This is a genomic window from Halarchaeum rubridurum (genome assembly GCF_014647115.1).
Taxonomy (GTDB): domain Archaea; phylum Halobacteriota; class Halobacteria; order Halobacteriales; family Halobacteriaceae; genus Halarchaeum; species Halarchaeum rubridurum.
In genome coordinates, this window is sequence record NZ_BMOO01000001.1 from 272,501 (window position 1) to 326,217 (window position 53,717).

At 71.0% G+C, this 53,717-nt stretch carries 59 protein-coding genes (2 of these 59 running past the window's edge); 30 read left to right on the forward strand and 29 right to left on the reverse strand.

All coding sequences use genetic code 11. The features are described from left to right. From IEX84_RS01470 to IEX84_RS01490, 5 genes are all read left to right on the forward strand, one after another. Positions 1 to 669 carry the 3' portion of a basic amino acid ABC transporter substrate-binding protein gene (locus IEX84_RS01470; protein ID WP_188869201.1) on the forward strand. Its footprint begins 171 nt before the window's first position, so 669 of the gene's 840 nt are visible here — the last part of the coding sequence; its start codon lies beyond the left edge, outside the window; the stop codon is at positions 667 to 669. A 4-nt stretch (positions 670 to 673) separates the two neighbouring features. Continuing rightward, a complete protein-coding gene (locus IEX84_RS01475) occupies positions 674 to 1,369 on the forward strand; it encodes an amino acid ABC transporter permease (protein WP_188869202.1) in 696 nt (231 codons plus the stop codon). Next, complete coding sequence (locus tag IEX84_RS01480) at positions 1,366 to 2,118, forward strand: amino acid ABC transporter ATP-binding protein (protein ID WP_188869203.1); 753 nt, start codon at positions 1,366 to 1,368, stop codon at positions 2,116 to 2,118. Before IEX84_RS01475 ends, IEX84_RS01480 begins: the two co-directional genes overlap by 4 nt. Continuing rightward, positions 2,115 to 3,083, forward strand: coding sequence for an amino acid ABC transporter permease (locus tag IEX84_RS01485; protein ID WP_188869204.1), 969 nt, complete (start codon positions 2,115 to 2,117; stop codon positions 3,081 to 3,083). Before IEX84_RS01480 ends, IEX84_RS01485 begins: the two co-directional genes overlap by 4 nt. 61 nt (positions 3,084 to 3,144) lie before the next feature. Next, positions 3,145 to 3,765, forward strand: a complete 621-nt coding sequence (locus IEX84_RS01490; protein ID WP_188869205.1) for an NUDIX hydrolase — start codon at positions 3,145 to 3,147, stop codon at positions 3,763 to 3,765. A gap of 143 nt (positions 3,766 to 3,908) precedes the next feature. Here the strand turns inward: IEX84_RS01490 and IEX84_RS01495 are convergent, their stop codons facing one another. Continuing rightward, positions 3,909 to 4,175 carry a hypothetical protein gene (locus IEX84_RS01495; RefSeq protein WP_188869206.1) on the reverse strand — a complete coding sequence of 89 codons (267 nt, stop codon included), beginning with the start codon at positions 4,173 to 4,175 and terminating at the stop codon, positions 3,909 to 3,911. An 83-nt stretch (positions 4,176 to 4,258) separates the two neighbouring features. Here IEX84_RS01495 and IEX84_RS01500 point away from each other — a divergent pair, with 83 nt between their 5' ends. From IEX84_RS01500 to IEX84_RS14550, 3 genes are read left to right on the forward strand one after another with little or no spacing between them, the layout of a single operon-like run. After that, positions 4,259 to 4,966, forward strand: coding sequence for a MogA/MoaB family molybdenum cofactor biosynthesis protein (locus IEX84_RS01500; RefSeq protein WP_188869207.1), 708 nt, complete (start codon positions 4,259 to 4,261; stop codon positions 4,964 to 4,966). Next, positions 4,963 to 5,691 carry a 5-formyltetrahydrofolate cyclo-ligase gene (locus IEX84_RS01505; protein ID WP_188869208.1) on the forward strand — a complete coding sequence of 243 codons (729 nt, stop codon included), beginning with the start codon at positions 4,963 to 4,965 and terminating at the stop codon, positions 5,689 to 5,691. The genes IEX84_RS01500 and IEX84_RS01505 overlap by 4 nt, the downstream gene beginning before the upstream one ends. Positions 5,692 to 5,721: 30 nt before the next feature. Continuing rightward, positions 5,722 to 6,006, forward strand: a complete 285-nt coding sequence (locus IEX84_RS14550) for a hypothetical protein (RefSeq protein WP_229732282.1) — start codon at positions 5,722 to 5,724, stop codon at positions 6,004 to 6,006. On the opposite strand, the gene IEX84_RS01515 is transcribed toward IEX84_RS14550, so the two are convergent. The 5 genes from IEX84_RS01515 to IEX84_RS01535 form a co-directional block, all read right to left on the reverse strand. Next, positions 5,996 to 6,205, reverse strand: coding sequence for a hypothetical protein (locus IEX84_RS01515; protein WP_188869209.1), 210 nt, complete (start codon positions 6,203 to 6,205; stop codon positions 5,996 to 5,998). The genes IEX84_RS14550 and IEX84_RS01515 overlap by 11 nt on opposite strands. 127 nt (positions 6,206 to 6,332) lie before the next feature. Beyond that, positions 6,333 to 6,659, reverse strand: a complete 327-nt coding sequence (locus IEX84_RS01520) for a DUF7126 family protein (RefSeq protein ID WP_188869210.1) — start codon at positions 6,657 to 6,659, stop codon at positions 6,333 to 6,335. Positions 6,660 to 6,702: 43 nt separating this feature from the next. Next, positions 6,703 to 7,017 carry a cupin domain-containing protein gene (locus IEX84_RS01525; protein WP_188869211.1) on the reverse strand — a complete coding sequence of 105 codons (315 nt, stop codon included), beginning with the start codon at positions 7,015 to 7,017 and terminating at the stop codon, positions 6,703 to 6,705. A 195-nt stretch (positions 7,018 to 7,212) separates the two neighbouring features. After that, a complete protein-coding gene (gene guaA, locus IEX84_RS01530; protein ID WP_188869212.1) occupies positions 7,213 to 8,130 on the reverse strand; it encodes a glutamine-hydrolyzing GMP synthase in 918 nt (305 codons plus the stop codon). Continuing rightward, a complete protein-coding gene (locus IEX84_RS01535; RefSeq protein WP_188869213.1) occupies positions 8,130 to 9,776 on the reverse strand; it encodes a CTP synthase in 1,647 nt (548 codons plus the stop codon). The genes guaA and IEX84_RS01535 overlap by 1 nt, the downstream gene beginning before the upstream one ends. A 183-nt stretch (positions 9,777 to 9,959) precedes the next feature. Between IEX84_RS01535 and IEX84_RS01540 the strand changes: the two genes are divergently transcribed. Next, on the forward strand, positions 9,960 to 10,964 hold the full coding sequence (locus IEX84_RS01540) for an alcohol dehydrogenase (protein WP_188869882.1): 1,005 nt from the start codon (positions 9,960 to 9,962) through the stop codon (positions 10,962 to 10,964). A gap of 69 nt (positions 10,965 to 11,033) precedes the next feature. Then, positions 11,034 to 12,044 carry an alcohol dehydrogenase gene (locus IEX84_RS01545; protein WP_188869884.1) on the forward strand — a complete coding sequence of 337 codons (1,011 nt, stop codon included), beginning with the start codon at positions 11,034 to 11,036 and terminating at the stop codon, positions 12,042 to 12,044. Here IEX84_RS01545 and IEX84_RS01550 read toward each other — a convergent pair. Next, entirely contained in the window at positions 12,034 to 12,651 is a 618-nt protein-coding gene (locus IEX84_RS01550; RefSeq protein ID WP_188869214.1) for an alpha/beta hydrolase, read from the reverse strand. The genes IEX84_RS01545 and IEX84_RS01550 overlap by 11 nt on opposite strands. Positions 12,652 to 12,704: 53 nt before the next feature. Here IEX84_RS01550 and IEX84_RS01555 point away from each other — a divergent pair, with 53 nt between their 5' ends. From IEX84_RS01555 to IEX84_RS01565, 3 genes are read left to right on the forward strand one after another with little or no spacing between them, the layout of a single operon-like run. Further along, on the forward strand, positions 12,705 to 13,583 hold the full coding sequence (locus tag IEX84_RS01555) for a PspA/IM30 family protein (protein WP_188869215.1): 879 nt from the start codon (positions 12,705 to 12,707) through the stop codon (positions 13,581 to 13,583). Between the two features lie 45 nt (positions 13,584 to 13,628). Continuing rightward, positions 13,629 to 14,711 (forward strand): hypothetical protein, encoded by a 1,083-nt coding sequence (locus tag IEX84_RS01560; protein ID WP_188869216.1) that lies wholly within the window; start codon positions 13,629 to 13,631, stop codon positions 14,709 to 14,711. 29 nt (positions 14,712 to 14,740) lie between these two features. Then, complete coding sequence (locus tag IEX84_RS01565; protein ID WP_188869217.1) at positions 14,741 to 15,178, forward strand: universal stress protein; 438 nt, start codon at positions 14,741 to 14,743, stop codon at positions 15,176 to 15,178. Here IEX84_RS01565 and IEX84_RS01570 read toward each other — a convergent pair. From IEX84_RS01570 to IEX84_RS01595, 6 genes are all read right to left on the reverse strand, one after another. Next, positions 15,156 to 15,680 carry an HPP family protein gene (locus tag IEX84_RS01570; protein ID WP_188869218.1) on the reverse strand — a complete coding sequence of 175 codons (525 nt, stop codon included), beginning with the start codon at positions 15,678 to 15,680 and terminating at the stop codon, positions 15,156 to 15,158. The genes IEX84_RS01565 and IEX84_RS01570 overlap by 23 nt on opposite strands. A 5-nt stretch (positions 15,681 to 15,685) precedes the next feature. Further along, complete coding sequence (thrS, locus tag IEX84_RS01575; RefSeq protein ID WP_188869219.1) at positions 15,686 to 17,617, reverse strand: threonine--tRNA ligase; 1,932 nt, start codon at positions 17,615 to 17,617, stop codon at positions 15,686 to 15,688. Positions 17,618 to 17,853: 236 nt separating this feature from the next. Continuing rightward, positions 17,854 to 18,894 carry a dipeptide epimerase gene (locus tag IEX84_RS01580; protein WP_188869220.1) on the reverse strand — a complete coding sequence of 347 codons (1,041 nt, stop codon included), beginning with the start codon at positions 18,892 to 18,894 and terminating at the stop codon, positions 17,854 to 17,856. Beyond that, complete coding sequence (locus tag IEX84_RS01585) at positions 18,891 to 19,904, reverse strand: DUF1611 domain-containing protein (RefSeq protein WP_188869221.1); 1,014 nt, start codon at positions 19,902 to 19,904, stop codon at positions 18,891 to 18,893. The genes IEX84_RS01580 and IEX84_RS01585 overlap by 4 nt, the downstream gene beginning before the upstream one ends. 45 nt (positions 19,905 to 19,949) lie before the next feature. Next, a complete protein-coding gene (locus IEX84_RS01590) occupies positions 19,950 to 20,864 on the reverse strand; it encodes a Vms1/Ankzf1 family peptidyl-tRNA hydrolase (protein WP_188869222.1) in 915 nt (304 codons plus the stop codon). Positions 20,865 to 20,908: 44 nt separating this feature from the next. Further along, entirely contained in the window at positions 20,909 to 21,244 is a 336-nt protein-coding gene (locus IEX84_RS01595) for a DUF5802 family protein (protein WP_188869223.1), read from the reverse strand. Between the two features lie 94 nt (positions 21,245 to 21,338). On the opposite strand from IEX84_RS01595, the gene IEX84_RS01600 reads away from it, so the two are divergent. Continuing rightward, positions 21,339 to 22,085 carry an ArsR/SmtB family transcription factor gene (locus IEX84_RS01600; protein WP_188869224.1) on the forward strand — a complete coding sequence of 249 codons (747 nt, stop codon included), beginning with the start codon at positions 21,339 to 21,341 and terminating at the stop codon, positions 22,083 to 22,085. Here the strand turns inward: IEX84_RS01600 and IEX84_RS01605 are convergent. Then, positions 22,069 to 22,572 (reverse strand): hypothetical protein, encoded by a 504-nt coding sequence (locus IEX84_RS01605; protein ID WP_188869225.1) that lies wholly within the window; start codon positions 22,570 to 22,572, stop codon positions 22,069 to 22,071. The two genes, IEX84_RS01600 and IEX84_RS01605, sit on opposite strands and share 17 nt — an antisense overlap. Positions 22,573 to 22,672: 100 nt before the next feature. Here IEX84_RS01605 and gatD point away from each other — a divergent pair, with 100 nt between their 5' ends. Both gatD and IEX84_RS01615 read left to right on the forward strand, forming a co-directional pair. Then, entirely contained in the window at positions 22,673 to 23,935 is a 1,263-nt protein-coding gene (gatD, locus tag IEX84_RS01610) for a Glu-tRNA(Gln) amidotransferase subunit GatD (protein ID WP_188869226.1), read from the forward strand. A 105-nt stretch (positions 23,936 to 24,040) separates the two neighbouring features. After that, on the forward strand, positions 24,041 to 24,421 hold the full coding sequence (locus IEX84_RS01615; RefSeq protein ID WP_188869227.1) for a hypothetical protein: 381 nt from the start codon (positions 24,041 to 24,043) through the stop codon (positions 24,419 to 24,421). Positions 24,422 to 24,431: 10 nt separating this feature from the next. Here IEX84_RS01615 and IEX84_RS01620 read toward each other — a convergent pair whose 3' ends face one another. The 3 genes from IEX84_RS01620 to IEX84_RS01630 are packed head-to-tail and all read right to left on the reverse strand — an operon-like array spanning position 24,432 to position 27,199. Further along, positions 24,432 to 24,695: a ubiquitin-like small modifier protein 1 gene (locus IEX84_RS01620; RefSeq protein ID WP_188869228.1), complete on the reverse strand. Its 264-nt coding sequence runs from the start codon at positions 24,693 to 24,695 to the stop codon at positions 24,432 to 24,434. 36 nt (positions 24,696 to 24,731) lie between these two features. Then, complete coding sequence (locus IEX84_RS01625; RefSeq protein ID WP_229732283.1) at positions 24,732 to 25,952, reverse strand: potassium transporter TrkA; 1,221 nt, start codon at positions 25,950 to 25,952, stop codon at positions 24,732 to 24,734. Beyond that, positions 25,952 to 27,199, reverse strand: a complete 1,248-nt coding sequence (locus IEX84_RS01630; protein WP_188869229.1) for a potassium channel family protein — start codon at positions 27,197 to 27,199, stop codon at positions 25,952 to 25,954. The genes IEX84_RS01625 and IEX84_RS01630 overlap by 1 nt, the downstream gene beginning before the upstream one ends. A 293-nt stretch (positions 27,200 to 27,492) precedes the next feature. Here IEX84_RS01630 and IEX84_RS01635 point away from each other — a divergent pair, with 293 nt between their 5' ends. Continuing rightward, complete coding sequence (locus tag IEX84_RS01635; RefSeq protein WP_188869230.1) at positions 27,493 to 28,683, forward strand: NAD-binding protein; 1,191 nt, start codon at positions 27,493 to 27,495, stop codon at positions 28,681 to 28,683. A 48-nt stretch (positions 28,684 to 28,731) separates the two neighbouring features. On the opposite strand, the gene IEX84_RS01640 is transcribed toward IEX84_RS01635, so the two are convergent. The 3 genes from IEX84_RS01640 to IEX84_RS01650 form a co-directional block, all read right to left on the reverse strand. Then, a complete protein-coding gene (locus tag IEX84_RS01640; protein ID WP_188869231.1) occupies positions 28,732 to 30,240 on the reverse strand; it encodes an HPP family protein in 1,509 nt (502 codons plus the stop codon). An 83-nt stretch (positions 30,241 to 30,323) separates the two neighbouring features. Further along, a complete protein-coding gene (locus tag IEX84_RS01645) occupies positions 30,324 to 31,052 on the reverse strand; it encodes a nucleoside phosphorylase (RefSeq protein ID WP_188869232.1) in 729 nt (242 codons plus the stop codon). 46 nt (positions 31,053 to 31,098) lie between these two features. After that, a complete protein-coding gene (locus IEX84_RS01650; protein ID WP_188869233.1) occupies positions 31,099 to 31,908 on the reverse strand; it encodes a DUF63 family protein in 810 nt (269 codons plus the stop codon). A 142-nt stretch (positions 31,909 to 32,050) separates the two neighbouring features. Between IEX84_RS01650 and IEX84_RS01655 the strand changes: the two genes are divergently transcribed. Next, positions 32,051 to 33,304: a tRNA (N(6)-L-threonylcarbamoyladenosine(37)-C(2))-methylthiotransferase gene (locus tag IEX84_RS01655; RefSeq protein ID WP_188869234.1), complete on the forward strand. Its 1,254-nt coding sequence runs from the start codon at positions 32,051 to 32,053 to the stop codon at positions 33,302 to 33,304. A gap of 9 nt (positions 33,305 to 33,313) precedes the next feature. Here the strand turns inward: IEX84_RS01655 and IEX84_RS01660 are convergent, their stop codons facing one another. Further along, positions 33,314 to 34,231, reverse strand: coding sequence for a cation diffusion facilitator family transporter (locus IEX84_RS01660; RefSeq protein ID WP_188869235.1), 918 nt, complete (start codon positions 34,229 to 34,231; stop codon positions 33,314 to 33,316). A gap of 48 nt (positions 34,232 to 34,279) precedes the next feature. Continuing rightward, positions 34,280 to 34,828: an HIT family protein gene (locus tag IEX84_RS01665; protein WP_188869236.1), complete on the reverse strand. Its 549-nt coding sequence runs from the start codon at positions 34,826 to 34,828 to the stop codon at positions 34,280 to 34,282. 138 nt (positions 34,829 to 34,966) lie between these two features. On the opposite strand from IEX84_RS01665, the gene IEX84_RS14945 reads away from it, so the two are divergent. After that, the gene (locus tag IEX84_RS14945; RefSeq protein ID WP_229732284.1) at positions 34,967 to 35,167 is read left to right on the forward strand and encodes a DUF7835 family putative zinc beta-ribbon protein; all 201 of its coding nucleotides are present in this window, start codon (positions 34,967 to 34,969) and stop codon (positions 35,165 to 35,167) included. Positions 35,168 to 35,255: 88 nt separating this feature from the next. On the opposite strand, the gene map is transcribed toward IEX84_RS14945, so the two are convergent. Beyond that, positions 35,256 to 36,152: a type II methionyl aminopeptidase gene (gene map, locus IEX84_RS01670; protein ID WP_188869237.1), complete on the reverse strand. Its 897-nt coding sequence runs from the start codon at positions 36,150 to 36,152 to the stop codon at positions 35,256 to 35,258. Positions 36,153 to 36,293: 141 nt separating this feature from the next. Between map and IEX84_RS01675 the strand changes: the two genes are divergently transcribed. The 5 genes from IEX84_RS01675 (at position 36,294) to IEX84_RS01695 (ending at position 41,916) form a co-directional block, all read left to right on the forward strand. Then, positions 36,294 to 36,980: a metallophosphoesterase family protein gene (locus IEX84_RS01675; protein WP_188869238.1), complete on the forward strand. Its 687-nt coding sequence runs from the start codon at positions 36,294 to 36,296 to the stop codon at positions 36,978 to 36,980. Positions 36,981 to 37,002: 22 nt separating this feature from the next. Then, positions 37,003 to 39,288 carry a polyphosphate kinase 1 gene (gene ppk1, locus IEX84_RS01680; protein WP_188869239.1) on the forward strand — a complete coding sequence of 762 codons (2,286 nt, stop codon included), beginning with the start codon at positions 37,003 to 37,005 and terminating at the stop codon, positions 39,286 to 39,288. Positions 39,289 to 39,476: 188 nt separating this feature from the next. Further along, positions 39,477 to 40,757: an isocitrate dehydrogenase (NADP(+)) gene (icd, locus tag IEX84_RS01685; RefSeq protein WP_188869240.1), complete on the forward strand. Its 1,281-nt coding sequence runs from the start codon at positions 39,477 to 39,479 to the stop codon at positions 40,755 to 40,757. Positions 40,758 to 41,065: 308 nt separating this feature from the next. Beyond that, positions 41,066 to 41,350, forward strand: coding sequence for an SUI1 family translation initiation factor (locus tag IEX84_RS01690; protein WP_188869241.1), 285 nt, complete (start codon positions 41,066 to 41,068; stop codon positions 41,348 to 41,350). A 44-nt stretch (positions 41,351 to 41,394) separates the two neighbouring features. Then, a complete protein-coding gene (locus IEX84_RS01695) occupies positions 41,395 to 41,916 on the forward strand; it encodes a DUF5817 domain-containing protein (protein WP_188869242.1) in 522 nt (173 codons plus the stop codon). 9 nt (positions 41,917 to 41,925) lie between these two features. On the opposite strand, the gene hmgA is transcribed toward IEX84_RS01695, so the two are convergent. Then, the gene (gene hmgA, locus IEX84_RS01700; RefSeq protein ID WP_188869243.1) at positions 41,926 to 43,167 is read right to left on the reverse strand and encodes a hydroxymethylglutaryl-CoA reductase (NADPH); all 1,242 of its coding nucleotides are present in this window, start codon (positions 43,165 to 43,167) and stop codon (positions 41,926 to 41,928) included. Between the two features lie 73 nt (positions 43,168 to 43,240). Between hmgA and IEX84_RS01705 the strand changes: the two genes are divergently transcribed. Beyond that, complete coding sequence (locus IEX84_RS01705; protein WP_188869244.1) at positions 43,241 to 43,609, forward strand: hypothetical protein; 369 nt, start codon at positions 43,241 to 43,243, stop codon at positions 43,607 to 43,609. 50 nt (positions 43,610 to 43,659) lie between these two features. Further along, positions 43,660 to 44,709, forward strand: a complete 1,050-nt coding sequence (locus IEX84_RS01710; protein ID WP_188869245.1) for an amidohydrolase family protein — start codon at positions 43,660 to 43,662, stop codon at positions 44,707 to 44,709. Here the strand turns inward: IEX84_RS01710 and gpmI are convergent, their stop codons facing one another. After that, positions 44,710 to 46,227 (reverse strand): 2,3-bisphosphoglycerate-independent phosphoglycerate mutase, encoded by a 1,518-nt coding sequence (gene gpmI / locus IEX84_RS01715; RefSeq protein ID WP_188869246.1) that lies wholly within the window; start codon positions 46,225 to 46,227, stop codon positions 44,710 to 44,712. Between the two features lie 152 nt (positions 46,228 to 46,379). On the opposite strand from gpmI, the gene IEX84_RS01720 reads away from it, so the two are divergent. Further along, positions 46,380 to 47,630, forward strand: a complete 1,251-nt coding sequence (locus IEX84_RS01720) for a DNA double-strand break repair nuclease NurA (protein ID WP_188869247.1) — start codon at positions 46,380 to 46,382, stop codon at positions 47,628 to 47,630. On the opposite strand, the gene IEX84_RS01725 is transcribed toward IEX84_RS01720, so the two are convergent. Then, complete coding sequence (locus IEX84_RS01725) at positions 47,627 to 47,962, reverse strand: DUF7113 family protein (protein WP_188869248.1); 336 nt, start codon at positions 47,960 to 47,962, stop codon at positions 47,627 to 47,629. The genes IEX84_RS01720 and IEX84_RS01725 overlap by 4 nt on opposite strands. Before the next feature lie 93 nt (positions 47,963 to 48,055). On the opposite strand from IEX84_RS01725, the gene IEX84_RS01730 reads away from it, so the two are divergent. Together IEX84_RS01730 and IEX84_RS01735 are read left to right on the forward strand one after the other, a co-directional pair. Beyond that, a complete protein-coding gene (locus IEX84_RS01730) occupies positions 48,056 to 49,948 on the forward strand; it encodes an ATP-binding protein (protein ID WP_188869249.1) in 1,893 nt (630 codons plus the stop codon). A gap of 51 nt (positions 49,949 to 49,999) precedes the next feature. After that, a complete protein-coding gene (locus IEX84_RS01735; RefSeq protein WP_188869250.1) occupies positions 50,000 to 50,425 on the forward strand; it encodes a universal stress protein in 426 nt (141 codons plus the stop codon). A gap of 248 nt (positions 50,426 to 50,673) precedes the next feature. On the opposite strand, the gene IEX84_RS01740 is transcribed toward IEX84_RS01735, so the two are convergent. Further along, entirely contained in the window at positions 50,674 to 50,841 is a 168-nt protein-coding gene (locus IEX84_RS01740; protein WP_188869251.1) for a hypothetical protein, read from the reverse strand. Between the two features lie 253 nt (positions 50,842 to 51,094). After that, positions 51,095 to 52,084: a KaiC domain-containing protein gene (locus tag IEX84_RS01745; protein WP_188869252.1), complete on the reverse strand. Its 990-nt coding sequence runs from the start codon at positions 52,082 to 52,084 to the stop codon at positions 51,095 to 51,097. A 129-nt stretch (positions 52,085 to 52,213) separates the two neighbouring features. On the opposite strand from IEX84_RS01745, the gene IEX84_RS01750 reads away from it, so the two are divergent. Then, entirely contained in the window at positions 52,214 to 53,041 is an 828-nt protein-coding gene (locus tag IEX84_RS01750) for an NAD(+)/NADH kinase (protein WP_188869253.1), read from the forward strand. A 51-nt stretch (positions 53,042 to 53,092) separates the two neighbouring features. On the opposite strand, the gene IEX84_RS01755 is transcribed toward IEX84_RS01750, so the two are convergent. Next, on the reverse strand, positions 53,093 to 53,717 hold the 3' portion of the coding sequence (locus IEX84_RS01755) for a TrmB family transcriptional regulator (protein WP_188869254.1). It continues 179 nt past the right edge of the window; the window shows 625 of its 804 coding nt (coding positions 180-804); the start codon falls outside the window, past its right edge — the gene reads right to left on this strand; it ends in the stop codon at positions 53,093 to 53,095.

Sequence of the window (53,717 nt, forward strand, 5' to 3'; positions counted from 1 at the left end):
GCGCCCGGCTTCCCGCCGTTCGAGATGAAGGAGAGCGGCGAGCTCGTCGGGTTCGACATCGACCTCCTCGCGGCGGTCGTCGCGGAGGCGGACGGCTACGAGCTCGGCTCGTGGCAGGAGTACTCCTTCGACTCGCTCATCCCGGCGCTCACCTCGGACAAGATCGACGTCGTCGCCGCGGGGATGTCCATCAACGACGACCGCGACGAGACCATCGACTTCACCGACCCCTACTACAACGCCGACCAGGCCATCCTCGTCCGCGAGAGCGGCGACTTCTCGCCCGCGGAGCTCGCCGACCTCTCCGGGCACAAGGTCGGGTCGCAGTCCGGGACGACGGGCGAGACGGTCTCGAAGAACCTCGTCGAGGAGGGGACGCTGAAGGAATCGAGCTACAACTCCTACGACAGCTACGTCTTCGCGGTGCAGGACCTCGAGAACGGCAACATCGACGCGATAATCCTCGACCTCCCGGTCGCCCAGACGTTCGCGGACCAGCGTCCGGTGTCCATCGCGTTCACCTACGAGACCGGCGAGCGCTACGGCTTCGGCGTCCGCGAGGGCGACGACGACCTCCAGTCGGCGCTGAACGAGGGGCTGGCCGCCGTGCGGGACTCCGGGCAGTACGAGGAGCTCCGCAACGAGTGGTTCGGCGGCTCGGACGAGTAGACCGATGGCCGACCCGGTGTTGGCTCTCGGTGCGCTCTCCGCCGACTGGCGGTACGTCTTCGGGAACGTCGACTACCTCCTCGGCGGGCTGTGGGTGACAGTCGGGCTGACCGTCGCCAGCCTCCTCGTTGGCTTCGTCGCGGGCCTCCCCGCGGCGGTCGTCGAGGTGTACGGCGGGCGCTACAGCAGCGCGCTCGTGCGGAACGTCGGCGTCGTCCTGCGCGGGACGCCCATTGTCGTCATCATCATGCTCGCGTACTTCGCGTTCGGCATCTCGCCGGCGTTCCTCGCGGCGACGGCCGCCCTCGGGTTCCGTAGCGGCGCGTACCAGACGCAGATATTCCGCGGCGCCATCGAGAGCGTCGACGGCGGGCAGATGGAGGCCGCGCGCGCCGTCGGCCTCTCGAAGACCCAGGCGGTCCGCCACGTCGTCCTCCCGCAGGCGCTGCGCCGGAGCGTCCCGGGCTTCCAGAACGAAGTGACCATCGTGCTCAAAGACACCTCCATCGCGTTCGCCATCGGTCTCGCCGAACTGTTCACGAAGAGCGCCGACCTCTACCAGAGCATCGGGCACACGACGGCCACCTTCGAGCTCATCGTCTTCATCAGCGCGATCTACTTCGCGCTGACGTTCGTCACGAACCGCTCGCTCGAAGCGCTGAACGACGCCGTCGCCATCCCCGGGGGGAAGGGCCGATGAGCGACGACCCGCTCGTCCGCGTCGACGACCTCCACAAGCGCTACGGCGACGAGGAGGTGCTGAAGGGCATCTCCTTCGAGATGGACCGCCAGGACGTCCAGGTGCTCGTCGGCCCCTCCGGCTCGGGGAAATCGACCCTCCTGCGCTGCGTCAATCGGCTCACGGAGTTCCAGGGCGGCGAGATAACCCTCGACGGCACGCCCGTCACCGAGATGGACGTCGACGACCTGCGCCGGCAGGTCGGGATGGTGTTCCAGGACTTCAACCTCTTCGCGCACCTCACGGCGAAGGAGAACATCATGCTCGGGCCGCGCCGGGTGCTCGGAAAGACCGAAGAAGAGGCCGCGGAGCGCGCGCTCGACGAGCTCGACCGGGTCGGACTCGCGGCCCAGGCGGACTCCTACCCGGCGGAGCTCTCCGGCGGGCAGAAACAGCGCGTCGGCATCGCTCGCGCGCTGGCGATGGACCCGAAGCTGATGCTGTTCGACGAGCCGACGAGCGCGCTCGACCCCGAGCTCATCGGTGAGGTCGTGGAGGTGATGGAGGACCTCGCCGAGGGCGGGATGACGATGCTCGTCGTCACCCACGAGATGGGGTTCGCCCGCGCGGCCGCGACCGACATCATGTTCCTCGACCAGGGGCGGATCGTCGAGCACGGCCCGCCCGAGCGGCTCTTCGAGAACCCCGAACACGAGCGCACCGCACAGTTCCTCGAACGGCTCACGCGCCTCCACGGGGAGACGCGATGAGCGCGGGGGAGGCCGACGGCGACGCCGACGCCGATGCCGGCGGCGGCGTCGCACCGGACGCCCGGACGGCCGGCCCGCGACGGTCGCGCGCCGGGACGCTGAAGTACGTCGCCGGGGCGGTCCTCTGGGGGTGGGTCCTCCTCCGCTGGGGGAACGACTGGCTCGGCGGCGTGTTCGTCCCGCGCGGGCAGGCGTTCGTCCCGCCGGCGACGGTCGCCGGGCTCGGCGACGCGATTCCGGTGCTGGCGGGGGTCGCGAACGGCCTCGCGTTCGCCGTCCACTACCTCCCGAACCTGATGAACGCGATGTGGCTGACGGTCGTCCTGACCGTCGTCTCTATCACGCTCGGGTTCCCGCTCGCGGTCGCGCTCGCCGCCGCGCGCTCCTACGGCCACTACACGGGGTGGGCCGCGCTCGGCTTCGTCGAGCTCTTCCGCGGGACGCCGCTGCTCGCCCAGCTGTTCGTCCTCTACTACGGCCTCCCGTGGCTCCCCGCGTTCTTCCGAAACCTCCCGTTCGTCGGGGAGGGTATCGTCCCCGCACAGGCCGTCTGGGTGGCGGTCGTCGGCTTCACGCTCAACTCCGCGGCCTACCAGGGCGAGTACATCCGCGGCGCAATCGACAGCGTCGACCCCGGCCAGCTGGAGGCGGGGCGCGCCGTCGGCCTCTCGAAGCTCGGGAGCGTCCGGTACGTCGTCCTCCCGCAGGCGCTGCGTTACGCGATTCCCGGGTGGACGAACGAGCTCGTCTACCTCATCAAGTACTCCTCGCTCGCGGCGTTCATCACCGTCCCCGAGCTGCTCTACCGGGCGCAGGCGTTCGCCTCGGAGACCTACCGGTACACGGAGCTGTTCGTGCTCGCCGGCGTGCTCTACCTCGGCCTCGTCGTCACGGCCTCCTCGCTGATGGGGTACGTCGAGGGTCGCGTGGCGATTCCGGGGTTGGGCAACGCCGAGGGCCGATAGCGCCCCGACTCGGCGACTCGGAAGTCCGAAACCATTTGTAGCGCCTCGTCGTCTCCACGCTATGAGCGACGCAGACGCGAGCGCGGACGACTACGTCCGGACCGCGGAGGAGGTCGAGAACGCACGACAGGACGTCGTCGCCGTGAACAACGCCGACGAACCGCAGGGACTCGTCAACCGCCTCGACGCGCACACGGGCGACGGCGTCCGTCACCGGGCGTTCACCTGCCTCCTCTTCGACGAGGACGGACGCGTCCTCCTCGCCCAGCGCGCCGCGCGCAAGCGCCTCTGGGACACGCACTGGGACGGCACGGTCGCCTCCCACCCCGTCGAGGGCCAATCGCAGGTCGAGGCGACCGAGGCGCGCCTCGAAGACGAACTCGGCGTGACGCCCGACCAGTACGACGACCTCGAAGTGACTGACCGCTTCGAGTACAAGCGCCACTACCTCGACGAGGGCGTCGAGTGGGAGGTCTGTGCGGTCCTCAAGGCGACGCTCCACGACACGACGCTCGACCCGGACGAGGCGGAGGTCGGCGGGGTCCTCTGGGCGGACTACGAGGACCTCTGGGAGAACCCGCGCCACTACCGGCAACTGCGTTTCTGCCCGTGGTTCGACATCGCGCTCCGCCGCGACCTCACCGGCGAGGCGGACCCGGAGGCCGGGGGCCCGAGAGAGTAGCGTCGCGCCGAGCGCGAGCGAGGGGCGACGAATACACGAGCGGGGAGCGACGGGAAGCGCGAGGAGCGCGGCTTCCGAGCGAAGCGGTTTCTAAACGGGGAGCGGAGTACGAGGAGCAGGGGTCGCGACGGCGACGGGACGCGTCACGAGCGCGTCGCCTGCACGGACCAGAGCCCGACGACGGCGAGGATGAGCGCGGGGACCATCGCAACGGCCATGTACGCGTTCCGGTAGCCGAGGAAGGAGGGCGGCCAGAGGTAGACGACGGTGGGTGCGACGAGGCCGGCGAAGACGAGCGTCGCGACGAGGGCCCACGATTGGCGGTCGTCGAGGCCCTCCTCGTCGTCGGCGACGGTGACGGGGTCGTGGAGGTACGTCCCGCGCTCGTCGTCGTCGCGCTCGCGTGCCATACGCGGCCGTACCGACCGCGAGCCCAAATCCCTGCCGGTCCGTGACGGACAACGGCTTTGTCGCTGGCGGGGCGAGGACGGACATGGTCGACTTCCAGTCGCGGGACACGCGGCGCGCGGACGACGACGCGAGCGAGGCGGGCGGGAGTGAGAGTGAAGGGCACAGCGACGACGAACACGACCACGAGCGCGACGAACACGACCACGACGGGCATCACGCTCACGACGTCGAGACGGTGTCAGTGGGCGTGGTGACGGTGTCGTCCTCGCGGGACGCGGACGACGACCCGAGCGGTGACGCGATTGCGACGCTCGTCGCGGACGCCGGTCACGAAGTGGCGGCGCGCGAGGTCGTTGACGACGACTTCGACGGCGTCCAGGGAACGGTGGACCGCCTCGTGCGCGACGGGGACGTGGACGCGGTCGTGACGACCGGCGGGACGGGCGTGACGCCGGACGACGTCACCGTCGAGGCCGTCCGGGCGCTCTACGACAAGCGCCTCCCGGGCTTCGGCGAGCTGTTCCGTCGGCTCTCGTACGACGACATCGGGACGCGCGTGGTCGGGACGCGCGCGACGGCGGGCGTCGCGGGCGGCGTCCCCGTCTTCTGCCTTCCGGGGAGCGAGAGCGCGGTCCGCCTCGGCGTCGCGGACGTCGTCCTCCCCGAGCTCTCGCACCTCGTCGGGCTGGCGCGACGCGGGGAAGCGGGGGCGGACGACGGACCCGGCGTGTCGCCGGAGGAGGGCGACGAGGAGGCAGCGGCGGGGAGCGGGGAGGCGGACGGCGAGTGACGTCGAAGGACGACGTCCGCGAGTCGGTGTGGGACGCGCTGGAGGACGAGGGACTCGCGCGCTTCCCGTTCCCGCCGCACGGCCGCATCCCGAACGTCGCGGGCGCGGACGACGCGGCCGAACGGCTCGCCGCGACGGACGCGTGGCGCGACGCCGACGTCGTGAAGGCGAACCCGGACGCGCCCCAACTGCCCGCTCGGCGGCGCGCGCTCCACGACGGCAAGACGCTCTACATGGCGGTGCCGCGCCTGCGCGACCCCGAGTGCTTCCTCGAACTCGACCCCGAACGACTCGACCCCGAGGCGTACAACCGCGCGCCCGCGCTCTCGAACGTGGACGACTACGCCGAAGCCGTCCGCCCCGCGGCGCTGGGCCACGTCGACCTCGTGCTCTCGGGTAGCGTGGCGGTGAGCGAGGACGGCGCGCGCGTCGGGAAGGGCGAGGGGTTCAGCGACGTCGAGTTCGGCGTGCTCGTCGACCTGGGGCTCGTCGACGACGGGACGACGGTCGCCACGACGGTCCACGAGCGCCAGGTCTTCGAGACGGCGACGTGGCCGGTGGCCGACCACGACGTCCCGATGGAGCTCGTCGTCACGCCCGAGCGCGTCGTCGAAACCGACGCGCCGTACGCGCGCCCGTCGGGGGTCGACTGGGACGCCGTGAGCGCCGAGGACCGCGCGGAGATACCGATACTCGCGGAGCTGGCGGCCGGGCGCGACCGATAGTTTATCCGACAGGCCGCCGAAACGTGTGGTATGTCCTCGGACGGCGCGGACGCGGCGACGGGGGAGGACCGGGAGGCGGCGGACGGCCCGGGTCCGGCCGCGTGTGCCGTTCGGGATGCGGCGCTCGACGCGCTGGACGACGCGCCGCGGTGTGCGGTCTGTCCCGCCGGTGCCGACTTCTACCTCTACGAGGCGGGGCGCGTCTCGACGTTCGTCTGCTGGGAGCACGTCAGCCCGTACGCCGCGGACGTGAACGGCACGCCGGCGGACGCCGAGCGGCCGATTGCGGTCCCGCTCCCGTCGTTCACCGAGTGAGGTCGGCGAGAACGCCGCGGAGGAGCGCGAGCGGGAGCACGGCGTTCGCGGCCGTGTAGGCCGCCGTGGCGACGACGCCGACGCCTGCGCCGAGCGCGGCGAACGCGAGCGTCGCGTCGACGGTCTCGGTCGACGGACGCAGGCGCGCACCGAGCCGTGACGCGACGCGGACGGGAGACGAGAGCGACGGTCGCGGCACGCGCGCGAGCGAGCGGAACGCGGCCGTGACGGCGGCGCGCGACGGGGGAGACGGCCGCGGCACGCGCGGGAGAGACGGGCGTGACGGAAGCGACGGCCGCGACGGCAGCGACGGGAGGGAGACCATCTCAGTCGAGCGTCGGGGTGAGTTCCTCCGCGACGGCGGTGACGGGGAGGACGTCCGGGTGGACGGCGAAGTCGAGTTGGCCGCGGACGAACTCGGGGACGGAGTCGTCCGTGTACGCGACGGTGCGGAGGTCGGGGTTGACTTCGAGGGCGACGGGAATCGCGGTGGCTTCGGCGACGTCCGTGACGACGAGGAGGTCGGCGGTCTCGATGCCGGCCTCGCGGAGGCGCTCGCCCGAGGCGACGCCTTCGAGGCGGGTGATACGCGCGCCACGGGTTTCGAGGGCGTCGCCGAGGCCGCGGTCGGGACCGACGATGACGACGTTCATGCGCGGAGATAGGCGCGAGCGCGTAAGAAGGTGACGAGAGCCCTCACTCCATCGGCCCCATCGTCGCCGTGAACACCGCGACGTCGTCGCCCTCGTTGCGCGCGCCGTGCGCGACGCCGCGCTCGAACGCGACGACGCCGGGCGCCGAGACGCGTTCCTCGTCCTCCTCGCGCACGACGACGACCTCGCCGTCGAGGACGTGGAAGACGTTCGTCTGCTCGGGATGTTCGTGCGCCTCGACTGCCGCGCCCGGCCCGAGCGCGAACGCCTTCACGAGCGAGTCCGGCGTGTAGTGGAGTTCGGTCGTCACGACCTCGCCCGCGTCGGCGTCGGTGTCGACGTCGTCGTACAGGTCCATACCGTGCGTATCGGCGGAGACGGGGAAAACGTGGCGGCGATGCGGCCGCGGACGTGGCGGCGGTGCGGGAAGCGGTGCGGCCGCGGAACTCACACTGTTCCCACCGCGAGCGCTCCGCGCTCGCGGGAGTTTTTCCTCCCGTGCTTTTTCGGGGAGGGGTCGCCGAAGGCGACCCGACGAAGTAACGGGCGGGGTCTACTCGTACTCGATGGTCGCCGGGGGCTTGTGCGTGACGTCGTAGACGACGCGCGAGCAGTCCTCGACGGTGCCCGTGATGCGCGACTGGAGGCGCTGGAGGGTCTCCCAGTCGAGTTCCTGGGCGCGAGCGGTCATGCCGTCGCGGGACTCGACGGAGCGGACGGCGACGACGTGGCCGTGCACGCGGTTGTCGCCCTTCACGCCGGTGGCGCGCCCGAGGACGGCGGCGAAGGCCTGCCAGGGGTCGTACTCCTCCAGTTCGTCCTCGACGATGGCGGTCGCCTCGCGGGCGACGCGCACCTTCTCGGGGGTGACTTCGCCGACGACGCGGACGGCGAGACCCGGGCCGGGGAACGGCATGCGCTCGGCGATTATCTCCTCCAGGCCGAGGTGGCGTGCGACCTCGCGGACCTCGTCCTTGTAGAGGTCGCGCAGGGGTTCGATGAGGCCGTCGAAGTCGACGACGTCGGGGAGACCCCCGACGTTGTGGTGGCTCTTGATGTTGCCCTCGCTCTCGATGCGGTCGGGGTAGATGGTGCCCTGCACGAGGTAGTCGGCGTCGACCTCCTCGGCGACGGTCTCGAACTCCCGGATGAACTGCTCGCCGATGACGTGGCGCTTCTCCTCGGGGTCGGTGACGCCGTCGAGCTTCTCGAAGTACCGATCGGAGGCGTCGACGACGCGGAGGCGCTCCATGTAGCCAAAGACCTCCTCGATCTCCTCCGTCTCGCCCTTGCGCATCAGACCGGTGTCGACGTAGACGGGGACGAGCTGTTCGCCGACGGCCTCGTAGGCGAGCGCGGCCGCGGTGGAGGAGTCGACGCCGCCGGAGAGGGCGATGATCGCGGTCGAATCGCCGAGTTCCTCGCTTATCTCCGCTTTCGCCTCCTCGACGAAGGATTCGACGTCGACCATTACTGCGTCACCTCCGTTCCCGCGGCGACGTCGGCGCGCTCCATGACGGCGTCGAGGAAGCCAACGAAGGGCGGGCTCGCGCGACTCGGCCGGGAGCGGAACTCGGGGTGGAACTGCGTCCCGAGGAAGAACGGGTGGTCGTCGCGCTCGACGATTTCCATGCGGTTGCCGGCGTGACCGGAGAAGGTGAGGCCGTCCTCGGTGAGCCGGTCGATGTACTCCGGGTTCACCTCGTAGCGGTGGCGGTGGCGCTCCGTGCACTCCGTGGCGTCGTAGACGCGTTCGGCGAGCGTCCCCTCGTCGATCTCGGTGACGTGCGCGCCGAGGCGCATCGTGCCGCCGAGGTCCTCCAGGTCGTACTGCTCGGGCAGGAGGTCGATGACGGGGTGGGGCGTGTCCTGGTCGATCTCGGCGGAGTGTGCGCCCTCCAGCCCGACGACGTTCCGGGCGTGCTCGACGACGGCGAGCTGGAAGCCCAGACAGAGCCCGAGGAAGGGGACGTCGTGCTCGCGGGCGTAGCGGACGGCGTCGATCTTCCCGCGGGTGCCGCGCGCGCCGAAGCCGCCGGGGACGACGACGCCGTCCGCGGTCCGCAGGCGCTCCTCGTGCTCGTCGGTCATCTCGTCGGCGTCGACCCAGTGGACGTTCACGTCGACCTGCTTTTCGAGGCCGGCGTGCTTCAGCGACTCGTGGATGGAGATGTAGGCGTCCTCCAGGGCGTACTTGCCGACGAGGGCGACGTCGACTTCTCCCTCCGCGTCGCGGGTGACGATGTCGCGCCACTCGGTCGAGCGTTCGTCCGCGGGGAGGGCGTCCTCGGCGATGGCGAGGCGCTCCATGACGTACTCGTCGAGCCCCTCGTCTTCGAGGACGAGCGGGACGTGGTAGATGTCCTCGACGTCCGGGTTGCTGAAGACGGCCTCGGTGTCGACGTCGCAGAAGAGCGCGATCTTCTCGCGGACGTCGTCGTCGAGTTTCTCGGGGTTGCGCCCGACGAGGATGTCCGGCTGGAGACCGATCGAGCGCAGTTCCTTCACGGAGTGCTGGGTGGGCTTCGTCTTCTGCTCGCCGTTCTTCGAGTTCGGGACGAGCGTGACGTGCGTGAAGAGGAGGTCCTCCTCGTCCTGCTCGTGGCTGAACTGCCGGAGCGCCTCCAGATAGGGCATCCCCTCGATGTCGCCGACGGTGCCGCCGATTTCGACGATACAGACGTCCGTGCCGCGAGCGGCCTCGCGGATGCGGCGCTTGATGTCGTCGGTGACGTGCGGGATGACCTGCACCGTCTTCCCGAGGTAGTCGCCGGCGCGTTCGCGCTCGATGACCTCCTGGTAGACCTTCCCGGTCGTGACGTTGTGGTCGGAGGTCATGTCGACGTCGAGGAATCGCTCGTAGTTCCCGAGGTCGAGGTCGACCTCGCCACCGTCTTTCAGTACATAAACCTCACCGTGCTGGTAGGGGTTCATGGTGCCCGCGTCCACGTTGAGGTACGGGTCGACCTTGACGGCGGTGACGTCGAAGCCCGCGTTCGTGAGGAGGCGACCGAGGCTCGCGGCGGTGATGCCCTTCCCGAGGCCGGACATCACGCCGCCGGTGACGAAGACGAACTTGTTCCCCAGCTCGGGGTCGTATCCGGTCTCCTGCGGCATACCGCGTCTGCGGCCGAAACGGTCAAAACGGTTTCGGAGGCGTCCGACACGTGCGGGGTGCTACCACGACAGAAAGTGACGCAATTCTGCGGACGTTCGTCCACCGAAGGCGGCCCGTAGTGCCCGTAGCCGCAACACTAACAGCGCGCCGCTCGACCCCCGAGTATGAGCGAGAGCGACACCATGCGCGCGGTCGAGGTGCCCGAGGCGGGAGCCGACTTCGACGTCGTCGAGAAACCGGTCCCCGAACCCGACGCCGACGAGGTCCGCATCAGCGTCGAGGCCTGTGGCGTCTGTCACAGCGACGAGATGACGAAAGAGGGGGTCTATCCGCGCATCGAGTTCCCGCGCGTCCCCGGCCACGAAGTGGTGGGCCGCATCGACGCGGTCGGCGAGGACGTCGAGGAGTGGGAGGCGGGCGAGCGCGTCGGCGTCGGTTGGCACGGCGGGCACTGTTTCACCTGTGACGCCTGCCGTCGCGGCGACTTCATCAACTGCGAGCACGCCGAGGTGACGGGCCTCGACTTCGACGGCGGCTACGCCGAGTACACCGTCGCGCCCCACGAGGCGCTCGCGGCCGTCCCGGACGAGCTCGACGCCGCGGACGCCGCGCCGCTCCTCTGCGCGGGCATCACGACGTTCAACGCGCTGCGCAACAGCGACGCCCGACCCGGCGATCTCGTCGCCGTGCAGGGCGTCGGTGGCCTCGGCCACCTCGGCATCCAGTACGCCCACGCGGCCGGCTTCGAGGTCGTCGCGCTCTCGCGTGGCACCGAGAAGAAGGAGCGCGCCCTCGCCCTCGGCGCGGACCACTACGTCGACACGGAGGCGACGGCGGCGGCCGAGGAACTCCAGGAGCTCGGCGGCGCGAGCGTCGTCCTCGCCACCGCGCCCTCCGCGCCCGCCATCGAGTCCGTCGTCGGCGGCCTGGGTGCCGACGGCGAGGTCATCGCGGTCGGCATCCCCGGCGAGCCCGTCGGCGTCCACGCGGGCGCGCTCGTCGGCGTGCGCGGCTCCGTCTCCGGGTGGGCCTCCGGGACCGCGCGGGACTCCCAGGACACCCTGGAGTTCAGCGCGCTCCGCGACGTCACCCCCGAGATAGAGACGTTCGACCTCGGCGACGCCCAGGACGCGTACGAGAAGATGCTCGCGAGCGAGGTCCGCTTCCGCGCCGTCCTCGAACCGTAGGCACGCGACGCCCCTTCCCCGAGGTCTTTTCTCGCGGCCCGCGAAGAAACGTGTATGACAGACGAGACGATGCGCGCCGTCGTCGCCCCCGAGGAGAGTGCTGCCTTCGAAGTCGTCGAGAAGCCGGTCCCCGAACCCGAGCGCGACGAGGTCCGCGTCGCCGTCGAGGCCTGTGGCGTCTGCGGCGGCGACGACGCCGCCCGGGAGGGTCACGCCTACGGCGGCGGGCTGACGTATCCGCGCGTCCCCGGCCACGAGGTCGTGGGGCGCGTGGACGCGGTCGGCGAGGACGTCGAGGAGTGGGAGGCGGGCGAGCGCGTCGGCGTCGGCTGGCACGGCGGGCACTGTTTCACCTGCGAGGCCTGCCGTCGCGGCGACTTTCACTCCTGCGCGCACGCCGACGTGATGGGCGTCCAGCGCGACGGCGGGTGGGCCGAGTACACCGTCGCACCCCACGAGGCCGTCGCGAGCGTCCCCGAGTCGTTCGACGCCGTCGAGGCCGCGCCGCTCCTCTGCGCGGGCCTCACGACGTTCAACGCCCTGCGCAACAGCGACGCCCAGCCGGGCGACCTCGTCGCCGTCCAGGGCGTCGGCGGCCTCGGCCACCTCGGTATCCAGTACGCTCACGCGGCCGGTTACGAGACCGTCGCGCTCTCGCGTGGCACCGAGAAGAAGGAGCGCGCCCTCGCCCTCGGCGCGGACCACTACGTCGACGCGGAGGCCGAGGACCCCGCGGCGAAGCTCCAAGAGCTCGGTGGCGCGAGCGTCGTTCTCGCCACCGCGCCCGCCGCGCCCGCCATCGAGTCCGTCGTCGGCGGTTTGGGAACTGACGGGCGCGTCGTCGCCGTCGGCGTCCCCGAGGAACCCGTCGACGTCCACGTCGGCGCGCTCGTCGGGACGCGCGGCGCAGTCGAGGGGTGGGCGTCGGGGACCGCGCTCGACGCCGAGGAGACCCTCGCGTTCAGCGAGCGCCGCGACGTGACGCCCGACGTCGAGACGTTCGACCTCGCGGACGCGGAGGAGGCGTACCAGCGGATGCTCGACTCCGACGTTCGCTTCCGCGCGGTCCTCACGCCCTGAGGCCGTCGGCGAGAAAGCCGGCGAGGAGGTCGGCCGCGTCGTCGGCGCGGCCCGCGAACCCGTGCTCGGCGTCGAGCGTCGTCACGGTCGCCCCCACCGAGTCGGCGGCCGCGGCCACGGGCCGCCAGTCCGCCGTCGCGTCGCGTTCACCGACGACGAGGCGGAGCGGAGCGTCGATGTCGGCGAGCGCCGCGACGACGTCGAGGTCGCCGTCGTCCCCGTCGAGCGATGCGACGGGTGCGAGGAGCGCGACGCCGCGGAGCGGAACGTCGACGCTCGCGGCGGCGAGCGCGGCGACCCCGCCGCCGAAGCTGTAGCCGCAACAGCCGACGCGGTCGTAGCGTTCGTGCGCCCACCGGCAGGCGTTGCGCGCGTCCTCGCGCTCGCCGTGGCCCCGGTCCCAGTCGCCGTAGTCGAACCGGAGGCACGCGACGCCGCGGGCGACGAGGGCGTTGCCGACGGCGCGGAGGCGTGCGTCGTCGCGACGGCCGCCGTACTGCGGGTGGGGCGGGCACGCGACGACGCAGGCGTTGCTCCCGTCCGGGGGTTCGTCCAGCGTCGCCACGACGCGCCGCGCGCCCGGCACGAGCACCGTCTCACCGGTCACACCCACGACACCGCGGGTGAGGACTATTAGCCTTCGGCCCACTACGTCGGGCCATGGGTCTACTCTCGCGCGCCTCCTACGTCGTCCGCTCGAAGCTCAACGCGGTCCTCAATCGGGCGGAGGACCCGACGGAGACGCTCGATTACTCGTACGAACAGATGCGCGACGAACTGAAGGACGTCGAGCGCGGGCTCGCGGACCTGGTCGCGCAGAAGAAACGCCTCGAAGTGCAGCGCGAGCGCCTCCAGGAGAACGTCGAGAAGCACAACGAGCAGGCGCGCGAGGCGATGCGACAGGACCGCGAGGACCTCGCGCGACGCGCCCTGGAGAAGAAGCAAAGCAAGCTCGCCAGCATCGAGGAGATGGAAGAGCAGATCGCGTCGCTCGAATCGACGCAGTCCGACCTGGAGGAGAAGAAGAGCCAGCTCCAAGAGCGCATCGAGCGCTTCCGCACGAAGAAGGAGACGATGAAGGCGCGCTACGAGGCCGCGGAGGCGCAGAACCGCGTCTCGGAGGCGATGACGGGCGTCGGCGACGAGATGGCGGACGTCGGGCGCGCGGTCGAACGCGCCGAGGAGCGCACGGAGGAGATGGAGGCCCGCGCGGCCGCGATGGACGAACTCACCGAGCGCGGCGTGCTCGAGGACCAGTTCAGCGACGAGGACGCCATCGACCGCGAGCTCTCGGCGGGCCGCGCGGACCGCGAGGTCGAGGCGGAACTGGAGACGCTGCGCGCGGAGCGCGGGACGGACACGTCGAAGGGCACGGAGCGCGAGACGAACGCGTCGGCGTCGGAGGCGGCGAGCGATGAGACGGACGCGGCGAGTGACACGGCGGACGCGGCCGTCGAGGAGTCGAACGTGGACGAGTCGGCCGTCGAGGCCGAACTCGAAGAACTCCGCGAGGAAGAGGAGGACGACTCGACGGCGTAGCGACGGCCACCACCGCTTTTGGCGTCGCCGGCCGTCGGTCACGCCATGTCGGGAGCCGACGACCAGCCGAGCGACACGATGCGCGAGCGCGTGCCGGAAAACAGCCGGAAGTTCTGGTTGCTCCTCGACGCCGACCGGTGGCTCGTCGCGGGGGGAATCGTCGGGTCGGTGTTCCTCGCGCTCGTCGCCGCGGGCCTCCTCCACCCGACGCCGGCGCACACCCTGTTGACGACCGGCGACCCCCTTGAGACGCTGTATCAGGCGCTCGTCGGCTCGACGATCACGGGCGTGACGCTCGTGTTGACGCTGAGCCAGCTCGTCCTCTCGCAGGAGCAGGGGCCGGTGGGCGACCAGCGCGAGCGCATGGAGGGCGCGATGTCGTTCCGCGAGGACGTCGAGGACGTCATCCGGGAGCCGGTGAGCCCCGCCCAGCCCTCGGCGTTCCTCCGCTCGCTCGTGAAGCTCACGAAGCGCCGCGCGCAGGCGCTCCAGGACGCGGTCGAGGGAATCGACGACGACGACCTCACCGACCAGGTGGCGACGTACGTCGAGAACCTGGAGGGGAACGCGGAGACGGTCGCCGAGAACCTCGAGGGCTCGCAGTTCGGCGAGTTCGACGTCGTGTTCTCCGCGCTCAACTACAACTACTCGTGGAAGCTCTACGCGGCTCGACGCATCCGCGCGGAACACGCGGACGCGCTGACGGAGCGGGCGACGGACGCCTTCGACGAACTCATCGAGGCGCTCGAACTGTTCGGGCCGGCGCGCGAGCACTTCAAGACGCTCTACTTTCAGTGGGAGCTCGCGGACCTCTCGCGGACGGTGCTCTACGCGTCGGTGCCAGCGCTCGCCGTCGCGGTCGGCTCGTTGCTCTTCTTCGACCCGAGCGGCGTCTCGCGCGGCTGGGTCGCGCTCGTCGTCGCCGCCTTCACGGTGTCGGTGACGCTGACGCCGTTCGCCATCCTCCTCGCGTACATCCTGCGCATCGTCACGGTGACGAAGCGCACGCTCTCCATCGGCCCGTTCATCCTCCGCGAGACGGACCGCTCGCGCAACCTCGACTGGGGCGAGACGGAGGCGACGAGCGGCGAGAGTCCGGGCGTCGACGGCGATAGTGACAAGAACTAACACGATACGCGAGAGACGTACGAACAATCATGTACGACACCGTGCTCGTCCCGACCGACGGGAGCGACACGGCCGGGGAGGGAGTCGACCACGCGCTCGACCTGGCGGCGGCGCACGACGCGACCGTCCGAGCGCTCAGCGTCGCCGCGCCGGGCCTTGAGGCCGCGGCAGTCGACGGCGGTGGAAGCGTCAGGTCCACCACGGGAGCGGCGCGAACGGCGAGCGAACGCGCCGCGAGACGGGTGGCCGACGCCGCGGAGGAGCGCGGGCTCGACGCCACGTGCGCCGTCGAGCGCGGGGTACCACACCGCGTCATCCGCTCCCACGTCCGCCGGCACGACGTCGACGTCGTCGTCATGGGGACGCACGGCCGGACCGGAATCGCGCGGGCCCTCACGGGGAGCGTGACCGAGCGCGTGATTCGCCGCGCGGACGTCCCCGTCGTCACCGTCCGCGAACGGGCGTGAGAGACGTGATACGGCACCGCGCGGCGTCGAGACAGAGGAGGGTGAGGACGCCGCCGCAAAAGACGAGGACACCGCTCGCCCGCCCGGGAATGCCGAGCGCGAAGATGAGAACGGTCGCGTACGCGGGCGCGTGGCGGGCGTCGAGCAGCGTCATCCCGACCGTCGCGGCGACGACGGCGACGACGACCGCCGCGACCTGGTGGAGGCCCGTCGCGGTGTGCGGGAGGAGCCCGAGTCCCGCGAGCGGGCCGACGAGGACGCGGACGGCCGCGAACGCGACCGCGACGCCGACGACCTGTCCGAGAACCACCTCGCGGGCGAGCGGCCGCCACGACCGCTCGCGCTCGCGGGCGACGAGGACGTACGCGGAGGGGCCGAGGCTCGGCAGGAGGAACGGGAGACCGGTGAGCCACGCGAGCAACGCGAGCGGTCCGAGGAGGACGGCGAGCGCGGCGGCGTCACGGAAGCCGAGCGCGTCACCGAGCGCGTCACCGCCGGCCATCCGAGTTAGCGGCCGGCGAGGAACGTCGGTTCGAGGTGTTTCTGCGCGACCTCGCGTTCGAGGTGCTGGCGGAACTCGGGGCGCGAGACGTCGTTGGCCTCGCGCTCCATGCGGTCCCGGACGCTGATCTCGTTTGCGGCCTCCTCGTCGCCGCCGACGATGACCATGTAGGGGACGCGGTCCTCGTGGGCCTGCTGAATCTTCTTCCCGATGGTCCACGAGCGGTCCTCGACCTCGGTCCGATAATCGCCGAGTTCGGCGGCGACCTCGCGGGCGTAGTCGAGGTTGTCGTCGCTGATCGGCAGGACGCGCACCTGCTCGGGGGCGAGCCACGTCGGGAACTTCCCGTTGAAGTGCTCGATAATCACGCCCATGAAGCGCTCGAAGCTCCCGAGGAGCGCGCGGTGAATCATCACCGGGTGGTGTTCCTCGTTGTCCTCGCCGACGTACGTCAACTCGAGGTTGCGCGGGATGTTGAAGTCCACCTGCACGGTGCCGATGGTCCACTCGCGCCCGAGGGCGTCGCGGGCGTCGATGCCGATCTTCGGGCCGTAGAAGGCGGCCTCGCCCTCCTCGACGTCGTAGTCGAGGTCCTCCTCACGCATGGCGTCGATGAGCGCGTCCGTCGCCTGCGTCCATATCTCCTCGCTCCCCATCGCGCCCTCGCCGCGCGTCTCCAGTTTGTAGAGGACGTCGAGGCCGAAGTGGCCGTAGATGTCCTCGATGGACTGGAGGATCGAGAGGATTTCCCCCTGAATCTGGTCGGGGCGGACGAACGCGTGGCCGTCGTCCTGCGTCAGCCCGCGCACGCGGAGGAGCCCGGAGAGCTCGCCCGACTGCTCGTTGCGGTAGACGTTCCCGAACTCGGAGAAGCGAAGCGGGAGGTCCCGGTAGGAGTGGGTGTTCGAGTCGTAGATGTGCGCGTGGTTCGCGCAGTTCATCGGCTTCAGGCCGTACTCGGTGTCGTCTTGCTCCCACGCGAACATCTCGCCGTTCTCCGTGAACGTCTCGTAGTGGCCCGTGGGCTTCCAGAGGTCCGTCTTGTTCAGCTCGGGCGTGCGGACCTCCTCGAAACCGAGGTCGTCGTTCTTCTCGCGGACGTACTCCTCGAGTTCGCGTCGAATCGCCATCCCGTTCGGGTGATAGTGGACGCAGCCCGGCGAGTGCTCGGGGATGCTGAAGAGGTCGAGTTCGCGCGCGAGCTTGCGGTGGTCGCGCTCCTCGGCCTCGGCGAGCATCGCGAGGTGGTCGTCGAGTTCGGCCTGCGTCCCGAAGGCCGTGCCGTAGACGCGCGTGAGCGTCTCGTTCTCCTCGTCGCCGCGCCAGTAGGACGCGGAGATTTCGAGCAGCTCGAAGCCGCCGATCTCGCCCGTCGACTCGACGTGCGGGCCCTTACAGAGGTCCTGGAACTCGCCCTGCCGGTAGAAGGAGACGGTGTCCTCGCCCGCGGCCTCCCCTTCGAGGATGTCGCGCTTGAACGGGTTGTCGTCGTAGTACTCGAGGGCGTCCTCGCGGTCCATCGTGACGCGCTCGACGTCGAGGTCCTCCTCGATGATGGCCTCGGCCTCCGCCTGAATCTCGTCGAGGTCGGCCTCGTCGAGGTCCACGCCGTGGACGTCGTAGTAGAAGCCCTCGTCCGTGTAGGGGCCGATGGTGAGTTTCGCCTCGGGGTAGAGGCGCTGGAGGGCCTGTGCGAAGACGTGCGCGGCCGTGTGGCGCAGGACATCGAGGTACTCCTCGGAGGAGTCCGTCACGATCTCGATCCGGCAGTCCTCGGTGAGGGGGTCGTCCTTCGAGACGAGTTCCCCGTCGACGACGCCGGCGACCGTGTCGCGTCCGAGGCCCTCGCCGATTCGGTACGCGACGTCCTCGACCGTCTCCCCGGCCTCCGCGTCGAGTTCGGAGCCGTCGGGGAGCGTGACCGTAATCTCGCTCATGGGCCGTGATACGGCCAACGCCCCACATAAGCGTGTCCGTCCGGCGACACCCCCGGTCGAGGGGACGCGCGACCCGCGACGCGCGACACAGGACTCGACGGCGGCCGGCGCGGGCCGGAAGTTGAAACGCGATGGCGCACCCAGCGCGGCGTATGCTCTAGGTCGAGCGCCCGCGGCGGCCACCGCGAACCGGTGGCGCGGCCGTCGACGGGAGCGCAGCGCCACCCGTTCGCCACTCACTCCGCCAGCCGCGCGCCCGTCCCCGGCCGCTCGACGGCGTCGAGGGCGATCCGCCCCTCGGGCATCGGCACGCCCTCATAGGGGTCGTCGGCGAGGAGGAGCGACCCGTCGAGGTCCGCGTAGTCGACGAGCGGCGCGAGGTGCGCCGCGGCGGCGATGGCGGCGTTCGTCGACACCATGCAGCCGAGCATTACGTCGAGCCCGCCGGCGCGGGCGGCGTGAATCAGCCGTCTGGCTTCGCTCGGCCCGCCGCACTTCATCAGCTTCACGTTCGCGATGTCCGCGATTTCGGCCACCTCGGAGACGTCAGCGAGCGTGACACAGGACTCGTCGGCGGCGACCGGGAGCGCGCCGTGCTCGCGGACGAAGCGCATCCCGTCGGGGTTCTCCGCGGGGACCGGCTGCTCGACGAACTCGACGCCGTGATCGGCGAGCCACGCGGTGTTCGCGACGGCCTCGCGGGGCGTCCACGCCTCGTTTGCGTCCACGCGGAGCGTCGCGTCCGGCGCGGCCTCGCGGACCGCCGCGACGATCTCCCGGTCGCGCGACGTCCCGAGTTTCACCTTCAGGGTCCCGTAGCCCACGGCGACCGCATCGCGGGTCTTCGCGCGCATCCGCTCGGTGTCGTCGAGCCCGATGGTGAACGACGTCTCGGGTGCGCTCGCGGGGTCGAGCCCCCAGTAGCGATAGAGCCGCATGTCGGCGCGCTTCGCCGCGAGGTCGCAGCAGGCGATGTCGACCGCGGCGCGCGCGGCCGGGTTGTCCCGGACGACGTCGGCCATCGCGGCCGCGAGCCGCTGGTGGTTCGCCGGGTCGCCGACGCGCTCGACGGCCGCGAGGAGGTCGGGGAGGACGGCTTCGACGGTCGCGGGCGTCTCGCCGTAGTGCGCGGCGGGCGCGGCCGCGCCGACGCCGGTGTGGTCGCCGTCGGTGACGCGAACGACGACGTTCTCGGCGGTCGCCGAGGAGCCCCGCGAGATACCGAACTCGTGTTCGAGCGGGAGGGAGAGGCGCTCGAACTCGGTGGCGAGGCTCACAGTACCGCGTCGAGGATGGCGTCGGGCCCCTGCCGAATCGGGTCGGCGGCGGGCAGACCGAGCGCGTCGGCGTACTCCTCGACGGCCGCGTCGGCGGCGGCGTCGTCGTCGACGGTGCGGGTGTTCAGCGCGCCCGCGACGATCTCGCTCCCGCCGACGGGCGCGGCCAGCGACTCGTGGAGGTCGACGAAGTCCGGGATGGTGGGGAGGGCCTGGCTGAAGCCGTGGAAGCGCTCGCGGTCGGTCGCGTGGCAGAGCACGAGTTCGTCCGCCATCGAGCCGTGGAGGATGGCCGTCGAGACGCCCGAGTAGGCGGGGTGGGCGATGCTCGCCTGCCCCTCGACGAAGAGGTAGTCGTGGTCGTTCCCGCGTTCGAGAATCAGCTCCTCGACCGCGCCGGCGGCGAAGTCCGAGACGACGCGGTCGATGGGGTAGCCCCAGCCCTCGGCCATGATGCCGGTCTGGCCCGTGGGGACGACAGCGGCGTCGACGCCGCGCTCGCGGGCGGCCGCGACGAGCTCGAACGTCGTCGTCATCTTCCCGACGCTACAGTCCGTCCCGACGGTGACGATCACGGTCGCGTCGACGCTGTCGGCGACGCCGTCCGCGACGCCGAGGTCGGTCGGCGGCCGGCGGACGTCCCAGAGCTCGCAGCCGTGTTCCTCGGCGAGGGTGCGGAATTCGTCGTCGTCTTCGAGGAAGTAGTGGAGCCCGGAGATGACGTCGCAGCCGCGTTCGAGGGCGGCGCGGACGTCGGGTCGCCACGACTCGTCGAAGCCGCCGCCGATGGGCGAGATGCCGACGAGGAGGGCGTCGAGCGGTTCGTCGACCTCGCTGAGCGACGCGACGATGGGCGCGTCGGGGAGGGAGGCGTCGCAGTCGGCGACGCGCTCGCCGTCGCGGTCGCGGTCGAGCACGGCGACAACGTCGTGCGTCCCGTAGCGGAGGACGCCGGTCGCCGTCTTCGCACCGTCCGGGAACTTCTCGTGCGCGAGAATGGCGATACGCATACGGTATCGGTGGTGGGAGGGCGATTTAACGGTTACCAGACGGCGCTACAGGGAGTGATAGGGGACGGTCCAGAAGTCCCGCGCGGCGGCCGCGAGGGCCTCACGCGGGTCGCCGCTCGCGTCCGAGGGCGCGCGGGCGTCGGCGTCGAACTCCCCGAGGAGCGTCGTCTGGCCGGTGACGTAGCAGGCGTCGTAGCCGTATTCGTCGTCGAGGGCGGCGAGGGCGTCGCGGGCGTCGTCGAGGTGCTCGTCGATCTGGCTCTCGCGGCGGCGCTCGAAGCGCGACTGGGAGAAGCCGCCCTTCGAGTGTTTGGCCTTCACGTCGCTCTCGAAGCCCTCGGCGTGGACGCGTTCGACGGCGTCGCCGGTCGCGTCGTAGACCCCGACGGCGAACAGGTCGGCGCGGACGAGCGCGAGGGCGTATCGACCCGTCGGCGCGAACCACGAGCGCTCGAGGCGGAAGGCGTCGCCCCACTCGCAGAAGGCGTCGGGGGCGAGCGGCGGGGCGAGCGTCGCGGCGACGAGCTCGGCGTCGTCGACGCAGACGAGGCAGGGCGCGGCGCGCTCGACGAGCGGCGCGCGCTCGCCGAGGGCGTCGCTCACGGGGTCGGGAACGTCGTGTTCGTCGACCACCATCGCGGTGAGCGCGCCCTCGGGGTCGGTCTCGACGCCGCCGAGACGGGCGAGCACGTCGTCGAGGCGCGCGCCGTGGAGGGCCTCGCTCGCGCGGTAGTCGACGCTCGCGGCGTCGCCGCCCTCGGCGCGCTCGACGCGGTCCTCCAGTTCGGCGATACGGTCCTCCAGGCGGTTGACCTCCTCCTCGGCCTCGTTGCGCGCGGCGACGGCCTCGCGGCGGCGCTCGCTCTCCGCGTCCAGTTGCGCGCGGAGGGAGTCGGTCTCGTCCTCCAGTTCGGCGATCCGTTCCTTCAGGGAGGCCCGACCGAGGAGTCGATCCAGCATGTCCCGAACGCGGGCCGGGCGGCGCTTAGGGGTTCCGGCACCCGCTACACCGCGCCGACCTCGAAAAGCCGTCTGGCGTGGCCGGGGCGGGCGAGCAGCACCTCGGCGAGCGCGGGCGGGTTGTCGACGCCGGCGTCGTCAAGGGTCTCTCGCGGGACGACGAGGGTGTCCGCGGGGACGTCCGCGTCGCCCTCGACGCGGTAGTGTCGGGAGCCGACCTTCATCACGAGCGGGTAGTCGGTGCGCGCGAGCCCCTCGCCCGCGTACACCTGCTCGTTGACGCGTTCGTGTTGGCGGCGCTGGAGCGCGGCCGTGCCGTCGTCGGACGGTTCGACGTAGAGCCGTCCGAGGTAGTAGCCGGTCGAGAACACCTCGAACATGTGTGTTATACTCTACCACGGCAGGGCAAAAAGCCATCGGCGATGTCGGGCACTGCGCTACCCTTTTGAGCGCGTGGCGACAACTCTCTCCCGTATGGACTCCGGGGCACTCCTCGACCTCCTCGGCAACGAGAACAGGCGTCGCATCCTGCGCCTCCTCGCGCGCAAGCCCTGCTACGTCACCGAGATCAGCGAGTACCTCGGGGTCTCCCCGAAGGCCGTCATCGACCACCTCCGCCGCCTGGAGGAGGCGGGGCTCGTCGAGAGCCGGACGGACGAGAAACGCCGGAAGTACTTCCACATCGCGCGGAACCTCCGGCTCGAAGTGACCGTCTCGCGCCACGGGTTCGGCGCGAAGTCGGCCTACCCGGCGAGTCGCGACCTCGACCTGACGCGCTGTCACCACCTCACCATCGACGGCGTGGCCGACGCCACCGGCGGCGCGGACGGGGACGACGCGGAAAGCGGGGACGCGACCGACCCGGGCGACGGCGACGCGAGTGAAACGAGCGACGACCCCGGCGACATCGCGTCGCTCGCCGACGAGCTCGCGGAGCTTGAGGACTTGGAGCGCGAGCTCTCGCTCGCCCAGCGGTGGGTGCAGGGCCGGCTCGCGGACGTCCGGGACGACCTCGCGGAGACGCTGGAGGCCGACGGCCACGAGGGGCTCTACGCGGAGGTCGTCGCGGCCGTCGCGGACGGCGAGGGGAGCATCGAGGCGCTCACGCGCCGGGTCGACGCCCCCGCGGAGGTCGTCGAGCACGCCGTCGGCGACCTGCTCGAACGCGACGTCCTCGAACCCGACGGCGACGACGGGTGGCGCGTCACAGACTCCGCGTGAGGCCGTCGCGTAGGTCCCGCCCGAAGTAGTACCCCAGCACGCCGACGAGCGCGCCGATCCCGGCGACGACGAGGCCGAACGCGACGCCGGAGCGCGCGAGGTAGTCGACGGTGATCGGGAGGAACGCGGACGTGAGGAGGCCGAACAGGACGCTGCCGACGGCCGCGAGCGCCGCGGCGAGCGCGACTTCGACGTAACACCGCCGAGCGGAGGCGACGCCGAGCGCGAACGTCGCGGCGCCGAGGCCGACGAAGCGCGTTAGCGACCCGACGAGCGGGACGAGGCCGCCGACGAAGAGGCCCACGCCGGCGAGGACGAGCGCGAGGAGGAAGCGACGCGGCGAGAAGAGCCGTCGGGCGCGCGCACGGAGACCGCCGGGGCGTGCGCTGGTGCCGTCGGTACCGGCGGGGTCTCGGGCCGGGTTCGCCCCGACGCGCTCGCTCGCGTCGCCGGTCCCACGGTCCCCGAGCGGGTCGTCGCGCGACATACCCGTTCGTGCGCGGGCGGGACGTATGGCTCTTGTCCCGACCCGTCCGCACGGCGGGCGAACGGATGGTTTCAAGGTCGGCGACGCGCGACTCTCAGCCATGCACTCAGGGGACCGCGTCCGCGTGGAACGCGACGGACAGGTGAACGAGGGCGTGCTCCTGCCGTCCTCGACGCCGGAGCACCTCGTGGTGAAACTGGAGAGCGGCTACAACGTCGGCGTCGAGCGCGAGGGCGCCGACGTCGAGGTGCTCGAATCGGACGTCTACGCCATCGACGGCAACGCGAGCGAGGGGGAGAGCGAGGGCTCTGCGGTCGCCTTCGACGAGGACCTCCCCACCATCGCGCTCATCAGCACGGGCGGGACCATCGCCTCCACCGTCGACTACCGCACGGGCGCGGTGACGGCGCAGTTCGACGCCGAGGACGTCCTGCGCGCCGTCCCGGACCTCGCCGGCCGCGCGAACTACCGGGGGCGCGTCGTCGCCAACATCCTCTCCGAGAACATGGACCCCTCCATCTGGCGCGAGCTCGCGGAGGCCGTCCGGGAGGAGATCGAGAACGGGGCGGACGGCGTCGTCGTGATGCACGGGACGGACACGATGCAGTACTCCGCCTCCGTGCTCTCCTTCATGCTCGACACGCCTGTGCCCGTCGTGTTCACGGGGAGTCAGCGCTCCGCGGACCGGCCGTCGTCGGACAACGTCATGAACGCCGTCTGTGCCGTCGAGGCCGCGAAGGCCGACGTCGCCGAGGTGATGGTCTGCATGCACGCGACGCAGTCCGACGACCGCTGTGCGCTCCACCGCGGGACGCGCGTCCGCAAGGGCCACACGTCGCGCCGCGACGCCTTCGAGACCGTCGACGGCACCCCCATCGGCCACGTCGACTACGACACGGAGACGGTGACGTTCGACGGGACGGCGGACCTCGCCGCGCGCGGCGACGCCGACCTCTCGCTCGACCCGGCGCTCGAACCCGACGTCGAACTCGTGACGTTCACGCCGGGGATGGACCCCGCGTTCCTCGAAATGCTGGAGGGCCGCGCGGGCGTCGTCGTCGAGGGGACGGGGCTCGGGCACGTGAACTCGGAGCTCGTGGACGTGATAGACGACCTCACGGACGCCGGGACGACGGTCGTGATGACCTCGCAGTGTCTCGGCGGCCGCGTCTGTGACCGCGTGTACGACACCGGGCGCGACCTCCTCGATGCGGGCGTCGTCGAGGGCGAGGACCTCCTGCCGGGGACGGCGAAGACGAAGCTGATGTGGGCGCTCGCCAACACGGACTCCCCCGCGGAGGCGATGCGGACGCCGCTCGCCGGCGAGCTGAGCGAGCGCTCGGTGCCCGAGTCGGCGCGGTAGGGGATTCAGTAGACGGAGGGAACGAGGCGGCGCAGGCAGTTCGGGTGCGCGACGACGTCGCCGCGGGCACAAGGGTCATCCGGGCGTTCCGCGTATCGGTCGCGCATGAGCGAACGCGAGCCGACGACGGCGCTCGTCGAGCGTCTCCGGGAGGCGTACGGCGACGGGCTGCGGGCGGTGGCGACCTACGACCGGGAGGGATACACCGTCCACTATCGGGACGCGGCCGTCACGGCGGCGTACGACGACCCCGACCTCGACGCGATTTACGAGGACGTCGTGCTCGGCGACGTCAATCGGGGGTTCGAGGAGACGCTGTTCGACGACCTCGGCGACGTCGAGGGAAAACTCAGGCTCTTCGCGGACGGGACGGTCGCGCACTTCTGGCCGCGCTCGGACGACGCGGGGGTGTTGGTGGCGTTCGACGGGAGCGTGGACGTCGCCGTGCGCACGCTGCACGGTATCGTCGGCGAACACTACGGGTGACGCGTAGCGTCTAGCCGCCGCTGACGGGCGGGAAGAGCGCGAGTTCGTCGTCGGGCGCGGCGTCGTCGGCGAGCGACGCGTCCGCGCCGTTCCGCAGGAGGTTGACGTGGTCGTAGAGCGTCCCGTCGTCGGCGAGGACGCGCTCGCGCAGCGCCGGCCGGTCGTCGAGGAGGGCCTCGAGGGCGTCCCCGACCGTCGCGTCCGCCGGGACGGAGACGGTGATGCGGTCGTCGCCGGCGACCTCCGCGAGGTCCGCGAACAGCTTCCACTCCATACGCGCACTGTGGGCGCGCGCGGTATCAGGCTGTCGTCAGGCGTCGCCCTCGCCGTGGTCGGGCGCGCCCGCGCTGGCGGCGGCTTCGGCCTCGCGGACGGTCTCCGGGCGGGCGACGAGGTAGAGGACGTCGCCGACGGCGAGCGGGCGGGCGCGCGACGGGATGGGGTCGACCGGGCCGTCGGCGGGCCGGACGGCGGCGACGGTCGCGCCGACGTCGCCGACGGTGCCGTCGGCGAGCGCGCTCCCCTCGCGGACGGTGACGGTCGCCATCGTCTCGTCGGCCCCGCGGAGGACGGAGGCGAACTGCCGGTCGGCACCGGGGTCGCTCGGGAGCGTGAGGAGCCGATAGTCGCCGCCGGCGATTCGCTCGGCGTCGGCGGCGTCGAGCGCGAGCGTGACGACGTCGTCCGAGACGCCGCGCAGTTCGCCCGTGGCGACGCGCTCGGCGGTCGGCTCCGTGCGCCAGACCTGCACGACGTCGCCCGGGCCGGCGTCGTTCGGCGGGTCGGCGCGGACGGCGACGGCACCCATTCCGGGCCCGAGCGTCGGGCCGATACCGGCGAGGCGGGTGCCGACGGCGAAGTATTTCACCGCGCCGCTCGCGTCGAGGTCGACGTCGACGTAGCCGACGTCGTAGTCGTCGCGGAGGCGGGCGGCGACGCGCGCCTCGAGGTCCGCGACGGTGAGCCCGCGCGGGAAGAGCAGCGTCTTGTTCGCCATCTTCTCCTTCGTCTCCTCGCTGACCGGGTCGTAGCCGTCGACGTCGTCTATCTCGTCCGGAATCTCGACGGCGACGACGCGGCCGACGGCCTTGACGAGCTGGCCGACCTCGCCGTCGACCTCGCGGGTGCCGAGGAACGCGAAGGTCTCGACGGCGAGGCGGTCGCCGCCGCGCGCGCCGGGCGCGCCGAGCGCGACCGCGACGGCGAACGCCGCGAGGTTGAACACGATCTCGCTCGGGTCGAACACCGCGGCCTGGTTGGCGACGACGGACGCGAACGCCGTCTTCGTGTTCAAGTAGAGCGCGACGCCGGAGAGGCCGGCGAACGTCCCGAGCGCCGTGTGCGCGGTCTGCCGGAAGTACCAGCGGTAGACGGCGCTGACGACGACCGCGACGAGGAAGCTGAAGACGCCGAGACCCGCGATACGGAGCGCACCGCGTGTCAACACGCCGACGTAGTCAACCGCCCCGCCCTGGAGCGGGAGGGCGAGCGCGGCGGGCGTGGAGGCGAGGGCGGACGTGGGGACGGCCATCACGCGACCGCCTCCTCGAAGGCCGTCAGTTTCTCGCGCGTCCCGACGGCGAAGCAGTCGTCGCCGCCGGAGACGGCCGTGTCACCCCGCGGGGCGACCGTCCACGAGCCGTCGTGGCGGAGCGCGATGACGGCGACGCCGTAGGCGTCCCGGACGTCCGCGTCGCCGAGCGTCGTCCCGTCGAGCGGGCCGCCGGCGCGGACGGTGAGCCGCCGCACGCGGTTGCCGGTCCGCCGGAGGAGGGAGAGCAGTTCGAACTCGCGGCGCGTCCCGCGGGCCGTGACGACGACTGCCCCCTCGCTCGCGGCGACGAGCGTCTCCGCGCTCGCGCGGTCGGTGGCGACCGTGATTCGGCCCTCGCCGCCGGTCGTGACGGGCGCGGCGGTGCGGGCGGGCGTCTCGGCGTCGGTACCTCCGTCGGTCGCCGCGGGCGTCGATTGTTGCGCTTCCTCCTCGTCGGGGTCGACGCTCCGCGCGGCGACGACCGTCCCGGTGCAGTCGCCGGCGTCGGTGTGGAGCGAGACGACGTCGCCGCGCGCGACGCCGGTGGGGACGAGCGCGTTCACGGAGACGGCACGGTCGCCGCGGGGGACGCGCTTCGAGACGCCCGACAGCGGTGGGGCGACGACGACGGTGGCGCGGGCGCGCTCGTCGATGCGGACGTCCGCGTCCGCGACGTCGAACTCCGCGCGGAGGCGCTCCTCGAAGCGGCGTTCGAGTTCGGCCAGCGGGAGGTCCGCGGGGAATGTCCAGTCGACCGCGGCGATCTCGGCGCGCAGCGCCTCGGGGAGCGGCGGGTAGCCCTCCATGTCGCCGACGGCGCCGACGACGGGGACGCGGACCTGCCCGATGCCGCCGACGAGGTCGACGACGTCGCGCGAGAGGGTGCGCGCGCGGAGGCGCTTGAGCGAGAAGTGTTTCGGGAGGCTCGCGCCGAGCGCGTCGCCCTTCGCGTGGGCGTAGAAACAGCCCATCAGGACGACGACGAGCGCGGTGACGAGCGCGACGCTGTTGGCGGACTGGAGGACCGTCGTGTCGTTGAAGGCCATCAGTCCGCCGTTGATGCCCGCGATGGCGATGCCGAGGACGACGACACCGAACGCGGGGATCGTGAGCCCCGTGATGTACTTGAAGACGAAGCCGAACCCGAAGCAGACGAGCGCGGGGATCACGCCCGTGAGGAGGCCGAGATAGACCCCGAGGAGGACCTGCATCGGGAACGACCCCGTTGAGAGACCGAACGGCATACCCCGACCGTGGTGCGGGGTGGGTAAATCGGTACCGCCGCGACCCGGCGGCGCGCACCTCGTGTGCGCGTCTCCGGTCGCGGCCCGCGGTCGGTTCGGAGCGGTGGGTCAGGAGTGCGGGGCAGTGGGTCAGAGGAGTGCGACGCCGTAGTGCGGTTCGACCCGGCGGCGCGCACCTCGTGTGCGCGTCTCCGGTCGCAGCCCGCGGTCGGCGACGACGCCGCCCGCCCGTCGCCGCGCGTCGCGGACGCGTCGCGCTACGTTTATACGCCGCGCGCCCCCCCCGCCCCGGTATGGCCCGCACGAACCGGCGGCTGCTGTCGTCGCGCGCCGCCGTGTTGCTCACGTCGCTCGTCGCCGTCCTCTCGGTGGTGACGGGCGTCGTGAACATCCTGAGCCCGCAGTTCGGCCCGTACGTTCCGGGTCCGGTCCAGCAGGTCGCGGGGTTCACGGGGACGCTCACGGGCTTTTTGATGGTCGTCTCGGCGCTCGGGATGCGCCGGGGCCTCCGCGCGGCGTGGTGGTCGACGGTCGTCCTCCTGCCGGTGACGGCGGCGCAGGGGCTCGTGCAGGTGTCCGTCTACTCGGTGCCGCTCGTCGTGCTCTCGCTCCTCTCGCTCCCGACCGTCGTGTTGACGCGCTCGCGCTTCGACCGGGAGCTCTCGCTGTCGACGAGCCAGATCACCGCGGCGCTGGCGCTCGCGGGCGTCCTCGCGTACGGTACCGTCGGGACGTACGCCCTGCGCGACGGCTTCCCGGGCGTCTCCTCGCTGCTCGACGCCTTCTACTACACGCTCGTGACGGCGAGCACGGTCGGCTACGGCGACATCACGCCGAAGACGGAGATGGCGACGCTGTTCTCGCTCTCCGTGCTCGTCCTCGGCGTCGCCGGTTTCGGTATCGCGCTCAGCACCCTCCTCGGCCCCGCCATCGAGGCGCGCTTCGCCTCCGCACTCGGACGCATGACCCAATCACAACTCGAATCCCTCGAACACCACGTCATCGTCGCCGGCTACGGCGAGCTGACGGAATCGATACTCGAAGAGCTCGGCGACGACCACGAGTTCGTCGTCGTCGTGAAGGAGCCGACCACCGCCTCGGCGCTCCGCGAGCGCGGCTTCAACGTCCTCACGGAGGACCCCTCGGACGCGGCGTCGCTCGACCACGCGGGCATCGACCGCGCGGACGCGGTCGTCGCGGCGACGAACGACGACGGGCAGGACGCTCTCGCCATCCTGACCGCGCGCCAACTCCAGCCCGACGTGCGGATCGTCGCGGCGGCGACCGAGCGCGAGAACGAGGAGAAGCTGCGCGCCGCGGGCGCGGACACCGTCATCAGCCCCGCGGTCATCGGCGGTCGCCTCCTCGTGCAGTCCGCGCTCGGCGACGAGCACGCGGAGGAGACCGCAAAACAGGTGACGGAGGGCGAGGAGCCGGGCGGGTCGCCGGAAACGCAGTCGGACGAAGCGGCCGACGGGAACTGACGGGGCCGGCGGGCGAAGTCCGGGGGAGCGGAAAGCCGCGCGTCCCGGCTAGCGCGTGTGGACGACGGCGACGTCCGTCTCGATTTCGCGGGTGCGCTCGAACGCCGCGGGGACGCCGATGCGTGCGCCCCGGGAGGGTTCGCCGAGGACCACGAGGTCGTAGTGGGACTCGGTGCGCGCGAGGAACTCGCCGAGGGTGGCCCGGGAGACCCGGGTCTCGCAGCGTGCGTCCGTCGTCTCGGTGAGGTCGGCGAGCATGGACTCGGCGTCGCGCCGCGAGCGCTCGTCGCCGATGCAGGTGCAGACGCTGACGGTGCCGGCGCGGCCGGCGAGGCGCTCGGCGTAGTCGACCATCGCGTGCGCCATCGGGCCGGCGCCGCGGACGGGCACCATCACGCGCTTCCAGTCCGTGCGGTCGTGTTTGGCGTCGAAGGCGACGGCGTCGACGTCGCTGCGGAAGAGGTCGCGCACGAGGCGCGCGGGCGTCCCGTCGGCCTCGTGGTCGAGCGGCGTGGCGACGAGGTCGCAGTTGGCGTCGCGCGCGACGTCGAGGAGCGTCCCGGCGGAGAGGTCGGGTTCGACGGAGACGACGACCTCGCAGGGGACGCCGACGCGGGTCTCGATGCGGGCGGCGCGGCGTTCGAGGTCGGCGGCGGCCTCGTCGGCGGCGCTGCGTTCGGCGAGCTCGCGGACGTCCGCGTCGTCGCCGACGTCGGGGTTCTCGGTCCCGAGGTCGACGTCGCCGCGTTCGTCGAGGATGCGGCGTTCGGCGGCGGCGATGGCCTCGTCGTCGACGACGTCGAGGAGGACGACCTTGCCGGCGTCGTGCGCGGCGGCGAGGCGCGCGCCGAACATCGCGGTCTGTGCGCCGCGGTCGTCGCGCACCGGCACGAGGACGTGGTCGTCGGCCTGCGTGGTCGAGTAGAGGTAGCGCGCGCGGCGCTCGTAGAACTCGCGGCGCCACACGACGAAGACGACGGCGATGAGGCTCGTCGAGAGCGCGACGGTGACGACGTAGACGACGGAGGTCGAGACGGCGATTCCGGCGACGTCGAGGAAGCGTCCGGGGTCGGTGAGGAGGACGAGGAGCGCCGTGGAGAACGCGCTCGGCTCCTCGAGGTCGAAGACCCACGTGAGGACGCCGGTGAGGAAGATGGCGAGCGCGGCGGCCCACGCGTGGACCTCCCAGAGGACGGCCCCGCTCCCGGTCGGGGCGGCGAGGAGCGCGGTGACCTCGATGGCGACCCACCCGCAGAAGGCCCCGAGGCTCAGGCCGCCGACGAACTTCCACGGGTTCGCGTACGTCCCCTCGGGGTGGGCGAACAGCGTGTACGTCCCGGAGGCCAGCGGCGGGAAGAGGAGGAAGGAGACGAGCTGGAGCTCGTTCGAGAGGAGCGTGACGAAGCCGATGAGGAGCGGGACGAAGACGAGGACGGAGGCGTGCGTGAGGTTGCTCGTCTCCGCGAGCCAGTGGCGCGCGTCGTTCGAGCGGCGGCGTTCGAGCGCGGCGGCGCGCCGCCGGACCGCACGGAGGCGTCGCCGCAGCGACTCGATCATGTGACGTGCGGACGGACCCGGTCGGTTTTGCTCTTTCGTCTATCGGACGGACGCCGAGCGCGGTGACGGACGCGAACGGCGACTCAGGCGAGTTCCGTCGTCGCGTCGAGCGCGATGCGGATGGCGCGGGCGACGTTGTTCTTCGCCTTCTCGGGGAGTTCCGACTCGGAGTCGGCGCCCTTCTGGGTGCCCTCGACGAGGTTGCCGTCGGCGGTGCAGATGGCGCCGGCGCGCAGGCCGCGGCGGCGCGCGAGCGAGAAGAGCGTCGCGGCCTCCATCTCGACGGCGAGGAGGCCGGCGTCGTTCCACGACTCGACGTAGTCCTCCGTCTCGTTGTAGAAGGCGTCGTCGCTGACGAGGGGGCCGACGTGGACGTCCTCGTTTCGGGCCTCGGCGGCGTCGACGAGCGCGGAGAGCGCGTCGTAGTCGGGGACGGCGGGTATCTCCGCGGCCTCGTAGCGCTTCGTCGTCCCCTCCTCTTTGGCCGCGCCGGTGGCGACGATCATGTCGCCGATTTCGATGTCGGACTGGAGCGCGCCGGTGGTGCCGACGCGGAGGAACGTCTCGACGCCGACGTTCGCCAGTTCCTCGACGGCGATGGCGGTGCTCGGACCGCCGATTCCCGTGGAGCATATCGTGAGGTCGACGCCCTCGTAGGTGGCGTTGACGAGCGTGTACTCGCGGTTCGACGACACCTCGACGGGGTCGTCGCAGTGGTCGGCGATGCGCTGAACGCGCCCGGGGTCGCCGGGGACGAGCGCGATATCGTTCACGTCGCCCTGCTCGACGAGGAGGTGGGGTTGCTTGGCCATACGGGAGTCGTCGCGCGAGGGCGGCAAAAAGCGTGCGGACCGCGGGTCAGGGCGTCGCCACGGTGAAGAGGAGGAGGTTGTGCGCGCCGGGGCCGAGACCGACGGCGGCGACGAGCGCGAGCAGGAGGAAGCCCTCCGTCGGGGCCTCCCGGACGTAGTCGGCGAGGAGGACGACGACGGCGACGGCGACGACGAGTTTGACGACGATGAACAGCCAGCCGACGCCGAGGACGGGTGCCGTGGGGAGGCCGGCGGCGAACTCCATCACGAGGCGGGAGAGCGGGGTCTGCTCGCCGAAGCCGAGGACGTCGACGCCGACGGCGGTCGTGGCGGCGTCGAGCGCGTGGCCGAAGATGACGAGCGCGCCCGCGCCGTCGACGGTGCGCGCGTCGGCGAGGCGGAGGCGGCGGAGGCCGACCCAGCAGACGGAGCCGAGGAAGACGGCCATGAGGAGTGCGAACAGGGGCCAGAGCGGCGCGAGCGAGTCGTGCGCCGTGCCGTAGCGGACGGCGAGCGCGACGGGGACGGAGAGCGCGAGGAGGCCGACGCCGGCGAGCACGCGCTTCGGCGAATCGGTTCGGCGCGCGCCGAGCCAGACGGCGACGGCGACGACGAACGTGGAGCCGTAGACGGCGGGCGCGGACGCGAACGGCGTCACCGCGGCGGGGAGGAGGCGGAGTTGGTGACAGACGTAGGCGGCGGAGCCGAGGGCCATCCAGGGCGCGAAGGAGAGGACCGTCCGGTCGGTGAGCGGCGGGCGCTCGCGGGCGAGGGCGAACGCGGCGACGAGCACGCCGACGAGCAGGACGGCGAGCGCGGGCAGCGGCGGCACCGTGAAGCCGGACGGGAGCACCATAGTCGTAGCCCGAGGGTGCCGGGAGTGAAAGCGTTACCATCCGGGGTGCGACGCGTGCCGGCGGGGGACGCGCCGGGTCGCGTCGAGCGCGCGCCGCCCGAAGCGCGGGGCTTTTGGCCGTCCCACGCGAAACGCGGACGAGATGGCCCGGTACCACATCGAGACCTACGGGTGCACGTCGAATCGCGGCGAGAGCCGCGAGATCGAGCGACGGCTCCGCGACGCCGGCCACCGGAAAGTCGAGGGAGCCGGGGCGGCGGACGTCGCCATCCTCAACACCTGTACGGTCGTGGAGAAGACGGAGCGCAACATGCTCCGCCGGGCGGAGGAGCTCAGCGAGGAGACCGCGGACCTCTACGTGACGGGCTGCATGGCGCTCGCGCAGGGCGGCGAGTTCGAGAGCGCGGACGTCGACGCCGAGGTGCTCCACTGGGACGAGGTGCCGGAGGCGATCACGAACGGCGAGTGTCCGACGCCGACGCCGGACGCCGAGCCGATACTCGACGGCGTCATCGGCATCCTCCCCATCGCGCGGGGCTGCATGAGCAACTGCTCGTACTGCATCACGAAGCACGCGACGGGGCGCGTCGATTCGCCGCCGGTCTCCGAGAACGTCGAGAAGGCCCGCGCGCTCGTCCACGCCGGCGCGACGGAGATACGCATCACCGGCCAGGACACGGGCGTCTACGGCTGGGACGACGGCGAGCGCAAGCTCCCCGAGCTCCTGGAGCGAATCTGCACGGAGATAGAGGGCGACTTCCGCGTCCGCGTCGGGATGGCGAACCCCGGCGGCGTCCACGGCATTCGCGAGGAGCTCGCGGAGGTGTTCGCCGAACACGAGAAACTCTACAACTTCCTGCACGCGCCCGTCCAGTCCGGGAGCGACGACGTGCTCGAACACATGCGCCGGCAACACCGCGTCGAGCAGTACGTCGAGATCGTCGAGACGTTCGACGACCACCTCGACGAGTGGACGCTCGCCACGGACTTCATCGTCGGCTACCCCACGGAGACCGACGCCGACCACGAGATGTCGATGGCGCTCCTCCGCGAGACGCGCCCCGAGAAGATCAACGTCACGCGCTTCTCGAAGCGCCCCGGGACGGACGCCGCGGACCTGAAGGGCCTCGGCGGGACGCTGAAGAAGGAGCGCTCGAAGGCGATGAGCGAACTGAAGCGCGAGGTCGTCGGCGACGCCTACGAGGCGATGGTCGGCGAGGAGCGCGACGTCCTCGTGACCGAGCACGGGACGGGCGACTCCGTGAAGTGTTACGACGAGGCCTACCGCCAGATCGTCGTGCAGAACGCCGACGAGCACGGCCTCGAACCGGGCGACTTCGCCACGGTGACCGTGACGGGCCACCAGACGATGTACGCGTTCGGCGAACCCGTCTAAGGGTAGGGGTTATCGGCGGCCGCCGAGCAGGCGGTCGGCGTCGCGGTCCTCCTTCCACTCGCCCATCTCCTTGGGGTCGACGTGGACGAAGACGTCGTCGACCTCGGGCATCGCGCGGATGTCGCGGACGACCGCGGACTCGATCTCGTGGGCCTCGAAGAGCGTGAGGTTCCCCTCGACCTCGATGTGGAGGCTGACGTCGACCTCGGGGCCGACGTAGTGGGCGACGACGTCGTGTGCGCCCCGGACGCGGTCGTGGGCGAGGGCGCGTTCGAGGATCTCGCGGCGCAGGTCCTCGGGCGGGGCGGCGCCGACGAGGTAGTTGACGTTGTCGCGGACGATCTCGTAGCCCGTGTAGAGGATGCCGAGCGAGACGAGGCCGGCGGCGACCGGGTCGAGGAGGGGGTAGCCGGCGGCGGCACCCGCGACGCCGACGAGCGCCGCGGCCGCGGTGAGGATGTCGTTTCGGTTGTCGAGCGCGGCGGCGACGAGCGCCGGGGAGTCGTGGCGTTCGCCGACGCGCCGGCAGTACCGGTAGAGGCCGTACTTGGCGACGGCGGAGGCGAGGAGGACCGCGACGCCGGCCACGCCCGCAGAGCCGCCGGACGCGCCGGTGAGGACGGCGGTCGTCGCGTTGTAGAGGACGGTGACGCCCGCGGCGAAAACCCCCACGGCGACGAACAGCGAGACGAACGGCTCGATGCGCTCGTGGCCGTGCGGGTGCTCGAAGTCCGCGGGCCGAGTCGTGAGGTAGAGGCCGCCGAGGACGACGAGGCTGTAGAGGGCGTCCGCCCCGCTGTTGACCGCCTCGGAACCGACGGCGAGGCTCCCCGTGTACCACCAGACGCCGCCCTTGGCGAGCAGGAGGGCGACGTTCGCGGCGAGCACGACGACGCCGGCGCGCCGCATCGCGGTCTTCCGGTCCATCCGTCGGGGGTTGCGCGTCGCCGAGTAAGTGCGTTGCGAAAGTTCGACTCAGTCGAAATCGAGGACGACCGCGGCGTCTTCGCCCTCGACGCGTGCGTCGGGCTGGGCGGCGAACGCCTCGTGGAGCGCGTCGTACGTCTCCGCGAGGCCCTCGACGACGACCTTCGTGTCGGAGACGACGGGCATGAAGTTCGTGTCGCCGTCGTAGCGCGGGACGACGTGCGTGTGGAGGTGGTCGTCGATGCTCCCGCCGGCCGGCCCGCCGCCGAGGTTCAGCCCGGCGTTGTAGGCGTGGGGCTCGAAGGCGGCGTCGAGGGCGTCGAAGGCGCGCTGTTTCAGGCGAGCGTGGTCGAGGAGGACCGCGTCGTCGAGCGCCGCGTAGTCGCCGCCGTGGACGCGCGGGATGACCATCAGGTGCCCGGGGTTGTACGGCGCGTTGTTCAGGAGGACGAAGGCGTGCTCGCTCTCCGCGACGACGAGGTTCTCGCGGGCGTCCGCGCGCTCGGGGAGTTCGCAGAAGACGCACTCCTCGACGCCGGGGTTCTTGTCGTCGCGTTTCACCCACTCGATGCGCCACGGGGCGAACACCTGGTCCATACGGGGACGCTCGGCGGGCCACCGGAGGTAGTTTTCGGAAGCGCGAGAGTGGCACGATGCGGGGCGGTTACACGCGCTGAACAGAGAGGAGGGGGTTTTTGTGTACGTAGTGAGTCGTGAACAACGAGGGTGGTTCCGATGGCAAGCAAAACACCTCGTTCCGATGGTATGGCGGAATCGTGCGGAAACTGCGGCAAGGAGACGCCTCACGCTGTCTCCGTCGAACTCAAGACTGAGTCCGACAAAGAAGAGAACGCCGAGTTCTCGCGCGAACCGTACCGCGTCGCGAAGTGTCGCGTCTGCGGTACGAAGACGTCTACCCGGATGAACAACGCGTAAAACGACGCGACGATCCGTCGTCGATCCCCCTCATAATTTATCGACGACGTCAGCGATTCCCCCCTTTCGTTCGACCGACCAGCAGCGCTTAGCGTTCGGTCGTAATCTCGTAGCCGTCCTCGGTGACGATGACCGTGTGTTCGGCCTGCGAGACGAGTTCGCCGTCCGACTCCTTGAGCACCGGGTACGAGCGGAGGACGCCCTGCGTCTCCAGACGCTGAACGGCCATGTCCGCGCGTCGCGTGTCGAGCCACCGCTTTGCGAACGGGAGTTCCTGGTACTCCTCGCGGACCGTCTCCAGGACCTCGCGGGCCCCCCGGTTGCGCACCGAGCGGTCGTCGACGAGCGAGTAGATTTCCGTCTTCGACCCCTCGGTGACCTTCCCGGAGCCCGTCGTGGCGAACGGCTCGATGGCGAGGACGTCGCCGGCTTCGAGGACGGTGCCCCGATCGGTCCCGCGGTTCGGCACGCTCGGGTCCGTGTGCGCGTCCCACCGTTCGAGGCCGTGTCCGGAGAGGTTCACGATTGGCTGGTAGCCGTAGGCCTCGACGACGTCCGCGACCTCCGCGCCGATTTCGCCCGTGTGCGCGCCCGCCGCCACGACGTCGAGACCGGCGTCGAGCGCCTCCTCCGCGGCCTCCTTCAGCTCGGGATTCCCGGAGAGGTCGACGGTGCGCGCGGCGTCCGCGATGTAGCCGTCGACGTGGACGCCGACGTCGAGGCAGACCATCTCCTCGCCGAACGTCGTCTCGTCGTCGCCGTGGGGCGAGGCGTGACTCGCCTCCTCGTCGACGCTGATGTTCACGGGGAACGCGGGCTTCCCGCCGAGTTCCTCGATGCGCGCTTCCGCGAACTCCGCGACGTCGAGTTGGCTCGCGCCGACCTCGACGCGCGCTTCCGCCTCGTCGAGCACCTGCGCGAGGATCGCGCCCGCCTCGTGGTACGTCTCGTACGCCTCGCTTCCGAGTTCGACGGTGTCCGTCATGCCTCGGAGTTGGCGGCCCCCCGAGAAAGGGATTGTGACCCGCCGCGGATGCGTCCGTACACCTATATACCGGTCTAGTTACCTATTAGCAACCGCTTAACGGGGTCGAGGCGATACGTCGGATACCGACCGGGGACACACATGCACGCGCCACCACAGTTCGGCGACCGCGTGGAACCGCACCACCAGCGCCTCTCCTTCGACGACGACGCGGACGTCTACGTCGTCGGGGACGTCCACGGGAGCCGCGAGGCCCTCGACCACCTCCTCGACGCGCTCGCCCTCGGACCCCGCGACCGCGTCGTCTTCGTCGGCGACCTCGTCCGAAAGGGGCCGGACAGTCCCGGCGTGATCGACCGCGTGCGCACCGACGACCGGCTCGTGAGCGTGCGCGGGAACAACGAGCAGAAGGTCGTCCGCGGCGAGAAGGACCCCGACTGGCTCCGCGCGGGCGACCGTGACTATCTCGCGTCGCTCCCGGTGGCGATCTCCTTCGCGGACGCGCTCGTCGTCCACGGCGGCGTCGACCCCGAGCGCCCGCTCGCCGATCACGGCGTCGAGGAGCTGTTGACGATGCGCGCACCCCACGGCGACGGCTACGACGGCCCCTTCTGGTACGACGACTACGACGGTCCCCACCGGGTCTTCTTCGGCCACACCGTCCACGCGGAGCCCGTCGTCCGCCCGCACGCGGTCGGCCTCGACACCGGCTGCGTCTACGGCGGCGCGCTCACCGCCTACGACTACCGGACCGATCGGTTCGTCGCGGTCGACCCGGAGACGACCCACGAGGAGCGCAGCGAGTCGAAGATCGTCACCCCGGCCTGAGACGCCACAGTCCACGAGACGCATGCCGACGACAGAGACATCTCCACCGACCGGACCGGAGCGCTACCTGAGCCGCGAGCTCAGCGAACTCGCCTTCCAGCGCCGCGTGCTCCACGAGGCGACGGACGACCGGAACCCCCTGCTCGAACGGGTGAAGTTCCTCGCCATCCTCACGCAGAACCTCGACGAGTTCTTCCAGAAGCGCGTCGGGCAACTCGAACTGCAGGTCGCGGCGGGCGTGACGGAGCGGAGCGCGGACGGCCGCACGCCCGAGGCGGAACTCGACGAGGCCATCGAGCGTGCGACGGCGCTCTGCGAGCGGCAGGCGGCGTGCTACCGCGACCTCGTCGACGGCCCGCTCGCCGAGGCGGGGATCGAGATCGCGGCCTACGACGACCTCGACTCGGCGGCGCGGGCCGACCTCCGCGAGCGCTTCGAGTCCGACGTACTCCCGATCCTCACGCCGCTAACGTTCGATCCCGCACACCCGTTCCCGCACATCTCGAACCTCAGCCTCTCCATCGCCGTCTCGACGCGCGACGACGCCGGCGAGGACGACCTGACGTTCTCCCGAGTGAAGGTCCCGGGCAACCGCCCGCGGCTCCTCAACGTCGAGGGTGGGACGTTCGTCCCGATCGAGGGCGTCATCCGGCACAACCTCGATCTGCTCTTCCCGAACACCGAGATCGTTGACCACTCCGTCTTCCGCGTCACGCGGAACGCGGAGGTGGCGGCGGGCGCGGACGACCCCGACGACCTGACGAGCCGCGTCGAGACCCTCCTCAGAGAGCGGCGGTTCGCCCGGGTGGTCCGCCTCGACGTCGAGGCCGGCACGCCCGAGCGCGTCGTCGACCTCCTCCAGGACCAACTCGGCGTGGGTGAGCGCGAGACGTTCCGCCTCGACGGCCTGCTCGACTACCGGGGGCTGATGGCGCTCACGGACCTAGACCGGCCCGGGCTGAAACTCGACTCGTGGGAGCCCCGCGAACACCCGCGCCTCCCGGACACCCGGGAGTGCGACGTCTTCGAGACGATCCGCGAGAAGGACGTCCTCGTCCACCACCCCTATCACTCGTTCCGGAAGACCGTCCAGCGCTTCCTCCGGGAGGCCGCCCGCGACCCGGACGTCCTCGCCATCAAGGCCGCGATCTACCGGACGGCGCGGGACTCCGAGGTCGTCGAGGCGCTTATCGAGGCGGCGCGCAACGGCAAGCAGGTCGCGGTGATGGTCGAACTCACGGCGCGTTTCGACGAGGAGAACAACCTCCGGTGGGCGGACCGGCTGGAGGAGGAGGGCATCCACGTCGCCTACGGCACTATCGGCTACAAGACGCACACGAAGACGGCGCTGGTCGTCCGCGAGGAGGACGAGGGGGTCCAGCTCTACTCGCACGTCGCCACCGGCAACTACCACGCGGAGACCGCGGAGCGCTACGAAGACCTCGGGCTCCTCACGGCCGACCGCGAGATCGGTGACGACCTCGTTCGGCTGTTCAACTACTTCACGGGCCACTCGCTCCACGAGCGCTACGAGGAGCTGTTGATCGCACCGACGACGATGCGCGAGCGCTTCGTCGAGCTGATCCGCCGCGAGGCCGCGCACGCGGAACGCGGCGAGGACGCACGGATCACGGCGAAGATGAATCGCCTAGAGGACCCCGACGTGATCGACGAGCTGTACGCGGCCTCGCAGGCCGGCGTCGAGATCGACCTGCTCGTCCGGGACGTCTGCCGGCTCCGCCCCGGCGTCGAGGGACTCAGTGAGACGATCAGCGTTCGAAGCGTCGTCGGGCGGTTCCTCGAACACTCGCGCATCTACCGCTTCGAGAACGCGGCGGCGCGGGCGGAGCCGAAGGCGGCCGGCGACGGTGGCGGCGACGATGTGACTGGTGGTGGAAACGGTGAGACTGGGGGCGACGATGTGACTAGCGACGGCGGCGGACGAGACGAGGACAGTCGGGCGTACTACATCGGGTCCGCGGACTGGATGACGCGTAACCTCGACGAGCGCGTGGAGGCCGTCGCGCCCGTCCACGACCCCGACCTTCGGGCGACGCTTGACGACGTGCTGGCGACGCTGTTCGCGGACAACCGCAAGGCGTGGGTGATGTCGGGCGACGGGACGTACGCCCTCGAACACCCGGCCGACGGCGACCCGGTCGTGAACGCCCAGGAGACGCTGATGGCGCGGGCGGCCGAGCGCGCGCCGTCGCGGGCCGCGGACTCCGAGGAGCCGACACGCCGGCTGACGCCGGAGGAGCTGAGCGAGGCCGTCGTCTCGGGGGCGCGGACGGAGGACGACGACTGACCGGGACGGCCGCGGGAACGACCGAGCGGCGACCCGGTGACGACTGAGTGACGAGGCGAAACGACGGCCGCGGGACTCCCCGAGAGGGGCCGCGGCGAGCGTCGGCGACGGCGGCGCGACCGGCCCCGAGCGGGCGCGGAACGAAAACAGCAGTCCTTTTAGGCGTTCGCCGGAACGCTCCGAACGAGATGAGCTACGAGTACGAGCAGATCGAGGTCCCCGAGGGCGGGGAGAAGATCACGTACGACGAGGACGCCGACGAGCTCGACGTCCCGGAGAACCCGGTCATCCCCATCCTGCACGGGGACGGCATCGGCCGCGACGTCGGTCCCGCGACCCAGAAGGTCCTCACGGCCGCCGCGGAGGCGACCGGCCACGAGATCAACTGGATGCGCGTCTACGCCGGACAGGCGGCCCGCGACCGCTACGGAGAGGACGTCAACCTCCCCGACGACACGGTGCAGGCGATCCGCGAGCACCGCGTCGCCATCAAGGGCCCGCTCACGACGCCCGTCGGGGCCGGCTACCGCTCGCTGAACGTCGCGCTCCGCCAGACGCTCGACCTCTTCGCGAACGTTCGCCCGACCTACTACCTCGACGGCGTCCCCTCCCCGATGAAGTCGCCCGAGGAGATGGACATGGTGACGTTCCGCGAGAACACGGAGGACGTCTACGCCGGCATCGAGTGGGAGGCCGGCACCGAGGAGGTCGAGCAGGTCCGCGACTTCGTCGAGGACGAGATGGGCTTCGACGACGTCATGCACGACGGCCCCATCGGCATCGGCATCAAGCCGATCACGGAGAAGGGCTCGAAGCGCCTCGTCCGCGAGGCCATCGACTACGCCATCGAGAACGACCGCGATAAGGTCACGCTCGTCCACAAGGGGAACATCATGAAGTTCACCGAGGGCCAGTTCGGCGAGTGGGGCATGGAGGTCGCCGAGGAGGAGTACCCCGACGAGGAGGTCTTCGCCGCGCCCGACTCCCTCTGGGAGGAGCAGGACGAGGTCGACATCCCGGAGGACGCCGTCATGGTCGAGGAGCGCCTCGCCGACGCGATGCTCCAGTGGATGCAGCTGCGCACCGACGAGTTCGACGTCCTCGCCATGCCGAACCTCAACGGCGACTACCTCAGCGACGCCGCGGGCGCCCAGATCGGCGGCCTCGGCATCGCGCCCGGCGCGAACTTCGGTGCCGGTCGCTGTCTCGCGGAACCCGTCCACGGCTCCGCGCCCAAGCGCGCCGGCCAGGACCAGGCGAACCCGTCCGCGATGATCCTCTCCGGTCGGCTCATGTTCGAGTACATGGGCTGGGACGACGCCGCGACGCTCATCCGTGACGCCGTCGAGGAGTCCATCTCCGCCGGCGAAGTCACGTACGACCTCGAACGCCAGATCGAGGACGGCGTGAAGCTCTCCACGACCGAGTTCGCGGAGAACATCGTCGAGAACATCGAAGACCTCGCCTGAGCGGCGAGTTCTTCTCCGCGGGAAATCGGAGATTCCCCGCTCGCCACCGAACTCACGCGGTGAGTTCGGCGACATCAACGAACTGGCGTACGCCAGTTCGTTTAGCAGTCGGAACGCGACGCGTTCCGACGCAATCGAAGACCTCGCGTAAGCGAGTCGTGGGTTAGTCGGGCTCCGCCCGACGCAATGAAGACCCGGCACAAGCGAGTCGCCGTCGACGCCCGATTCTCCCCTTCTTTCGAGACGCGAACCCGGCAGCGACGGCGTTCGCCACCGGCTTCTTTGTCGTCGCGTGCGTACCATCAGGTATGGCTGACGACGATCCGTTCGCGGACATCCCGGGTATCGAGGAGGACCTCGCGCGGGCCGAGGAGGTGCTGTCGGTGCGCGTCGAGCGCCGCACGTACGACAAACCCGTCACGATAGTCGAGGGGTTCGACGAGTCCTCGACGGACCTCGGCGACGTCGCCACGAAACTGAAGAAGAACCTCGGGGCGGGCGGGACGGTGAGCGACGGCGCGGTCGAGATTCAGGGCGACCACGCCGACCGCGTCCCGGACCTGCTCGAAGAGATGGGGTTCAGCGTGGAGTGACGGCGGGCGTCGGGTTTATCCCGGAGAGCGCCCCGAGGTGAGGCATGTACGCCGTCGTCGGGTGTAGCGATTGTTCGATGCTCTGGGTCGTGGAGGGCGACCCGGAGCGCACGAAGTGCCCGCGCTGTGGGACCTCGAAGGCCCACGCGAAGCGCAAGGAGTTCGTGACGACGGAGGACCGCGAGCACGCCGCGGAGGTGCGCGCGTCGATGCTGGCGAACCGTTCGGGGCACGGCGAGGCGTTCGCGGACCTCGACTCCTACGCGGCGATGGGCGAGCGCGCCGACGACGACGTGGTGAGCGACGACGAGTACCTCGAATCCGGGGGCGTCGACGCCGACGCGGCACGCGCGGCGAACGAGCGCGCGGGCTCGTCGGGCGGCTCCGTCTCCCGGCAGGACCGGGTGAAGGAGGCCGTCCGCGAACTCGACGAGCCGACGGCGGACGCCGTCGCGGCGTACTGCGCGGAGCACGGCGTGAGCGAGGCGTACGTCCGCGAGGCTCTCGAACGCCTCGCGCGACGCGGGGAGGCCTCGGAGTCGCGCGGCGTCTATCGGTTGCTCTGAAGTGGGGGCCTACCGGCCGAGCTCCTCGTGCGCGCTGGAGAGGTGCCGGGAGGCGAGCGCGGCGAGCAGCGAGAGTTCGCCCGCGAGCGCGCCGGCGGCGATGACCTCCGCGAGTTCGTCCGCGTTGCTCCCGGCGGGGTCGCCGCCGCCGCGAACGCCCAGGACGTCGAGGGCCTCGGCCTGCGTCGGGAGCTTCGTCCCGCCGCCGACGGTCCCCACTTCGAGGGACGCGAGGTTGACGGAGGCGTAGAGTTCCGACTCGCGGGCCTCGACCGTGGTGATGCAGTTCGAACCCTCGACGACCTGCGCGGCGTCCTGCCCGGTGGCGAGGAAGACGGCGGCGACGACGTTCGCGGCGTGGGCGTTGAAGCCGAGACTCCCAGCCTTCGCGCTCCCGACGAGGTTCTTCCGGGTGTTCACCTCCGCGACGGCGTCGGGGGTGACGCCGAAGCGCTCCTCGACGACGTCGCGCGGAATGCGGACGTCCGCGGTGACGGTTCGCCCCCGTCCCTCGACGGCGTTTATCGCCGCGGGCTTCTTGTCCGAACAGAGGTTCCCGGAGAGGGCGACGAGGCTCGCGGGCGTCTCGTCCTCGACGACCTCGCAGGCCGCGCGGGTGGCGATGGTCGCCATGTTCATCCCCATCGCGTCCGCGGTGTCGTAGGCGAAGCGGAGGTAGACGTTGTCGCCGACGACGTAGTGCGTGACTTCCTCCAGGGTGCCGTGACTCGTCGTCGCCTCGGCGGCCGCGCGGAGTTCGTCGGTGTGCTCGTCCACCCAGCGCGCGACCTCCGCGCCCTCGGTGACGTCGGCAACGCGGAAGACCGGCGCGCGCGTCATCCCACGCTTGGTGACGCGGGCGTTCGCGCCGCCCGCGGCCGTGATAGCCGAGCATCCGCGGTTGATGGAGGCGACGAGCGCGCCCTCCGTCGTGGCGAGCGGGAGGTGGTAGTCGTCGCTCGCCGCGTCGCCCTCGACGGCGAGCGGGCCCGCGACGCCGAGCGGGAGTTGCGTCCCGCCCACGAGGTTCTCGACGTTCGCGTCGGCCGCGCGTTCGGGGTCGAAGGCGTAGTCCGCGGTGACGTCGAGGGCGGCGCCCGTCTCGCGTTCGAGGACGCGGCGGCGGGCCGCGGCGGCGGTCGCGGCGTCCGCGTGGTCGTCGAGCTCGTAGAGTCGGAGGTCGCCGTCGCGTACCCGCTCCGCGAGCGTCTCGGCGTCCGCGTCGGCGTCGACGTCGGCGTCGTCGGTCATGTCCGAGGGTGTGCGAGCCACACGCCTATGCGTATCGGTGCGTACTTCCCCCGGCCGTCGAATAAGACGGCGTATGCGTCGGTTGGACCTCACCGCCGTCTTCCGCGCGGTGCTCGGCTGTTTCGTCGCCGCGCCCGTCGGCTACGCGCTCGCCGCGCCGTTCGCCCCGCCGGACCCGTTCACCGCCATCGCGTACGGGCTCGTGGGTGCGACGCTCGCCGGCGCGCTCGGGGCCGCCGTCGCCGTCCGGCGCGCGCTCGCCCCCGAGCGGCTCGCGCGGGCGCTCGTCGTCTTCTACCTCGGGACGTTCGCGGCGCTCGTCGCCGTCCAGACGCTCGCGCGGGCGACCGTCGGCTGGATCGAGGGGCCGTGGGCGGGGTTCGCCGCGCTCCTCGTCGGCGGACTGCTCGCGTACGCGCTCGCGTTCCGCGGACGGGCGTAGCGAACGGGGGTTCCCGAACGTTCTTCCCGCCGCCGGCCCCCTGGTCGCGTATGCACGCGGACGCGGACGTCGTCCTGACCGGGGGCGAGGTCCACACGCTCGGGGAGCCCGACAGGACGTACGACGCCGTCGCGCTCCGCGACGGCCGAATCGCGCGACTCGACAGCGACTACGAGATCGAGTTCAGCGTCGGCGTCGAGACGGACGTTATCGACCTCGACGGCCGGGTCGTCCTCCCGGGGTTCGTCGACGCGGCCGCCGCGCTCGGCGACGGGGAGGCGACACGGCGCTCGCGTCGGGCGGCCGCGCGCCGGGCGAGCGAGCGCGGCGTGACAACCGTCTACGACCGCGTCACGGGCGCGGCGGCGGGCGCGTACCGCGAACTCGCGGCGGGCGGGGAGGGCGACCTCCCGCTCCGCGTCGCGCTCGATTACGCGTACGGGGCGCTCGACGCCGCGGCGTCGCTCGGCGCGCGCACCGGCCACGGGAGCGAGCGCGTGTGGACGGGCGCGCTCGCGGTCCCGGCGGTCGGCGACGGCGACGGGGACGTCACGCCGGCGGTTCGGCGCGACGTGCTCCGCCGCGCGGACGAGGCCGGCCTCCGGGTCGCCGCGCGCGTGAGCGACGCGGAGAGCGTGGCGAACCTCCTCGACAACTACGAACGCGCGAGCGCCGACCCGGGCGCGGCGCGCCACCGCGTCGTCGGCGTCGAGCGCGTCACGCCGGCGGTGGCGACGCGACTCGCCGAGACCGGCGTCGTCGCGGTCGTCCCACCGGAGTCGAACGCCGTCGACACGCTCCTCGACGCCGGCGCGCACGTCGCGTTCGGCGCGCGTGGCGATGGCGACGGAGCGTACGACCCGCTCGCGGCCGTCGAGGCGGCGGTCGAGCGGGGCGTGGGGACGACGGCGGCGCTGCGCGCGGCGACGGCCGGCGGGGCGTACGCGGGCGGCGACGAGGGGCGCTACGGGACGCTCGCACCCGGGCACGCAGCGGACCTCGTCGTCCTCGACGGGTCGCCGTGGGAGAAAGAGCGCGTCACGGACCTCGACGTGACGGCGACGGTCGTGGGCGGCGAGGTCGGCGACGACGCGCGCTGATTAGTCGAGGAGGTCCTCGCCCGTCATCTCGGCGGGCGTCGGGACGTCGCAGTGGTCGAGGAGCGTCGGCGCGACGTCGCGAAGCGACCCGCCCGCGCGGACCTCGCGGCCGCCGTCGTCCCCGTTGGGGGTGAGGTAGACGAACGGCACGGGGTTGAACGTGTGTGCGGTGTGGGGGTCCTCGCGGGTGCCCATGTCGTCCGCGTTGCCGTGGTCGGCGGTGAGGTGGACGTGCGCGCCCGCCTCGCAGAGTTCGGGAACGAGCCGGCCGACCTGCTCGTCGACGGCCTCGACGGCCTCGACGGCGGCCTCGTAGTCGCCCGTGTGGCCGACCATGTCCGCGTTCGCGTAGTTCAACACGAGGAGGTCGGGGTCCGTCTCCGCGACGGTCTCGATGGCGGTGTCGGTCACCGCGGCGGCGCTCATCTCGGGCTGGCGGTCGTACGTCGGGACGTCCGGGCTCTCGATTATCTCCCGCATCTCGCCGTCGAACTCGACCTCGCGGCCGCCGTTGAGGAAGTAGGTGACGTGGGGGTACTTCTCGGACTCCGCGATGCGGAGTTGGGTCCGGCCGGCGTCGGCGACGACCTCGCCGAGCGTGTTCGCGGGCTGCTGGGGCGCGAAGGCGACCGGGAGGTCGAACGTCGCGTCGTACTCCGTCATCGTCGCCACGCGCGTCGCCGGGGGGTGGGTCTCGAAGTCCCAGTCGTCGGGGCGGATGTCCGCGAGCAGCCGCGTGAGTTGGCGCGCGCGGTCCGAGCGGAAGTTGAAGAAGACGACCGAGTCGCCGTCCGAGAGCGCCGCGCCGTCCGCGACGACGGTCGGCTCGACGAACTCGTCGGTGTCGCCGCGCTCGTAGGAGTCCGTGACGGCCTCGACGGCCGTCTCCGCGCGATAGTCGGCCTCGCGGTGGACGATGGCGTCGTAGGCCCGCTTGGTGCGCTCCCAGTTCTGGTCGCGGTCCATCGCGTAATACCGACCGGAGACGGTGGCGACGTCGCCCGTGCCGTGCTCGGCGGCGACGGCGTCGAGGGTTTCGAGGTAGCCCTCGCCGCCCGTCGGGGAGGTGTCCCGGCCGTCCGTGAAGGCGTGCGTCGTCGCCGCGACGCCGTAGTCCGCGGCGGCCTCGATGAGCGCGTGGAGGTGCTCGTGGTCCGAGTGGACGCCCCCGTCGGAGACGAGGCCCACGAAGTGGACGCGGCCGTCGTGTTCGTCCGCGTAGTCGAACGCGCCGCGGATCGCGTCGTTCTCGGCGAGTTCGCCCGCGGCGACGGCGTCGTTGATCCGCGTGTACTCCTGGAGGACGACGCGCCCGGAGCCGATGGTGAGGTGGCCGACCTCCGAGTTGCCCATCTGGTCGTCCGGGAGGCCGACGTCGCGGCCGTGGGTGGTGAGCGTCCCGGACGCGCCCGCCGCCGTGTAGCGGTCCACGTTCGGCGTGTCAGCCGCCTTCACGGCGTCGAGTCGGTCGTGGTCGCCGAGCCCCCAGCCGTCGAGAATGACGAGTGCCGCTCGCATACGTGAGGGGACGACACCCCGGCGTAACTAGGCTTCGGGATGTCGACCGCGGGCGGAGAGCGGACTGGCGCCGACCGCGAATAGGGGCGAGGGTCGTCCGTCGAGGGGAGCGCACCGCCGACTTCAAGCGCGTCCGCGGCGACGCCACGAGTATGACCCTCGACCCCGTCCACTTCGCCGGCATCCCCGACCTCGTGCGCGACGTGCGCGGCGGGGCGGACGAGGCGGAGCATCGCGCGGACGCCGAGCGGGTGTGGGAGACGTACTTCGACCCGCTGTACGACGACGGCGCGGTGCTGGTACCGGTGACCGAGCAGGGACGCTACCTGGCCGACCTGACGGAGGCGGGCGCGAGCGACCCGGCGTTCGACGCCGTGCACGGCCTCGACTCGGGGACGGTGAACCCGCGGGCGTTCAAGAACGGCATCGTGCTGGACGTCGCACAGGCGGCGATGGGCGCGATACCGGGGGACACGGCCCTCCACCGGAACCGGACGGTCATCGCGACGATGCTGCGCCGCGACCGGACCGAAGAGACGCGCGAGTTCGACGATGTCCCGTGGACGCGACAGGACGAGGGGTACTGGCGCGGGAAGGCCATCGACGCGCCGTACGTCGAGCGCAACGAGCGCGGGGTCGTCCACGCGCTCAGCCTCTACCTCGCGGAGAGCGAACACGCCCTAACGCACTTCGAGTCGGTCCCCGAGTTCCTCCTCCTGGACGGCCCGCTCTACCCGAAGGTCGTGACGAACTGGCTCGACCAGACGGAGGAGCTGGCGACGCTCCCCGCCGAGGACGGGTTGACGCGCCGCGTCATCCGGAACTACCTCGAACTCGTCGAGCGCGCCGTCGAGTCGGACACCGTCCTCGGCGGGTTCGTCAAGAACGTCTCCTCGCGCGGCGTCGTCGCGGCGCTCTCGGGGAAGACGCACGCGCCGTGGATCGACGACGCCGAGCTGTTCGGCCAGCTCTTGGAACGCCGCGACGACGACGGCGAGCGCGTCACGGACGACCTCGCGTACACGAACTGGTTCCGCTCGCGGGTGGGGTACGACCGGGAGTTCTCGACGCTCGGCGAGCGCCTCGACCTCGACCTCGAACTCGACCCGGCCGCCTACGAGGTGGCGTTCTGCGTGCTGTACGACCCGCGGACGGACACCGTCTACAAGGCCGAACTCCCGCGGGCGTTCGCGGAGGACGACGCGATCCGCGAGCGCGTCACGGCGCAGTTGGTCCGCGACGTCGCGGGCGAAACGGGGCCGCCCGAAGCGGTCGGGCGCGCGGACGAACTCGCGCGAATCAGCGTCGGGGAGACGCGAGAACTCGTCACGGCGATGGCCGAGGCGATGGACACCGAGCCCCGGGAGGGGTACGACGTGGACCGCTGGGGAATCGACGCCTAGCGCGGGTGGTCGCGCTCGACGGAGACGGTGACGTCGTCGGGGTCGACGCCGATGCGCGCGAACTGCGTGCGGACGTGCTCGCGGGCGGCGGCGACGGCCTGGTCCCGGGTGTCGAAGCCGCGGGGCATCGGCGACTCGAAGGCGACGCGGACGTCCTCGCCGTCGACCTGCTGGACGAGGCCGCCGCTCTCCACCTCGTAGAACTCGTCGCAGACCCAGACGTAGGGGGCGTCCTCGTCGGGCGCGCCCTTGAACGACGGGGCGTCCTCGCCGCGCTCGTACACCGTGCCGGTGAGTGTGGTGCCCGCCGCGGAGCCGCGCACGAGTAACATGCGAGCGGCTAGGAGCCGGACGACGAAAAACCGTGTGGCGGTCGGGTGCGCGCGACGAAAAGACGTTTAGGCGCGGCCGGTGTTTCGCGTGACATGACAGAGGAGGACCTCGGGAGCTTCGCCGACTTCGGGGGGGACGGCGACGACGGCGAGGACGCGTCGGCGAAAGCGTCGGACGGCACGGACGTCGACGCCGACGCCGGCGGCGAACGCGGGCGCGAACGTGGGCGCGGGTCGAGCGACGACGCCACCGACGCGACGGACGAGGCGGGGGACGCCTTCGAGCGCGTCGCCTACGAGGGCGCGAGCGGGGACGGCCTCGGCGTCCTCGCCGTCTCCGAGGGGCTGCGGATCGGCCAGCGCGAGGACGAGACGCGCCTCCGGGCGTACGTCACGAGCGCGAACCGCTCGAACGTCCGCCTCGGGCGCTACCTCGTCGCGCCCTACCCGGACGGCGAGTCGCTGTTCTGCAAGATCGTCGGCCTCGAGTACGGCCAGCGCTTCCACGGCGACGACGCCAACGAGATTCACGCGCGGCGCGCGATGGACGGGAGCGGAATCGACGAGGACGACTACACCTTCATCGCGGACCTCGAACCCGTGAGCGTCCTCTACCGCGACGGCGGGGAGCTGCGCCGACGGATGCCGGACCGCGTGCCGAAACCCGAGACGGTCGTCCGGGAGGCCGACGACGACGAGGAGATCAAGACCGCGCTGAAGATTCCCGACGCGGGCGTGTTCCTCGGCCACCTCGCGGTCGGCGGCGAGAAGGTCCGGACGGGCGCGACGCCGCCGACCATCGACTACCGCGTGACGGACGACTACGCGACGGGCGACCCGCTCGCGTTCCGCCACACGCTCGTCGCCGGCGGGACGGGGTCGGGGAAGACCCACACCGCGAAGAACGTCCTCCGGCAGTACCTCTCGACGGAGCGCACCTACCCCGTCGAGGCGGGGAGCGACCGGGAGGTGCGGGCCGCAGTCGTCCAGTTCGACCCGCAGGACGAGTACGCCCAGATGCACGACGACAACCCCGAGGCGGGGCCCGAGGACGAGCGCCGCTGGGAGCGCGAGGGCGTCGCCTACGGCGGCCACGACGACACCGTCGCGTTCGTCCCGACCGTCGGGAACGCGACCTACACGGCCGCCCACCACGGCGCCGAGCAGATTCCCTTCACCGTCCCGTTCAGCATGGTGCGGAGCCGGCCGTGGCTCGCCGCCTCCGCCGGCCTCAACGACAACCAGTACCCCGCCCTCCAGACGCTCCTCTCGCGTTTCTTCGACCAGCACGGGGACGCGGGCACCTACCGGGAGTTCTGCGCGTTCCTCGACGATCCCGCGCTGAAGGAGGAGCTCGACGAGTCCGGGCGGATACACGAGGCGACCTACGAGGCCGTCTTCCGTCGCGTCCGCGGGATGCCGAACGGCGTCTTCGACCAGGACGCCCGGCCGATCACCGAGCTCGTCGAGCAGTTCGTCAAACCCGGGCGGCTCTCCGTCGTCCCCACCTACCACGTCAGCGACTCGCGCGCCACCGAGACGGTCGTTCTCGCCCTCGCCAGCCTCCTCGTCGACGAGAAGCTCTCCAGCGACCCCCGCTTCCCTCGAATCGCGGAGACGCCGCTCATCGTCGGGATGGACGAGGCGCACAACTTCCTCGCGGACGCCGACACCGTCCAAGCGCGACAGGTCGTCGGGAAGTTCACCGACGCCGCCAAACAGGGCCGCAAGGAGCGCCTGGGGCTCTTCCTCATCACGCAGGACCCACAGGACGTCGCGGAGAGCGTCTTCAAGCAAGTGAACACGAAGGTCGTCCTCAACCTCGGCGACGAGGACGCCATCAAGAGCGTCAACATCCCCCCGGCGCTCGCCGAGAAGGTGCCCTACATGGAGACGGGGCAGATGGTCGTCTACTCGCCCGACAACTCCGAACCCGTCGAACTCCTCGGACTCCCCACCTGCCTGACGCGCCACGGCCGCGGATAGCCCGTCGAGCCGGCCCCCACTCTTTTCTGGCGGCCGAGCGAACCCCGAGACATGACGCGAATCCTCGTGCCGATAGACGGCTCCGAACAGTCCGACGACGCCCTCGAATACGCCCTCGAGGAGTTCCAGAGCGACGACATCACGATTATCAACGTTATCGACCCCATCGAGGCCGGCTACACCGCCCAGGCCACCGTCCCCGGCTACTCCGAGGAGTGGTACGAACAGGCAGAAGAGGAGGCCGAGACGCTCTTCGAGGAGGCCCAGGACATCGCCGACGAGTACGGCGTCACCCTCGACACCGTCACCGAAGTCGGCCGGCCCTCGCGCACCATCGTCGACTACGCCGACGACAACGACTACGACCACATCATCATGGGGAGCCACGGCCGCAGCGGCGTCACGCGCGTCCTTCTCGGCAGCGTCGCCGAGAGCGTCGTCCGGCGCTCCACCGTCCCCGTCACGATCGTTCGTTAGCACGCGACCTTTTGTCGCGCTTGAGCGCGCGAAGCGCGCTCTACGCTAACAAAAGCTCGGCCAAAAGCACCGTCGGACCCCCTTCGGGGGTCCTCGGGCCTCGCGCCGTCGGCGCGAGTGAATCGCGGACCTACCGGGTTCTTCGAACCACTCGGTCCGCGAACGCTACCGCCGTGGTTCGTCGGCGCTCGTCGTCGAAGGGGTCCAGTTCACGTAAGCACTCATCAGCCACCGCTAGAACGATATCCTTACTCGCCGTACGTTCGGTTAATCAGCTGCGGAACCATCACGCCGACAATAATAACCTCGGCTATCCCTGCCCACGTCGGGAGGTCAATTAACTGTGTCATCACGTAGAGAACGACAAGTGATAGCAACCCGAAAACGATGATGACTCGATTCTCGCGGGAGATCACATAAATAATAGGTTGTAATTCAATAAATACTTTCGCCACGGCTAACAGTCGATGAACGATCTATGTCACTACGGCTTCCCAGCCGAGCTTCCTATCCCGCTAAGCATCCGCGAGCGAGCGGCTCGAAGAGCCCGAGCGAAGCGGTTCACTCGCGCCGGAGGCGCGAGGCGCAAGCACCCCCGTAGGGGGTGCGACGCGCTTTTGGCCGAGCTTTTGCCAGCGCGGCCGAAGGCCGCGCACAGCAAAAGGTCGTCTAGAAGATGTTCGCCTGCCGATACACGCTGATCCCGCTGTTGGTAATCTCGTAGGGTTTGGTCTCGCGGGAGTGGTTGGCGTCGCGTATCTTCTGTATCTCGACGGCGAGGCGGGTCTCGCGGAAGTCCTCGGGGCGGACGTAGCGGAGGACGACGACGCCGTCGGTGAGGTACTCGATGATGCCGTGGCGGGAGGCGAAGGCGTTGTCCTGGTCGGCTTCGCTGGTGAGGAAGGTGGTGACGCCGGCGTTCTTGAGGGCCTTCGTGAAGTCGTAGATTTCGGTGCGGCGGGTGGCCTGGTCGTCGTACATCATCTCCAGGAGGGAGACGGAGTCGAGGACGAGGCGTTCGGCGCCGAACTCCTCGACGAGCTGGGGGAGTTCGTTGCGGATGCTGGAGAGGGAGTTGGCCATCTCGATGGGGTCGAGGTCGACGACGGCGAGGTCGCCGTTCTCGACGTGCTCCTCGAAGGGCCACCCCTTCTCGCCGGCGCTCTGGACGACGCGCTCGTAGCTCTCCTCCAAGGTGATGTACGCGCCCTTCTGCCCGTTCTCGATGCCGTGCTGGAGGAACTGGAGGCCGAAGGTGGTCTTCCCGGTCCCGGCGCTCCCGATGGTGACGAGGAGGCTGCGCTCGGGGATGCCGCCCTGCACCATCTCGTCGAGGCCGTCGACGCCGAACTCGATGCGCGGGATGTCGGATTCGAAATCCTCGTCGGCGAAGTCGTCGCTTCCGCCGCCCCCGCCGCCACCGCCGAAGCCGAACTCGCCGGGGTCGGGTTCGTCGCCGGCGTCGAAACCGAAGTCGCCGCCTCCGCCGCCCCCACCACCGCCGCCGTTGAAGGCGTCGGCGAAGTCGTCCGCGTCGTCGGCGGCGCCCTCGCCGGCGTCGCCCCCGCTGGCGTCGAAGGCGTCTGCGAAGTCGTCGGGGCCGTCGCCGTCGAAGGCGTCTGCGAAGTCGTCGTCGTCGCCGTCGTCCTCACCGGACACGGCACGCTCCCCCGTGTACGTTCGCGGCGTCCGTCATTGGGTACTGGGACAGTCGCGGACGGCAAGAAGGTTCCCCCCGCGGCGTCGCACACGTGTGCCTTTTTGAATGGGGGACCCCTCGGCGTTCGTATGCGCGTCGGGATCGTCGCTCAGCGCGGAAACGCCCGTGCGGCCTACCTCGCTGCGGACATCGGCGAGATGCTCGCAGCGCGGGATGCGGAGACCTGGTACGACACGGAGACAGCGGACGCCATCGACGTCGATGGGACGCCGGTCGAGGAGTTCGACCGCTGCGACCTCGTGGTGAGCATCGGGGGCGACGGCACGTTCCTCTTCGCCGCCCGCGGGGCGGGTTCGACGCCCATCCTCGGCGTGAACCTCGGCGAGGTCGGGTTCTTGAACGCCGTCTCGCCGGACGACGCGGTCACGGCGGTCCGCGAGGAGGTCGAGCGCGTCGCGGAGACGGGGTCGGTCCGCGCCCGCGAGGTCCCGCGAGTGCAGGCGGAGGGCGGTCAGGAGTGGTCGCTGACGCCGGCGCTGAACGAGGTGGTCGTCCAGGGCCCGAAGCGCGGGCACGGCCAGGGCGTCGAGATGGAGGTGCGCGTGGACGGGTCGCTCTACACGGCGGGGCACGCGGACGGCCTCCTCGTGGCGACGCCGACGGGCTCGACGGCGTACAACATGAGCGAGCGCGGACCGCTCGTCCAGCCGGGCGTCCCGGGGTTCATCGTGAACGACATGTGCGCGACGGACACGATGCCGCCGCTCGTCGTGCCGCTGGACGCCGAGATAACCGTGCGCGTCGACGGCGCTGACGAGGTGGTGGTGTCCGCGGACGGCGCGAGCCGCTATCACGTCGAGATTCCCGAGATAATCACGTTGACGCGCGCCGACGAACCCGCGCGGGTCGCCGGCCCGGAGAGCGACTTCTTCCAGGCGCTGAACAAACTCGAGTAACGCGGGACGGCGGAGAGAGAGCGGCGCGGGCGGGAGCGCGAGAGCGGCGCGTCAGCCCTCGATGGGGTCGGCGGCCTCCCACCCGCGGTCGAAGGCCTCGCGGACGCTCGTGGCGAACGACGGGTCGGTGAGGTCGATGACGGCGAAGGCCTCCTCGGGCGCGATTGGGTTGCGGAGGTCGAGACAGACCTCGACGCCGTCGACGATGGTGACGTCGCCGTGGACGGAGTCGCCGACGCGCGCCTCGAAGTTCTCGTACTCCTCGAGGAGCGAGAGCGACGGGTCGCCCGCTGCGTCCGGGACGTCTTCGAGGAGGGCGGGCGAGGCGAGGAAGCGGACGGTGACGTCGCGTTCGAGCGCGTCGACGAGGTGGTCGGCGATGCGGTTCGAGGCCGCATCGACGTCGACGCCGGCCGGGACGGTGTGCGAGACGCTGTGGATCGACTCGTCGGCGTCGTCGATGCATTCGACGAGGCGCTCGATGGCGACGTCCGCGCCGACCTCCGCGGTCCAGTAGCCCTCGTCGGGTTCGGGCGGTCGGGCGAGTTCGCCGCGGAGTTCGTCCGCGACGGTCGCGTACTGGTCGGCTTCGGCGTCGAGTTCGCGTTCGCGGGCGGCGAGGAGTCTGTCGAGCGCGGCGTCGGGGTCGACGGCGACGTACTTCTTCGGCCGGCTG

Excerpts from the sequence above, each read along its gene's own strand:
- gatD (WP_188869226.1), top strand. The coding sequence starts at position 22,673 with ATGCACTCAGGGGACCGCGTCCGCGTGGAACGCGACGGACAGGTGAAC.
- IEX84_RS01500 (WP_188869207.1), top strand. The coding sequence starts at position 4,259 with ATGGTCGACTTCCAGTCGCGGGACACGCGGCGCGCGGACGACGACGCG.
- IEX84_RS01540 (WP_188869882.1), top strand. The coding sequence starts at position 9,960 with ATGCGCGCGGTCGAGGTGCCCGAGGCGGGAGCCGACTTCGACGTCGTC.
- IEX84_RS01630 (WP_188869229.1), bottom strand. The coding sequence starts at position 27,199 with ATGCCGTTCGGTCTCTCAACGGGGTCGTTCCCGATGCAGGTCCTCCTC.
- IEX84_RS01640 (WP_188869231.1), bottom strand. The coding sequence starts at position 30,240 with ATGATCGAGTCGCTGCGGCGACGCCTCCGTGCGGTCCGGCGGCGCGCC.
- IEX84_RS01595 (WP_188869223.1), bottom strand. The coding sequence starts at position 21,244 with ATGTTCGAGGTGTTCTCGACCGGCTACTACCTCGGACGGCTCTACGTC.
- IEX84_RS01535 (WP_188869213.1), bottom strand. The coding sequence starts at position 9,776 with ATGCCGCAGGAGACCGGATACGACCCCGAGCTGGGGAACAAGTTCGTC.
- IEX84_RS01545 (WP_188869884.1), top strand. The coding sequence starts at position 11,034 with ATGCGCGCCGTCGTCGCCCCCGAGGAGAGTGCTGCCTTCGAAGTCGTC.
- IEX84_RS01620 (WP_188869228.1), bottom strand. The coding sequence starts at position 24,695 with ATGGAGTGGAAGCTGTTCGCGGACCTCGCGGAGGTCGCCGGCGACGAC.
- thrS (WP_188869219.1), bottom strand. The coding sequence starts at position 17,617 with ATGAGCGAGATTACGGTCACGCTCCCCGACGGCTCCGAACTCGACGCG.
- IEX84_RS01480 (WP_188869203.1), top strand. The coding sequence starts at position 1,366 with ATGAGCGACGACCCGCTCGTCCGCGTCGACGACCTCCACAAGCGCTAC.
- IEX84_RS01695 (WP_188869242.1), top strand. The coding sequence starts at position 41,395 with ATGTACGCCGTCGTCGGGTGTAGCGATTGTTCGATGCTCTGGGTCGTG.
- IEX84_RS01625 (WP_229732283.1), bottom strand. The coding sequence starts at position 25,952 with ATGGCCGTCCCCACGTCCGCCCTCGCCTCCACGCCCGCCGCGCTCGCC.
- IEX84_RS01485 (WP_188869204.1), top strand. The coding sequence starts at position 2,115 with ATGAGCGCGGGGGAGGCCGACGGCGACGCCGACGCCGATGCCGGCGGC.
- IEX84_RS01520 (WP_188869210.1), bottom strand. The coding sequence starts at position 6,659 with ATGAACGTCGTCATCGTCGGTCCCGACCGCGGCCTCGGCGACGCCCTC.
- IEX84_RS01655 (WP_188869234.1), top strand. The coding sequence starts at position 32,051 with ATGGCCCGGTACCACATCGAGACCTACGGGTGCACGTCGAATCGCGGC.
- IEX84_RS01600 (WP_188869224.1), top strand. The coding sequence starts at position 21,339 with ATGGACTCCGGGGCACTCCTCGACCTCCTCGGCAACGAGAACAGGCGT.
- IEX84_RS01660 (WP_188869235.1), bottom strand. The coding sequence starts at position 34,231 with ATGGACCGGAAGACCGCGATGCGGCGCGCCGGCGTCGTCGTGCTCGCC.
- IEX84_RS01705 (WP_188869244.1), top strand. The coding sequence starts at position 43,241 with ATGCGTCGGTTGGACCTCACCGCCGTCTTCCGCGCGGTGCTCGGCTGT.
- IEX84_RS14945 (WP_229732284.1), top strand. The coding sequence starts at position 34,967 with ATGGCAAGCAAAACACCTCGTTCCGATGGTATGGCGGAATCGTGCGGA.
- IEX84_RS01560 (WP_188869216.1), top strand. The coding sequence starts at position 13,629 with ATGTCGGGAGCCGACGACCAGCCGAGCGACACGATGCGCGAGCGCGTG.
- IEX84_RS01585 (WP_188869221.1), bottom strand. The coding sequence starts at position 19,904 with ATGCGTATCGCCATTCTCGCGCACGAGAAGTTCCCGGACGGTGCGAAG.
- hmgA (WP_188869243.1), bottom strand. The coding sequence starts at position 43,167 with ATGACCGACGACGCCGACGTCGACGCCGACGCGGACGCCGAGACGCTC.
- IEX84_RS01555 (WP_188869215.1), top strand. The coding sequence starts at position 12,705 with ATGGGTCTACTCTCGCGCGCCTCCTACGTCGTCCGCTCGAAGCTCAAC.
- IEX84_RS01590 (WP_188869222.1), bottom strand. The coding sequence starts at position 20,864 with ATGCTGGATCGACTCCTCGGTCGGGCCTCCCTGAAGGAACGGATCGCC.
- IEX84_RS01615 (WP_188869227.1), top strand. The coding sequence starts at position 24,041 with ATGAGCGAACGCGAGCCGACGACGGCGCTCGTCGAGCGTCTCCGGGAG.
- ppk1 (WP_188869239.1), top strand. The coding sequence starts at position 37,003 with ATGCCGACGACAGAGACATCTCCACCGACCGGACCGGAGCGCTACCTG.
- IEX84_RS01570 (WP_188869218.1), bottom strand. The coding sequence starts at position 15,680 with ATGGCCGGCGGTGACGCGCTCGGTGACGCGCTCGGCTTCCGTGACGCC.
- IEX84_RS01495 (WP_188869206.1), bottom strand. The coding sequence starts at position 4,175 with ATGGCACGCGAGCGCGACGACGACGAGCGCGGGACGTACCTCCACGAC.
- IEX84_RS01665 (WP_188869236.1), bottom strand. The coding sequence starts at position 34,828 with ATGGACCAGGTGTTCGCCCCGTGGCGCATCGAGTGGGTGAAACGCGAC.
- IEX84_RS01710 (WP_188869245.1), top strand. The coding sequence starts at position 43,660 with ATGCACGCGGACGCGGACGTCGTCCTGACCGGGGGCGAGGTCCACACG.
- icd (WP_188869240.1), top strand. The coding sequence starts at position 39,477 with ATGAGCTACGAGTACGAGCAGATCGAGGTCCCCGAGGGCGGGGAGAAG.
- map (WP_188869237.1), bottom strand. The coding sequence starts at position 36,152 with ATGACGGACACCGTCGAACTCGGAAGCGAGGCGTACGAGACGTACCAC.
- gpmI (WP_188869246.1), bottom strand. The coding sequence starts at position 46,227 with ATGCGAGCGGCACTCGTCATTCTCGACGGCTGGGGGCTCGGCGACCAC.
- IEX84_RS01490 (WP_188869205.1), top strand. The coding sequence starts at position 3,145 with ATGAGCGACGCAGACGCGAGCGCGGACGACTACGTCCGGACCGCGGAG.
- IEX84_RS14550 (WP_229732282.1), top strand. The coding sequence starts at position 5,722 with ATGTCCTCGGACGGCGCGGACGCGGCGACGGGGGAGGACCGGGAGGCG.
- IEX84_RS01750 (WP_188869253.1), top strand. The coding sequence starts at position 52,214 with ATGCGCGTCGGGATCGTCGCTCAGCGCGGAAACGCCCGTGCGGCCTAC.
- IEX84_RS01475 (WP_188869202.1), top strand. The coding sequence starts at position 674 with ATGGCCGACCCGGTGTTGGCTCTCGGTGCGCTCTCCGCCGACTGGCGG.
- IEX84_RS01645 (WP_188869232.1), bottom strand. The coding sequence starts at position 31,052 with ATGGCCAAGCAACCCCACCTCCTCGTCGAGCAGGGCGACGTGAACGAT.
- IEX84_RS01525 (WP_188869211.1), bottom strand. The coding sequence starts at position 7,017 with ATGGACCTGTACGACGACGTCGACACCGACGCCGACGCGGGCGAGGTC.
- IEX84_RS01605 (WP_188869225.1), bottom strand. The coding sequence starts at position 22,572 with ATGTCGCGCGACGACCCGCTCGGGGACCGTGGGACCGGCGACGCGAGC.
- IEX84_RS01565 (WP_188869217.1), top strand. The coding sequence starts at position 14,741 with ATGTACGACACCGTGCTCGTCCCGACCGACGGGAGCGACACGGCCGGG.
- IEX84_RS01675 (WP_188869238.1), top strand. The coding sequence starts at position 36,294 with ATGCACGCGCCACCACAGTTCGGCGACCGCGTGGAACCGCACCACCAG.
- IEX84_RS01650 (WP_188869233.1), bottom strand. The coding sequence starts at position 31,908 with ATGGTGCTCCCGTCCGGCTTCACGGTGCCGCCGCTGCCCGCGCTCGCC.
- IEX84_RS01720 (WP_188869247.1), top strand. The coding sequence starts at position 46,380 with ATGACCCTCGACCCCGTCCACTTCGCCGGCATCCCCGACCTCGTGCGC.
- IEX84_RS01725 (WP_188869248.1), bottom strand. The coding sequence starts at position 47,962 with ATGTTACTCGTGCGCGGCTCCGCGGCGGGCACCACACTCACCGGCACG.
- IEX84_RS01690 (WP_188869241.1), top strand. The coding sequence starts at position 41,066 with ATGGCTGACGACGATCCGTTCGCGGACATCCCGGGTATCGAGGAGGAC.
- IEX84_RS01635 (WP_188869230.1), top strand. The coding sequence starts at position 27,493 with ATGGCCCGCACGAACCGGCGGCTGCTGTCGTCGCGCGCCGCCGTGTTG.
- IEX84_RS01735 (WP_188869250.1), top strand. The coding sequence starts at position 50,000 with ATGACGCGAATCCTCGTGCCGATAGACGGCTCCGAACAGTCCGACGAC.
- guaA (WP_188869212.1), bottom strand. The coding sequence starts at position 8,130 with ATGGTCGACGTCGAATCCTTCGTCGAGGAGGCGAAAGCGGAGATAAGC.
- IEX84_RS01730 (WP_188869249.1), top strand. The coding sequence starts at position 48,056 with ATGACAGAGGAGGACCTCGGGAGCTTCGCCGACTTCGGGGGGGACGGC.